This is a genomic window from Mycobacterium sp. (assembly GCF_035506235.1).
Taxonomy (GTDB): Bacteria; Actinomycetota; Actinomycetes; order Mycobacteriales; family Mycobacteriaceae; genus Mycobacterium.
The window spans coordinates 1-56667 of the sequence record NZ_DATJPU010000108.1 but is presented as its reverse complement, the minus strand read 5'-3'; the positions used below and the strand labels follow the sequence as shown (position 1 = coordinate 56667).

The following is a 56667-nucleotide window of genomic DNA, read 5'->3' as shown; positions in this document are numbered from 1 at the left end:
GCCGAAGTGGCCGGCACGGCCCGCCTGCACGCCCGACAACGCGTCTTCGAAGACGGCCGCGGCGTCGGGGCCGACGCCGAGGGCCTCGGCCCCGCGCAGGTAGGAGTCGGGGGCCGGCTTGCCGGGGATGTGCTCCTCGCGCAGCGTGACGCCGTCCACCCGCTTCTGAACGAAGCGGTCGAGGCCGGTGATCTCGAGGACGTCGCGGGTGTTGGCACTCGAGGAGACCACGGCGATCCCGAGGCCCGCGGCCGAGACCGCCTCCAGGTAGCGGCGCGACCCGTCGAAAACCTCGACGCCGTCGTCGTGCAGCACCTTCTGGAACATCTCGTTCTTGCGGTTGCCCAGGCCGTATATCGTCTCGGCGTCGCCGGGGTCGTCCGGGTTGCCGTCGGGCAGCTCGATTCCCCGGCTGTTCAGAAACGACCGGACCCCGTCCTCGCGCTTCTTGCCGTCGACGTATTTGCGGTAGTCGTCGGCGGGGTCGAAGGGGACGAACTTCTCTCCGGTTCGCTTGGCCCGTTCGGACAGGTAGGCGTCGAACGTGGCCTTCCAGGCCTTGGTGTGAACGCTCGCGGTATCGGTGAGCACGCCGTCGAGGTCGAACAGACAGGCACGCACCTTCTCTGGCAGACCCAGCGCTGTGTTCACCAGGGACCTCACTCTCTCGGCTAGCGGGCGATACTTGGTGCGATACCCACTCCACCATGCCGAGATGCGTGCCGCCAGCGTCACTCGTCCAGCAGGCCGCGCTCGATGAGGTCTAGCACTCGGTCCCGCGAGAATCTGATGGCGGCGGGGCTCGCGGGGAGCGGTCCATCGAGTAGCAGGCCCGCCAGACCGTGCACGGCGGACCACGCCGCAACCTCGGCTCCCGGCCTGCGGCGAGCGTCCAGTAAGCCGGCGGCCTGGGCTTCGTCGAGTACCTGACCGAGGACCCCGAAGGGGTCGGCGGTGGTGTCGGTTGGCTCGGGGGACGTCGCGGGATGCGAGGTGAACGCGGTGCGAAACAGCCCCGGCTCCGACATCGCGAAATCGATGTAGGCGGTGCCGACGGCGCGCAGTCTCTTGCGAGGGTCGTTGGTGCGATTGACGCGTCGGCGCATCTGCGTGGCGAGCTCGTTGCGCGCAAAGCGCGACACCTCGGCCAACAGCGCCTCGCGATCGGCGAAGTGGCGGTAGGCGGCCGAATGCGACACTCCCGCGGCTCTGGCCGCCTCGCGCAGGATCACCCGATCGGGTCCGCCCTCGCGGGCCAGCGCGATGCTCGCCTCGATCAGCGCCGACTGCAACGCGCCGTGATGGTAGCGCTTTTCGCCGGTGGGGCCGGCGCCGACGGAACCCATGCCACCACGATCTCACATGGCCCGAAATGTTGACAACGGTCACATCCCGGTCGCATACTGGCCAATGTAACCACTGGTCACATCGGAAGGAACTCCAATGACAAACGCACGTGTGCTGGTCACCGGGGCCACGGGAAAAATCGGCGGCGCGGTGGCGACCCAATTGCTGGAAAGGGGCGTGGCCACCAGGGCATTGGTGCATCGCGATGACGGGCGCAGTGCCCGGCTGCGCGCCTTGGGCGCCGAAATCGTCGTGGCGGATATGCTTGACATTCAACAGGTTCGGGCCGCGGTCGACGGCGTGAATCGGTTGTTCTTCAACCCCCCGTACCATCCCCACGCCCTCGACAGTGCCGTCACCTTCGCCGTGGCCGCACGCAGCGCGGGCGTCGAGGCGGTGGTCGCGCTGGGCCAGTGGCTTGCCAGCCCCGAGCATCCGTCTCTGATGACGCGCCAGCAATGGTTGTCCGACAAGCTGTTTCAGCTGCTGCCGGACACCGCCCACGTCGCGGTCGATCCCGGCTTCTTCGCGGACAACTATTTCCAGGTGCTGCCGGTTGCCGCCCAACTCGGGGTGTTGCCGATGCCGAATACCGGAGCACGACGCAACGCGCCCCCGTCCAACGAAGACATCGCCCGGGTCGCGGTTGGCGCATTGCTCGACCCGCATCGCCACGACGGTCGGGCCTATCGCCCGACGGGGCCAAAGCTGTTGTCCGGCAAAGACATCGCCGACGCGCTAGGTGAGGCGCTGGGCCGGCGGGTCCACCTTATGGAAATTCCCCCTTGGATGTTCCTGCGGGCTGTGCGGTTGAACTCCAAGCGGCTCGGCGTAGACATGTTCTTCGAGTCCGGTTTGCGCCATTACCTGCCCGAGACCGGCCTGGGCACCTGGGAGGTGGGCGGCCCGACCACCGATGTGCGTGACGTCGCGGGGGTCGAGCCGGAAGACTTTCTCACCATCGCCCGCCGCTACGTTAACGCGGCGGACACCCGGCGCACCGCGGGCAGGATGCTGCGCGAGGTCGGGAATCTCGTGCTGACCGGGCTGGTGCCGACGCCCCGGCTCGATCGCTTCGACCGTCGCCAGCAGCATCCCCGACCCGCCCGGCCGCGGTATTCGGGCGAGTCGGCCGTCTGGCTCGGCGAGCACAGCCCGTCAGTTGACGCGGCCAACTGCCGGTTCGGCTCGGGCGAGCTGGCGGTGGATGTCCAGCAGGTGGTGCCGCACGTCGTGCAGCGTGTTGACGGCCACCCAGCGGAGCGTCCGTTCGCAGCGCTGCGGCCAGTTGTAGACGATGCGGAGCTCCCAGTCGCGGGTATCGAGTCGGCGTAGGGCGTTCGCCAGCAGCCGCCCGGCGACCGTCACCTCCTCGGCGACCTCGGTCGGGTCGCTCTCGGCGTACCCCTCATGGGCGACGCGTTCGTCGCGGCCCATCGGCACGGCGGCGGGTACGTCGACGCGACGAGCCAGCAGCACCCGCTCGCGCTGGGTGATCAGGACGTCGCGGACGTGGCAGGCGTACTCCAGCGGGGACCACAACTCCGGCGCGGTCCGCCGCGCCAGGGTATGTGGCTCGGTGGTGACAAGCAGCCGGGCCAATTCGGCGACGCCGAGCAGGATGTCGTCGCCGGCCCGTGTTGCGGCGGTCAGGTCGTAGGCGTATCCGCACTCCTCGCACCGGTCCACGGTGCACAGCTTATGGAGGCCGCGCGCGCCGGACGATGCGGATCGTCTCCGTGGCTAGACCTGTTGTTCTTCGGTTGGGGTTGCGGGATCTGCGCACTGAAGTCGGGGGCCGGGCTGTCCGGCTTGGCCTGATGACGGACGCGCCCGGGTGTGGATTGGGCGGCCGATTTTTGTCGTACCCGGCTGCGATGATGGGGTTATGTCTTCGACCGCATCTGCTGGCGCTGTGGTGGTGAGCCCGAAAGAGCGGCTGGGGGTGTTGTTTGAGGAGTTGGCGGAGTTGGCCGGGCAGCGCAACGCCATTGATGGGCGCCTCGTGGACATCGTGGCCGAGATCGAGCGCGACGAGCTGTGCGGGATGACGGGTGCACGCTCGGTGGCGGCGTTGGTGGCCTGGAAGCTGGGGGCGTCCTCGGCCAACGCCCACACGATTGCCACCGTGGCGCGCCGGCGGGCGGAGTTCCCGCGCTGCGCGGCGGGCCTGCGGGAGGGTCGGCTGTCGCTGGATCAGGTCGGTGTCATCGCCGCGCGCGCCGGGGAGGGCTCCGATGAGCACTACGCCCAGCTGGCGCAGGTCGCCACGGTCAACCAGCTGCGCACCGCGGTCAAGCTCGAACCCCGACCCGATCCCGAACCGCGACCCCAATCCGAGCCTTCGCTCACCAAGACCACCAACGAGCAGGGCAGCTGCTACCGGATCACACTCGATCACCTGGGTGCGGCGAAGTTCGACGCCGCCTTGGCGTCTCATCGGGAGGCGCTGATCACCGAATGGAAACACGACCACAGCGAGGGCGGTGCGGATCAGCGGCCCCCGCTGCCGGGCACCCTGGAGGCGTTTTGGCGCCTGGTCGAGACCGGCTGGGACACCGAGGCCACCCGGCGCCCCCATGGCCAGCACACCACCGTGGTGGTCCACCTCGACGTCGAGCGGCGCGCCGCCGCGCTGCACCGGGGTCCGCTGCTGTCCGAGGCCGAACGCCAATACCTGAGCTGTGATGCCACCTGCGAAGTCTGGTTCGAACGCGCCGGACAGCTCATCGGCGCCGGGCGCACAACCCGCGGAATCAACCGGCGGCTGCGCCGCGCCCTTGAGCACCGCCAGCCCAGCTGCGCAGTCCCTGGCTGCGGGGCCACCCGCGGCCTGCACGCCCACCACATCTGGCACTGGGAAGACGGCGGTGCCACCGAATTGGCCAACCTGGTCCTGGTCTGCCCCTATCACCACCGGGCACACCACCGCGGCCTGATCACCATCACCGGAACCGCGACCGCTCTGACCGTCACCGACAGCGCCGGGCGAGTCCTCAGCCCAGCATCGCTGGCGCGTCCACCCACCCAACCCTCACCCGCGGTGCCGCCCTGCCCCGGACCCACCGGCGAACGCGCCGACTGGTGGTGGTACGAACCCTTCCAACCCCAACCACCACCACCCACCACCAACTAGGCTGACTAGTGTTGGGACATAAAGCATTTTGTGTGCGCAACCCGCTGATTTGAGCCAGGTTGGGCTGCACCGCCGCAGCTTATGGACGCCGCGCGTGCCGGATGATGCGGACCATCTCCGCGGGTCGCTCGAGGGCCGAGAAGTGGCCCGCGCGGGGCGACGTGCTGGCCTGCACACCGAGTAGGCGGGCGACCTGGTCCCGATCCGCCGGGCGCGACCAATCGTGCTCGCTGTAGACCAGCGTGACCGGCGTATTCACCTGCGCGTAGCGGCCTTTCGCGTCGATGAGACCGGGCAGGCTGCGCATGATGGCCCGATTCACCCTCGGGTAACCGGGACGGCGGCCGCTTCGCCGCAGCTCGGTGAGGAAGTTCTTCGGCAACGCGCCGTGGTCGGCGAAGCCGCCGGCCAGCACACCCCGAAGGATCGCGCGATTCTCGAGTCGGGCGAAGACCGGCCCCGAACCGGGCAGGCGCACGCTGGTTCCGATCAGGCGGGCGAACCAGTTGCCGCGTTCCAGGCCGCCCGGGTAGTCGTAGGGGTTGATGGCGATCACGTCGCTCACCCGGTCCTTCAGCTGGATCGAGGCCAGCAGCGCCAGCGCGGCGCCCATCGATTCGCCCGCCAACGTGACGTCACGCAGGTCCAGTGCCTTGATGAATTCGATGACGGCGCCGCGTAATTCGGGCTCTCCGTATCGCGCCCGGGCACGACATCCGACCAGCCCATGCCGGGCAGGTCCAGGGCGTACACCGTGAAGTCGTCCCAGACCGCGGGAACCACCCGTTGGAAGTAGTCCAGCTGCGTGCGGACGGTGTGGAGCAGCACCAGCGGCGGGCCGGTTCCCACCGTGAAGTAGCGCAACCGGGAGCTCTCAGACCGCCGGAGGAACTTGACCTCGCCGCGGCCGCCGCTCCAGGTCAGCGTGTAGCGCTGGTCCGGAATCTCGTTGAGCTGCATGGTATTCATGCCTCGCCGATCGCCTGGATGGCGCGGACGCGTCCGTCGGTCAGGGCGTGGGTGAGGTTTTCGGCCTTGCGCGCAAAGTCGGTGACGAAGGCGTGCAGGCCCAGCGGGTTGGCGGGCTGGGCCAGCAGGGCCTGCATGAGCGCGGCCGCCTGCTCGGTGAGGTCGTTCCACGCCACGACGGTGAACCCGGCGGACTCGACGACGGATCGCAGCTCCCCGGGTGTGACCAGGTGGCTGCGCGCGGGGTGGTCGGCCCAGGGCAGGGGATAGCTGAGTTCGCCCTCGCCGACCGTGATGTCCCACAGGGCAAGCCGCCCGCCATGCTCCAGCACCCGCCGCGCTTCGGAGTACAGGCGCGCCTTGTCCGCCACGTTCATCTGGACGTGCTGGCTGATTGCGACGTCGAAACTGTCGTCGGCAAAGGGGAGTTCGGTGACGTCCGCCCGGCGAACCGAAATTCGCCCCTCGAGCCCGACGAGCCGGTTGAGCCAGCGGTTCGTTTCGCAGTATTCGTCGGTGAGGTCCACGGCGGTGACCCGGCAGCCGTAACGGTCGGCGACGTAGCGGGCGGTGCCGCCGACCCCGCTGCCCGCGTCGAGCACCTCGCTCTCACCGGTGATCTGCGCCAGGTCGACCAGCTGCGCTGTCGCGATGCGGCCCATCGTGTGGAAGTCCTCGAGCAGGCCCAGGTCGGCGGGCGTGAGGCCGTCGAGATCCTTCCCGGCGGAGCGCAGCGCCCGCTCGATGTTGTTGCGCGACAGCCCCGTCGAGTACTGGTCGGAGATTGTGTCGTTCATCGCCGCACCTCGGCCCACGCGGTGATGATCGACGGCATCGCGATGAGGGCGTCGGCCGCCAGCGCCTCTTCGCGGAAGCGCGGCACGAAGGTGTCGATGTCGGCGAGGTCGTCGATGGCGAAGCCGTGCTGTTCCGCGATGGGGGATACCAGTCGCCAGACTTCGGCGGCGTAGGCCAGGATGTCCGTGTCGGCGGCCGTGCCGATCGGCGTGCCAAGGGTCAGCCGGGGTGCGCCCAGGCCGGCGTCGGCGAAGACCGTGTGCAGCGTGGTGCCGAACCGCGGGCTCAGCCCCATGGCCTCGAAGGCGCGCACGATCCCGTCGGTCACCTGCCGGAACAGCGGAAGGTCCGGGGTGCTGCGCGTCGCGGCGATGTCGTTCTCGGAGAACGCGATCACGCCGCCGGGCCGCACGAACGAGCTGAGCCGGCGCAGCGTGGCGGCGGGATCGGGCAGGTGCATCAGGATCAACCGCCCGACCACCGCGTCCACCGGTTCGTCCAGGGTGATCGCGTCGATGGCGGCTTGCGTGAAGTGCACCGTGGACAGACCTCGTTCGGCCGCGCGGGCGCGGGCCAGCTCGACCATCTCGGGCGCGGCGTCCACACCCAGAACGCTGCCCGCCGGGCCGACGAGCCGGGCGGCGACGAACGACACGTCGCCGGGGCCGCAGCCGATGTCGAGCACCCGCATGCCCGGCCCCAGCCCGGCGAGCCGCAGCGCGTGCTCGGTGTAGCCGTCGTACAGCCGCCCCTGCAGGAGCAGCCGTTGCACCTCCACGTCGGCGTGCCCGAGGACATAGGTGCTGTCGGATGTACTCACTATTTCCGTGCCTTTCTGTGCGGGGTCTAGGCGTTGGCCAGCTCGGGGGACGGCGCCACCTGCCGCCCGCGGGCCGGCAGGAGCCAGGCGACGACGATCGCGGCGCCCAACGCGATGCCCGCGCAGACCAGCGAGCTCACCTGCAGGCCGTCGAGGAAGGCGCGGTCAACGACGGCGCGGACGTGGCCGGCCTGCGGGGCGGGCAGGCGTCCGATCACGGTGTGCGCCGCGGCCATCGAGTGCCGCATGGCTTCGGCGGGCAGCCCGGTCAACGCATTCGCGCCGAGATGTCCCGAGTACACCGAGGCGAAGATGCTGCCCGCGATGGCAACGCCGAGGGTGCCGCCGAGTTCACGCGTCGTGTCGTTGACGGCCGAGCCGACCCCGGCCTTATCAGCGGGCAGCGATCCCATGATCGCCTCGGTGGCCGGCGAAAAGGTCAGGCCGAGGCCGCCGCCGAGCAGCAGCATCTGGACCGCGATCTGGTCGTAGGGCGTGGCGGCGTCGGCCGTGGACGCCCAGGCCAGGCCGCCGGCGAACACCGCCAGGCCGGCGGCGACGACGGCGGTGGTGCCGACGCGTTCCACCAGCCGGGGCCCGAGGATGCTGGCCAGCGCGATCGAGCCGGCGACCGGCAGCAACCGCACGCCGGCCTGAAATGCCGTGTAGTCCTTGATGAATTGGAAGTACTGGGTGATGACGAAGATGAAGCCGAACAGCGTCAGGAAACCGGCGGTCACCGCCAGGCTGCCGCCGGAGAACCGGCGGTTGAGGAACACCGAGACGTCCAGCATCGGGTGGGTGCTGCGCCGCTCCCACGCCGCGAACCCGGCGAGAACGATTGCCGCGACGGCGAATCCGGCCGCCGTCCGGCCGTTGGTCCATCCCCAGGTGGGCGCCTCGATGACCGTGTAGACCAGCGTCGTGATTCCGGCGGCGGACAGGATCAGTCCCGGGACGTCGACGCGCGGCGCCGCCGGGTCGCGCGAGGTCGGAACGAACAGGATGCCGCCGACGATGGCCAGTGCCGCGATGGGAATGTTAACCATGAAGATGGAGCCCCACCAGAAGTGCTCCAGCAGCCAGCCGCCGCTGATCGGTCCCACGGCCACCCCGACGCCCACCATCGCCGCCCACAGCCCGATCGCCTTGGCGCGCGCCACGGGGTCGGTGAAGACGTTGGTGATCAGGCCCAGCGTGGTCGGGAAGATGACCGCCGCGCCCACGCCCATGGCGGCGCGGGCCGCGATCAGCGCGTCGGCCGAACCGGCCTGTGCCGCAACGCCGGAAGTGAGGGCGAACAGGGCCAGGCCGAGGCTCAGCGCGCCGCGCCGGCCATAGCGGTCCGACAGGCTGCCGGCCGACAGCAGCAGGCCCGACATGACCAGGGTGTAGGCGTCGACGATCCATTGCAGCTGGGCGGTGTCGGCGCCGAGTTCGCGCGACAGGGTGGGCAGCCCGACGTTGACGATGGTGGCGTCGACGCTGATGACGAAGACGCTGAGGCAGATGACGCCGAGCGCGGCGATCGGGCGGTTCCGGAAGATCGGGTCGATGCGCATGGACGAGACGCTAAAGCCAATAGACAAATAAATCAAGTAACAAGTTGAAAAAGATGTCCATCGCAGTTAGATTGGCCTGGTGGCTTCCCGCAGGAACTACAACCAGAACTGCCCGATCGCGCGCGGTCTCGACGTCCTCGGCGAGCGGTGGACGTTGCTGATCCTGCGCGAACTCGTCGGCGGACCCCGCCGCTACGGCGACCTGCGCGACGAACTGCCCGGCATCGCAACCAATCTGCTCGCCGAGCGGCTCAAGGAACTGCAGGATGCCGGACTCGTCGACCGCGCCGACCTGCCGGCCCCGATCGGGCGAACGGTCTACACGCTCAGCGACCTCGGCTGGCAGCGGGTGTTGCCGATTCTGCAGAGCATCGCATGGTTCGGCCTGGACCGGCTCGACCCGATCGACGACGGTGGCCCGGCCACGCCGCTGAACGGGTTCCTGGCCGGCCTGCTGCTGGGCTTCAACTCGCGTCAGGCGGCCGGTCTCGAGGCGAAGTGCCGCATCGAGATCGACGGCCGCCGTTTCGAATTCGCCGTGACGGCTGGTCGCCTCGCCGGGGGCCGCGGCGACCCCGCGGTGACCATCACCGCCAGCGCCGCCGACCTGGTCACCGCGCGCCTCGGGTCAAGCGACGCCAAGCGCAAGGCGGCGCTGCGGCGCGTCACCTTCGACGGTGACCGGGAGACCGTCGAGGCGGTGCGTCGGGCGTTTTCGCTGTAGTGCCTCACGCCTGCAGCGCGTTGATCCACTTTTCGAGGCGGCGGGCTTGGTGGGCCATGACTTCGGGCCGCGCGAGGGCGTTGGTGAGGACCGCGCTGCCCTCGTAAGCGATGACGAGTTCGAGCGCCAGGTCGCGGGCGTCGCGGCGGCCCATGGCGTGGAATTGCTGCTCGGTCCAGTCCAGCAGGGCTTGCATGATTGGCGCGGTCAGCTCCGGCGATTGGCCCGGCTGGTTCGCGAGCTCGGTGCAAAGGGTGCCCAACGGACAGCCGTGGTCGGCGATGGTGTCGCGCGACTCCGCCAGCATCCCGACGAGCGCCTTGAGCCGGGCCTTGGGGCTACCGTGTCGGCGCTGCAGGGCCGCGGTCGCGGAGCGGATTTCCTCGGTGCGCGCCTCGACAACGGCGGCCACGATGTCGTCCTTGGTCTTGAAGTAGTAGTACATGTTACCCAGCGGCACCTCGGCGGCCTCCGCGATGTGCGCGAGTGTGGTGCCCGCGATGCCCTGGCGGTAGAACAGGTCGCACGCGGCGGCGATCAGCCGCTCCCGCTTGCCGGGGGGCTTCGGCGGGGCGGCTTCGTCGGTGTCGATTGAGTCAGCCATATCACTCACGGACTATAGACGGCACGCGTCCATGCTCAGGTGCCACAGGTAGTCCCGGTTCTCCCGCGTGTTGTGGGCCGTCTTGACCTTCTTCGGCCTGGCGTTGGCGAAGTACTGCCCGGACACCTGTGCCGCATCCGGTGAGTCGGCGAGGAACACCGACGTGGCGGCGCCTTTGTCGGGAGAGCGCGAAAAGGGCAGCGCCGCATAGGAGACCGCGCGGAAGACCCCTTGCGCTCCCCGCATCATCGGCGTTCTGACGATCCCGGGATGCACGGCGTTCGCGGTGACGAGTGTCGGTGCCAGCCGCTGCGCGAGCTCGATGGTGAACAGCAGCACGCAAAGCTTGGACGCGGCGTATGCGCCAATGGTCGAGAAGCGGCGCTCGCTTTGCAGGTTGTCCGGGTCGAACTTGCCGGCGCGGTAGACGCTCGAGCTCAGGTTGATGACCCTGCCCTGCGGGCTGTTTTCCAGTGCGCCGCGCAGCAATTGGGTGAGGTGGAACTGCGCGAGGTAGTTGACCTGAAACGTCGTCTCGTAGCCGTCCTCGGTCAGGACGCGTTGCGGCATGATGACCCCGGCGTTGTTGATCAGGACGTCCAGCCGCGGGTAGCGCGCCAGGAACGTCTCGCCCAGCCGGTGCAGCTGCGCGAGCGACCGGAGGTCTGCGGTGAGGTGGTCGACATCGCGGTTGCCGGTGGACGCGACGATTTCGGATGCGACGGTCGCCGCCTTGGCCCCGTTGCGCGCGGCCAGCACGACGGTGTGGCCCTTGCGGGCCAGGGCGGTCGCGGTGACCTTGCCGATGCCGTCGGTGGCCCCGGTGATGAGGCAGATCGGTTTGTCCATCGGCTACGGGGCGGTCGTCTTGACGCGGGTGGGCCGCGCCAACATGCGCGACATCATCGAGCGGGTGACTGCCGCCGGCACGAGCGCGGCGGTCACCCGGTTGACTCGGCCCGGTACGCAGCGGGCCCTATTGCGCTGCAGCGCGCGCAGCGCCTCGCGGGCGCAAACGTCCGGTGCCATGGGCGGTATCGGCATTTTGTCGGGGTCCAGGCCCAGTTCGGCGATTGCCGGCGTGCGGGTGGGCCCGGGGTACAGCACCGTGACGTGCACCCCATGCTGGGCCAGCTCGCCGTGCAGGCCGACGCCGAGGCTGGCCACGTAGGCCTTGGTCGCCGCGGTGTGCGCCAGGTACGGCACACCATGTATCGCCCCCAAGGCGGAGACCAGCACGATGCCACCGCGGCCGCGCCGCGCCAGCCGTTCGCCGAAATGATGGGTGAGGCCCAGATGTGCGGCGGTGTTGAGCCGCAGGATCGCCCGCTGCGCCTGGAGATCGGAATCCAGGAAGGGGCCGGGGAGGCCCGCGCCGGCGTTGGACACCAGCAGCCCGACGTCGATGTCGTTGGTGGCCTCCGCGATTGGGGTCAGCATGCCCGGGTCGGACAGGTCGACACCGACGGCGCGATAGTCGACGCCGTAGCCCCGGGCCAGCGCCGCGCCCAGTTCCTGCAGCGCGGCCAGTCGCCGCGCGACCAGCACCACCTTGATGCCCGCATCGGCGAGCTGGTGAGCGAATTCGCGGCCGATCCCAGACGACGCACCGGTCACGACCGCCCAGGGACCGAATTGATGTGCATTGATACCCATGGTGTTTGGACCCTTTCGCCGGCCGCTTCGCGGGATCGAAACTCGTAAGTAAGTTAGTTGAACAACTTACATCCGACATCAGGACATCGGCAAGTCCCATGGCGAAACTCGTCTACAAGCAACAAAACAGAAGGCGGTGCGTGATTGCGCTGCATCCGCGGTAGCGTTACGGTATTGGTCAGCTGACTTACTAATCCCGATCTCGAACCGAGGGCGAGGATGACTTTCGTCAAACGCGCGTGGATTCCGCTGGTCGTCGTGGTCCTGGTCGCTATCGCGGGTTTCGCCGTCTACCGACTGCACGGGGTCTTCGCTGCTCGGGGTGCCGCGTCGGCCGTCGGCCCCCGCGCAGATGACATCAAGCCCTTCAATCCCAAGCGCGTGACCATGGAGGTCTTCGGGCCGGCGGGAAGCGTGGCCGACATCAACTATCTCGACGTCGACGCCGCACCCCAGCGCGCCGACGACATGCGGCTGCCGTGGACGTACAGCGTGGCCACGACGGCCCCGGCGGTCAGCGTCAACGTCGTCGCGCAGGGCGACGGCGCGATCATCGGCTGCCGAATCACCGTGAACGGCGATATCAGGGCCCAACGAACCGTGGCGGGCATTCACCCGCAAACCTTCTGCCTGGTGAAGTCCGCGTGATCGCCCGAACGGTTCGCCGGCTTTCGGTGCCCATCCTGCTTTTCTGGCTGGGGCTGGCCGCGGTCACCAACATCGTTGTACCGCAACTGGAAGCGGTCGGAGAGGCGCACGCGGTGTCGATGAACCCCGAGGATGCGCCGGCGGTACAGGCCATGAAGCGCGTCGGCCAGGTGTTCAGAGAATTCGACTCCGACAGCGCGGTGATGGTCGTCCTCGAAGGCCAGACGCCGCTGGGCGATGCGGCGCAACGGTTTTACGGCGACCTGATCCGCAAGCTCGCGCAGGACCACAAGCACGTCGAGCACATCCAGGACTTCTGGGGCGATCCGCTCACCGCGGCCGGCTCGCAGAGCGCCGACGGCAAGGCCGCCTACGTTCAGGTTTTTCTCGCCGGCCGCCAAGGCGAGACGCTGGCCAACGAGTCCGTCGACGCCGTGCGGCGCATCGTGTCAAACGTGCAGGCGCCCAACGGCATCAGGGCCTATGTCGCCGGCCCCGCGGCCGTGACCACCGATGAGCTCGAATTCGGCAACAAGAGCGCCCGCAAGGTGATGGGCGTGACCGTCGGGGTCATCGTGCTCATGCTGCTGATCGTGTACCGCTCGTTGGTCACCGTGCTGCTGACGCTGCTGATGGTCTTCATCGAATTGCCCGCCGTGCAAGGGGTGATCGCGTTCCTCGGAAGCCACGGAATCCTCGGGCTCTCGACATTTGCGGTGCAAATCCTTCCGATCCTCGCCATCGCCGCGGGCACCGATTACGCGATCTTCGTCGTGGGCCGATATCAGGAGGCCCGTCAGGCCGGCGAGGAACGGGAAGCCGCCTACTACACCATGTTTCGCGGCAGCGCCCACGTGGTCCTGGGCTCGGGCCTCACCATCGCCGGCGCGATGTTTTGCCTCAGCTTCACCAGGCTGCCGTATTTCCAAACCCTGGGCGCTCCGTGCGCGATCGGGATGTTCACGATGGTGGCCGGCGCGCTCACGTTGGGTCCGGCCTGCGCCCATGAACCCCCGCCGCACCAAAAGCCAGACGCTGTCCGAGTCGATTCGCATCGCCGCGCCGCCCGACCGGGTGTGGGACCTGATCACCACCGTCGCCGGCATTGCGGAGTGGTACGACACCTGGGACGCGGTCGAACATGCCGCCGGCGATCAACGACTCCAGGTGGGCACGTCGTTTCGGCTGATCCGGCACCGCGGCGGCCGCGACGACACCGCACTGTGCCGCGTGACCTCGCTGCAACCGCGCCGGCGATTGTGCTGGGTGCAGTCCGCCCGGCAGCTGCCCACCATGTCGGTCGAGTTCCGGCTGGTCCCGGAGACCGACGGGGCCGCCGGCACGTGGGTGAACCACACCAGGAGCTGGCTAGGACCTGATGATCGCTGAGTTCGTGGTCACCACGACACCGGAAGTTCGACGAGCCCGCCGGCGAGTACGTCGCTACGGGTGGGCAGTGTTGCCGGGTCGACCGTCAGATGCATGGACGGGAATCGTGGAATGAGTTGACCGAAAACTGCTTTCAGCTCGATACGCGCCAAAGGGGCGCCGATGCAATAGCGTGCGCCGTGGCCGAATGTGAGGTGCCCGGCATCCTTTCGGGCGATGTCAACACGCTCCGGGTCGGTGAATGTCGAGGGGTCGTGGTTGGCGGATCCGATGTCCAGCAGTACGAGGTCTCCGGCGTGGATGGCGACACCGTCGATGTCGAAGTCCGTGCGCGCGTAGCGAGGAATGCCACCCACCCCGGCGCCGGTTGCCGCCGCCCGCAGCAGCTCCTCGACGGCGGTGGGGATCAATGCGGGATTATCAACAAGCGCCTGCCACTGATCGCGATTCGTCAGCAACAGCGTTGCCCCGAGCCCGATCTGGACCACCGTGGTCTCGTGTCCGGCGAACAGCAAGAACATCGACATCGTGGCGGCCTCCTCGTCGGAGACGCCATCAGCCGCACGCAGCCGCGACATCACATCGTCGCCGGGGCAGGTGCGCTTGCGCTCGACCAGCGCGCGGCCGTAATCGAACAGCTCCGCCAGCCCCCGCTCGGAGCGGGCGTGATCGCGCACATTGCCGGCGTCCTCCGCCCACGCGCGGAACTGCTCACGGTCGGAATAAGGCACTCCGAGCAGCTCGCAGATCACCAGGATGGGCAGCGGCAGTGCCAACCGCGCGTGCAGATCGGCGGGGGGACCCTGCTCCGCTAGTTCGCCCAGTAGCCCGGTCGTGAGTGCCTCCACCCTCGGTACCAGCGACCGCAAATGCTTGGGCGAGAAATGGGGTTGCAGCAGGGTCCGCATCCGAGCGTGGTCGGCCGCCTCGGTGTCGAAGTCCCCGAGAGGACCACCGAATAACGCCGATTCCCCAGTGCGCGCGGCGGTTTCGGGTTCACGATGGGAACGGCCGAGGCGATCGTCGTCGAGCAGCCGTCGCACGTGTGCGTACTCGGTGACCAGCCAGGCCTCGTCACCTACCGGTGTGCGCACCCGGCGAACCGGAAGTTGGGTGGATGTCATTGCACCCCTCAAGTAGAGGCAATCTTGTATAAGAACAATTAAACAAGACTACTTGTACACTCAGCTCTAGACAAGAGGAGGTCCCGATGACGGCAGTCCGGCCCGAGTCGACTCGGCGGATGCCCCGCGCCCAACGGCGCGAACACATCCTCGAGGCCGCCACTCGCGCGTTCGCCCGGGGCGGCTTTGCGAACACGGGGCTCGATGCGATCGCCGCGGAAGCCGGTGTGACCCAGGTGATCCTGTACCGCCACTTCGCGTCGAAGGCCGACCTCTACCGGGAAGTCCTCGAGAGTGCCAACAACCGCCTCCGCGAAGCCACCGGGACAGGCGACTTCGACGACGCCACCATTCCCGCTCTCATACGCGCGGCCGCCGCCGATCCGGACGCCTTCCGGTTGCTGTTCCGATACGCCGCCCGCGAGCCCGAGTTTCGCGACATGGCCGACAGTCCCTTTGAGGGTTCAACCGAGATCACCCGCCGCCACCTTGCCGGCATCGCCAACGACCGATGGCGGGGCTGGGCGGCGCGACTACTGCCCAGCATGACGATCGACGCCGTTATCGCCTGGCTCGACGCCGGCCAGCCCGATCCCGACGAAGCCGCCATCCGAATCCGCCGCGTCGTCGACGCGGTGATCCAGTCCGCGTCCGCACGGTGAGGCCGGTCGCCGGCCGCCACTAGACTCAATGGCCGTGGCCGAACCTGCTGACCCCGTTGTGGCAACGCGTCCCGTGCTGGTCGTCGACTTCGGCGCGCAGTACGCGCAGCTGATCGCCCGGCGGGTCCGCGAGGCGCGGGTCTTTTCCGAGGTCATCCCGCACACCGCCACGGTCGAGGAGATCAAGGCCCGCAACCCGGTGGCGGTCGTGCTCTCCGGCGGACCGGCCAGCGTCTACACCGAGGGCGCCCCGCAACTCGATCCGGCGCTGTTCGACCTCGGTGTGCCGGTGTTCGGCATCTGCTACGGGTTTCAGGCCATGGCGCAGGCCCTGGGCGGCACGGTCGCCCACACCGGCACCAGTGAGTACGGCCGCACGGAGCTGAAAGTGCTTGGCGGCGAACTGCATTCGGGCCTTCCCGACGTCCAGCCGGTCTGGATGAGCCACGGCGACGCCGTCACCGCGGCGCCCGGGGGATTCGACGTGGTCGCCAGCAGCGCGGGCGCGGCGGTGGCCGCCTTCGAGAACCGGGGGCGGCGCCTTGCCGGGGTGCAGTACCACCCCGAGGTGATGCACACCCCGTACGGACAGCAGGTGCTCAGCCGGTTCCTGCACGACTTCGCCGGGCTCGGCGCGGAGTGGACGGCCGCCAACATCGCCGACGCGCTCGTCGAGCAGGTGCGTGCCCAGATCGGCGACGGCCACGCGATCTGCGGGCTGTCCGGCGGGGTGGATTCGGCGGTGGCCGCGGCGCTGGTGCAGCGCGCCATCGGCGAGAGGCTGACGTGTGTCTTCGTCGACCATGGGTTGTTGCGCGCCGGCGAGCGCGATCAGGTGCAGCGCGACTTCGTGGCCGCCACGGGCGCCAACCTGGTCACCGTCGACGCCGCCGAGACCTTCCTGCAGGCACTGTCGGGGGTGACCAACCCCGAGGGCAAGCGCAAGATCATCGGGCGGCAGTTCATCCGGGCGTTCGAGGGCGCGGTGCGGGACATCGTGGGCGACACCGATTCTCAGGTCGAGTTCCTGGTGCAGGGCACGCTGTACCCGGACGTGGTGGAGTCCGGCGGGGGAAGCGGCACCGCGAACATCAAGAGCCACCACAACGTCGGCGGCCTGCCCGGCGACCTGAAGTTCAAGCTTGTCGAGCCGCTGCGGCTCCTGTTCAAGGACGAGGTGCGCGCGGTCGGGCGGGAGTTGGGCCTGCCGGAGGAAATCGTCGGGCGCCAGCCGTTTCCGGGGCCGGGGCTGGGGATCCGGATCGTCGGCGAGGTCACCGCGCAGCGGCTGGACACGTTGCGGCGCGCCGACACGATCGCGCGCGAGGAGCTCACCGCCGCGGGCCTGGACAACCAGATCTGGCAGTGCCCGGTGGTGCTGCTGGCCGACGTCCGCTCGGTCGGCGTGCAGGGCGACAACCGCACCTACGGGCACCCGATCGTGCTGCGCCCGGTGTCCAGCGAGGACGCCATGACCGCCGACTGGACCCGGGTGCCCTACGAGGTGCTGGAGCGCATCTCGACCCGGATCACCAACGAGGTGCCCGAGGTCAACCGCGTGGTGCTGGACATCACCAGCAAGCCGCCGGGCACCATCGAGTGGGAGTAGCTTCGTAGGACTGCCGCGAGAGTGCAACTGCCGACGCCCCTTCTCGTCGGGAAACGTGTTGCCAGTTGCACTTTCGCGATACGTTACGTTACTCGACGAATTCGCGCCTGCCGTAGGCGATCGTGGCCGCATCCCACTTCCCGCCGGCCCCGGTGACGAGTCTGCGGGCGAGGTCGAGATCGCCGTCTCCGGCGACCAGGATCAAGGTGTGGCCGGTCGTGGTAACGGATCCACCCCGGGGGTCGACCCGGTCACCGCCGCGCCGCTCAGGGCGATCGTCACGGCGGCCTGCGTCTCGAACAGGGGATCGGTGTCGGTGGCGAACAACTCCGCCGGCTGGCAGGGCACGGCCTGGGCCGGCGCCGGAAAAGTGGTGCAAAAAAGCACCATCAGCCACACCAGCACCGACCGTATAAAGCAGCCTCTCACGTTTCTTGACCGTTGTCGGAGGGCGGGTGTTTACTCCAGCTGTATCGAACATACTTTCGAAAAAAGGGTTGGTAGGAGGCTCGTCATGACCACGGCTTTCGCCTCCGATCACCGCGCTGAGCAGCTGGAATCGCTGCGCCGGCGGATGGCTCAGATCTCCGGGAAGATCTCCGGTCAGGCCGTCGCCCCCGCCGTCGGCCTGCTGCCGGATTCGGAAGCCGGGCTGGCGCTCCCGAGGTGGCTCGCGGAGTCGCTGCCGGTGCCGTTGCCGCGGGGAACGGTGGCGGTGCTGTCGGGGGCCCGGTCGCTGCTGTTGGGCGTGGTGGCCGCGGTGACGGCGGCCGGTGGCAACGTCGCCGTCGTCGGCCAGCCGGACATCGGGCTGCTGGCCGCCGTGGAGATGGGGGCGGACCTGAGCCGGCTCGCGGTGATACCGGACCCCGGAACCGATCCGGTCGAGGTGGCCGCGGTGCTCGTCGACGGCATGGACCTGGTGGTGCTCGGGCTGGGCGGGCGTCAGGTGCCGCACACCCGGGCGCGGGCGGTGGTGGCGCGGGCCCGCAACAAGGGGTGCACCCTGCTGGTCACCGACGGCGACTGGCAGGGGGCGCCGACGCGGTTGGAGGCGCGGGTCTGCGGTTACGAGCTCACGGCGGGCACGGGGTTCGGCCGCATCGGTGGGGTGCGGCTGCGGGTCAGCGGGGTGTGCGCCGGCAGGCGGGTGATCGGCCGGTCGCGAGCCGGGTGAATTCGGGTGGCTTCCTCACGCGCGCTGGCGATCTGGTGCATGGACTGGCCCGCGGTCGCGGCCGCGGCGGCGGCGGGCCTGCCCGCGACGGCCCCGATCGCGATCACGTTGGCCAATCGGGTGATCGCCTGCTCGTCGGCCGCCCGCGCGGTGGGAGTGCGGCGCGGGCTGCGACGACGGGAGGCGGCGGCACGGTGCCCGCAACTGCACGTCGCGACCGCCGACACCGACCGCGATGCCCGCTTCTTCGAAGGGGTGATCGCCGCGGTGGACGATCTGGTGCCCCGCGCCGAGGTGCTGCGGCCCGGTCTCCTGGTGCTGCCGGTGCGCGGGGCGGCCCGCTATTTCGGGTCCGAGGAGCAGGCCGCCGAGCGGCTGATCGACGCGGTGGCCGCCGCGGGCGCCGAGTCTCAGGTCGGGGTCGCCGACCAGTTGTCCACCGCGGTCTTCGCCGCGCGCGCGGGCCGGATCGTCCAGCCGGGGGGCGACGCGAGGTTCCTGTCGGCGCTGTCGATCCGGCAGCTGGCCACCGAGCCGAGCCTGTCCGGTCCGGGGCGAGAGGAGCTGACGGATCTGTTGTGGCGGATGGGGATTCGCACCATCGGGCAGTTCGCCGCGCTGTCGCGCACCGACGTGGCCTCCAGGTTCGGCGCCGACGGGGTGGCCGCGCACCGGTTCGCCCGCGGCGAACCCGAGCGGGCGCCGTCCGGGCGCGAGCCGCCGCCGGAACTCGAGGCAGTGCTGGACTGCGACCCACCGATCGACCGGGTCGATGCCGCGGCCTTCGCCGGGCGCTCGCTGGCCGGCACGCTGCACCAGGCGCTGATGGCCGCGGGGGTGGGCTGCACCCGGCTGGCCATTCACGCCGTGACCGCCAATGGCGAGGAGTTGACCCGGGTGTGGCGGTGCGCCGAGCCGTTGACCGAGGACGCCACCGCCGACCGGGTGCGCTGGCAACTCGACGGGTGGCTGAGCAATCGGACTCGCGACGCCCGTCCCACGGCCGCGGTGACCCTGTTGCGGCTGCAGGCGGTGGAGGTGGTGTCGGCCGAGGCGCTGCAGTTGCCGCTATGGGGCGGCTTGGGCGAGGAGGACCGGCTGCGGGCCCGCAGGGCGCTGGTGCGGGTCCAGGGCCTGCTCGGCCCGGAGGCGGTGCGGGTGCCGGTGCTGTCCGGCGGTCGCGGGCCAGCCGAACGCATCACGCTGATCCCGCTGGGCGACGAGCCGGTGCCGCGGGCCGACCCGGGCCTGCCGTGGCCCGGGCAACTGCCGGAGCCGTCGCCGGCCGTGCTGCTCGACGATCCGGTGGATCTGCTTGACGCCCAGGGGGATTCGATACGGGTGACCGGCCGGGGGATGTTCTCGGCCGACCCCGCCCGGCTGACCGTGCGCGGCCGGGACGAGCCGCTGTGCTGGTGGGCTGGGCCCTGGCCGGTCGACGAGCGGTGGTGGGACGACCGCCCGGAGGCCGGTCAAGGGGGGAGTCGCACCGCCCGCGCCCAGGTCTTGCTGGAGGACGAGCGGGCGTTTCTGCTGTGCTACCGCCAGCGGCGCTGGTACCTCGAGGGAAGCTACGAGTGACGCGCTTATCCGATGGGCCGCAACGCGTCCGGCGTCAGGTCCTTGAGCGAGGGGTACCCGTCGACGGCCATGATCAGATCCGCCTCGGCCAGCAGCGAGCGCAGCACGTGCACGATGCCCTCGACACCGCCGAGCGCCAGCCCGTAGGCGTAGGGCCGGCCGATGCCCACCGCCGTCGCGCCCATCGCCAGGGCCTTGATGACGTCGGCGCCGCTGCGGACCCCCGAGTCGAACAGCACCGGCATCCCGTCGGCGGCCTCGAGCACACCGGGCAGGCAATCCAGACAGGGCAGGCCGCCGTTGGCTTGCCGACCGCCGTGGTTGGAACAGTAAATGCCATCCACGCCAATGTCTTTGGCGCGGCGCACGTCGTCGGGGTGGCAGATGCCCTTCACCATCAGCGGCAGGCTGGTCTCCGCCCGCAGCCACTCCAGGTCGCTCCACCGGAACGGGCCCCCGAAGATCGGCAACGTGCGCACCGCCGCCTCGGTGGCGTCCTCGCCCGGTTGCAGGCCGGCGCGAAAGACCGGATCGCTGGTGTAGTTCGCCAGGCATCCGCTGGGCACCTGCGGATAGTTCCCGGCGCTCAGGTCGCGCGGGCGCCAGCCGGTGACCCAGGTGTCGAGGGTGACCGCGATGGCCTTGAAACCGCAGGCCTCGGCGCGGTGCACCAGGCTGGCGGCCATCTCGCGGTCCGGCGGCGTGTACAGCTGGAAGAAGCCGGGGGTGTCGCCGAGCTCCGGGGCGAGGTCTTCCATCGGGTCGGACGTGAGCGTGCCCACGAAGAACGGCACGCCCGTGCGGGCGGACGCCCGTGCCGCGGCCAGGTCGCCATGGCCGTCCTGGGCGCACACGCCGATGACGCCGATGGGCGCCATGAAGATCGGGGAGGGCAGCGTCATCCCGAACAGCTCGACGGACATGTCGCGCTGCTCTGGGGCGATCCCCATGCGGGGGAACAGGCCCCAGCGCTTGAAGGCGTCGCAGTTGGCCCGCTGGGTGTGCTCGTCGCCGGCGCCACCGGCGACGTAGCCCAACACCTTCGGCGGCATCGCCGCGGCCGCCTTGGCCTCCAACTCGGAGAACCTGATGGGGTAGGGCGGCTGCCGGCCGGCCTGCCCCTGGTCGTACAGCTCGGTCTGATAGTCGGCGAAAGGCATGGCTCGCGCATACCCGGCGATCGGTCCGCCAAACGGACGCTAGCCGAGCCCGCGCGCGAACGGCCCGACCCGCTCGATGAACCGGTCGAAGAACGCCGCGGGGTCCACATCAACGCCGATCAGGGCGTTGGCTTTTCGGCCGCCCGACCAATCGGCGGCCGTCACACCCCGGGTCGGGGTGTTCGCCAGCTCGATGTCCACCGTCGCCGCCCGGGTCGTGATCAGCCGCGGGTCGAGCGCCGCCGCGGCGGCCAACGGGTCGTGCATGAACGCGACGTAGCCGTGCCCGCGGTCCTCGTGGGACTCGAAGTAGAACCGCATCGCGTCCTCGATCACGCCTATCAACGGCGACGGGCCCGCGTCAGCGGCGAGCCGGGCCAGAATGTCCGGTGTCATCGCCACGCGCCGGGTGAGGTCCAGCCCGCAGACGATCGGAAGTTGTTGCTGCCCGGCCCATCCGGCGAAGACCTCGCCGGCCGCCTCCGGATCCACCCGGATGTTCCATTCGGCCATCGGGTCGGCTTCAATGCTCGTGCCGCCGAAAACGCCGCCCATGATCACCAGCCGTCGCAGCATCCTCGGCAGCGCGGGTTCGGCGCGCAACGCCAGCGCCAGGTTGGTCAGCGGGCCGGTGACCAGGCCGATCAGCTCGCCGGGATGGGCATGCGCCGCGGCCACCCACGCCGCGGTGGCGTCGTGGACGGTGAGCCCGCGGTCGGTGCTGGGCAGTTCGGCATAGCCTAACCCCTTGGGGCCGTGGAATTTCGAGCGATGGGGCCACCGCCCGCACAGTGGCTCGTCGGCGCCCTTGGACACGGGAATGGCTGGAGCGCAGCACAATTCGAGCAAACCCAGATTGTTCGCGCAGACTTGGCCCACGTGAATATTTCCGCCGGTCGAGGCGATGCCGACCACCTCGGCGTCGGCGCTGGCCAGCAGGTAGATCAACGCCATCGCGTCGTCGATGCCGGTGTCGACATCGACGAAAACGGCGTTCACCGCGGCAACAATACCGGGTGGTTCTACGGCCAGGCCGAGGCGAAGGTGATCACCAAGACGTCGCGCTGCGCCGGGCCGGAGCCGTCGATCGGACGGATCGGCGAGACGCCGTGCAGGGTGCGACGGTCGTCGCCCAGCATCAGCGTCCCCGGCTCGGCCAGCGTCGTCGCCAGCAACTGCCAGCCATCCAGGTCGCACACCGTGCTCTCGCCGCCGATGGCGTTGCGCCGCCCGACCAGCAGCGACGTGACCAGGGTGACGCCGTCGCGGTGCATGCCCTCGGGTGTCGGATCACCGTTCTGGTCCGCGCAGCATAGGACGCGGAACGGATGCACCTTGACGTTCCAGTCGGCGACGTCGTCGAGGGCCGCGGCCACCCGGGCCAGCAGCTTGATCACCTTGTGTAGCAAGGGATCCGCGGCGAACGCGTCGGTCAGCGGCTCGAAGTCGCGGTCCCTGCCGACGTAGAAGGGGTTGGAGTCCTCCGGCTGCACGAACGCGAGCCTGGGCATCCGACGCAGCACCCCGTCGCGAAACGAGTACTGGCCGTAACGGCGCAGCCGCCGCACCCCCAGCTCGGCCGCGTAGGGGTCAGGCGCCAGCTGCCGCCAATGCCGGGCAAACCGGGTCCATACTTCGCGGCCCACCTCCAGGCTCCGCGTCACGTCGAGCGAGGGCAGCACGGCGACGCCCGTCGCGGCGACCCGCCGGGCCGCGGCGGCCACCGGATCGGCGTCCGTCCACTTTTCGCAAAGGACCATCGCGCCGGGATACCGCAATTCGGTGTCGCTAAACGCGGATCACCAATGCACTCCGGGCACCAGTCGCACCAGCCGCTTGACCGGGCGCGGTGTCCGTATGCCGCCCGTGACCGCGCGGGCGGGCCGCCTCGGCTTGCGCGGCGCCGGGGTGGCCGGGGCCGGTTCTGTGGGCACGCCGCGCGCCGCGGCGGAATCGGGATAGCCGAGATAGAGCTGATGCAGGATGCGCCGCGACGTCCGCGGCGCGAAGTAGTTGCCGATCTCGGCCAGCGTGCCCAGCGGGGTGTCGATGCGCGCCGGCTTCTCGACGAGGCCGCGCACCACCATCGCCGCCGCGCGCTCGGGGCTGATCGCGGGCACCGGGTTGAGCCGGTGCGACGGCGCGATCATGGGCGTACGGACCAGCGGCATGTGGATGTTGGTGAACGTGATGTGGTCCGACAGCGTCTCCGAGCCGACCACGTCGGCGAACGCGTCGAGCGCCGCCTTGGTCGGGAGATAGGAGCTGTATTTGGGGTTGCGGGCCTGCACGCCGGCGCTGGAGACGTTGACCACGTGACCGAACCGGCGCTCGCGCCAGTGCGGCAACAGCGCCAGCACCATGCGCACCGCGCCGAAGTAGTTGACCGCCATCACCCGTTCGTAGTCGTGCAGGCGGTCGGTCGAGTTGACCACCGAGCGGCGGATCGACCGGCCGGCGTTGTTCACCAAATAGTCGACGTGGTCGAAGCGCCCCAGGATGTCCTTGACGGTGTGCTCCACCGACGTGGAGTCGGTGACGTCGCAGGTGAACGCGTACGCCTGCCCGCCGCCCGCGCGGATCTCGGCGACCAGCGCATCCAGCGCGTCGGCGTTTCGGGCCAGCGCGAACACCGTTGCGCCCCTTTCGGCGACGGCGATCGCCGACGCCCGCCCGATCCCGCTGGACGCGCCGGTGATGATGACGTGCCGGCCCCGCAGCGGCGCCTTGGGGTCGTCGCGCCGCGCGCGATCGGGGTCGAGGTGCTCGGCCCAGTACCGCCACAGCTCCGGTGCGTAGCTCGCGAAGTCGGGGACTTCGATACCGCTGCCCTGCAACGCCTTTCGGGTCTCGTCGCTGACGAACTGCGGCGCCAGGTCGACGACGTCGAAAATCTCGGCGGGGATCCCCAGCTGGGTGGCCGCCATGTTGCGCAGCACCCTGGCGCGCCCACGCACCCTGAGCACCGGCGCGGCCACCGAGCGGGGCAGCGACCCGCGCAGCGGCGGCAGCCCGGCTGCCTTGGCCACGCCGCGGTAGATGCCGCGCAACCCGATGGGTTTGGGTGACGTGAGGTGGAAGGTTCGCCCGTCATAACCCTCGGCGTGCATGAGCGCGACCAGCGCGTCGACGACGTAGTCGACCGGGACGATGTTGGTGCGGCCGGTGTCGGGCAGCAGCATCGGCGTCAGCGACGGCAGGACCGCCAGCTTGGCGAGCACGCCGAAGAAGTAGTACGGCCCGTCGACCTTGTCCATCTCGCCGGTGACCGAGTCGCCCACCACGACGGCGGGGCGGTAGACGCGGTAGCGCGGCCCGGACGTCGACCGTACCAACGACTCCGCCTCGAACTTCGTCCGGTGGTAGGCGGTCGGCAGCTGCTGCCCGACGTCGAAGTCGTCCTCGGTGTACTCACCGGGAAAGTCGCCCGCAACGGCGATCGACGACACGTGGTGCAGCGTCGCGTCCAGCCGCCGCGCCAGCTCGATGACCGCCTGGGTGCCCTTGACGTTCGTGGCGCGTTGCTCGGTCTCGCCCGCGGTGATGTCGTAGATCGCCGCGCAGTGCACGACGTGGTCGACCCGACCCAGCTCGGCCAGGGTCTCGTCGGTCAGGCCCAGCTCGGGCAGCTCGCCGACCAGCGGCGCCGCCCGCTCACCCCACTCGGCCGCGAGGCGTTCGAAGCGTCCCAGCGATCCGCGGCGCACCAACACCCACACCCGCGCGTCCGGCCGGGTTTCCAGAATTCGGGACACGACGCGGCGACCGATAAACCCGGTACCGCCGGTAACGACATACCGCATGCGCACATGGTAGCGGTCAGCCGCTGAAGTCGCGGATGCCGTCCCAATCCTGCAGCGTCCAGCCCGTCATCGGGTTGCCCGAGATCACCACGCGGCCGGTATTCGGCAGCGGATGGGTGATCCGGAGGCTGTCCTTGGCGTTCTTCACGTTCATCAGCGTCCAGTACTCGATGGAGTACAGGTGTGCGAACACCACCGGGTTGTTGTGCCCGCTGTCGTAGACCTTCTGGACGGCCGCGGTGAAGCGGTCGTTGAACTCTTTGCCGGTGATCGACCCGGGGATGCTGTTTTGCACGTCGCCGTTGAGCCAGTCCGCCGGCGCCAGCAGGTACGTCGAGGGATCCATCGAGACCGGTTTGCCCTCGAACCAGCCGGCGTCGATCTCCTGGACGCCCGGCAGCACCTGCACTTGCTCGTGCAGTTCGGCGGCCAACGGCTCGGCGGTCTGCTGGGCGCGCGCCATCGTGGAGGCGTAGACGGCGTCGTACTTGTTGTGGGCGAGCTGGTGCGCGACCTGTTCGGCCTCCGCCTTGCCGTCGGGGCTGAGGCCCGGGCCGGGGATCGAGGTGTCGAGGACCCCGCTGGCGTTGGCCTCCGACTGCGCGTGCCGGATGAACGTCAGGGTGATGCTGCGCGGCTGCGGCGAGCCGCCGCAGGCGCCGACGATGACCGCCGCGGCGAGCACGGCCAGACCCTTTGAGATCACGCTCCCCTTGCGCATGTCGATAGCCTGCCCTGCCGAGGGTGCCGGGGGGAAGGGTTTGCGATGGTTAGGTGGCGAAAAGGCGCGATTCCACAGTCGAGAGGAGACCCGCATGGCCATTGATCCGAGTGCCGTCGGCGCGGTGAGCGAACCGATGCTGTTCGAATGGACCGACCGCGACACGATGCTGTACGCCCTCGGCGTCGGATGCGGTACCGACGACCTGTCGTTCACGACCGAGAACAGCCACGACATCACCCAACAGGTACTGCCCACCTACGCGGTGATCTGCTCCCCGGCGTTCGCCGCGGCCGGCAAGATCGGAACGTTCAACCACGCCATGCTCTTGCACGGATCGCAAGGTGTCCGGTTGCATGCGCCGCTGCCGGCCGCCGGCAAGCTGTCGGTGGTCTCCGAGGTAGCCGACATCCAGGACAAGGGCGAGGGCAAGAACGCGGTGGTGATGCTGCGCGGTCGCGGCACCGACCCGGACTCGGGGACGCTGATCGCCGAAACGTCGACCACCTTCGTCGTCCGGGGCGCGGGCGGGTTTGGTGGAGCGCCGGGACAGCGGCCGGTCGCGCCGGAGATCCCGGACCGGGAGCCGGACGCCCGGATTCCGCTGCCCACCCGCGAGGATCAGGCGCTGATCTATCGGCTGTCCGGCGACCGCAACCCGCTGCACAGCGATCCCTGGTTCGCCCGCGAGCTCGCCGGGTTCCCCAAGCCGATCCTGCACGGGCTGTGCAGCTACGGGTTCGCGGGGCGCGCGCTGGTCGCCGAGCTGGGTAAGGGCGTGGCCGCCAATGTCACCTCGATCGACGCGCGGTTCAGCTCGCCCGTGTTCCCCGGCGAGACACTGACCACCTTGATCTGGCGGACGGAGACCGGGAAGGCGGTTTTCCGGACAGAGGCGTCCGGGCCCGACGGTGCCGACGCGCGCGTGGTGCTGGACGACGGCGCGGCCGAGTACGCGGAGGGGTAGCTGCCAGGTGCCGTCGGCGCCTTTGGTGCCGGCGGTTAATCCGCGCGGGAGTCGCTGAGCCGCCGCGCCAGCCGGTCGGTGAACTCGGCGGCCTGCGCGGGATTGTCCAGCGCGAACCGCGCGGCGGTGGCGCGGTCACCGTCTTCGTTGTGCCGCACCAGGATCGGCACGCCGTCGGCACTGATCGCGTCGAACGCGTCCTCGTCGGTGATGTCGTCTCCGAGATAGATCGGCACCAAGGGGCCGGAGTCGGCCTCGCTCAGGTGCTCGAGCACCCACCGCAGGGTCTTTCCCTTGTCCCAGTCCATGTCCGGTCGCAGCTCGATGACCTCGCGGCCGGTGGTCACCCGAAGACCGTCGCGCCGGCCCGCCGCGCGGACCGCCGCGGCCACCTCGCCGACGCGGTCCCGGGCGACGTTGCGATAGTGCACGGCGACACCAAAACGCTTGTGTTCCACCACAATTCCCGGAATGGCGCCCAGTCGGTCGCGTAGCTCAGCCGCCGCCTGTTCGAGCACGGGGATGGCCGCCGCCGCGTCCGCGTTCTGGTGGTGCGTCCCGTCGGGCGCGGTCAGCTCGAAACCGTGGCTGCCGGCGTACCAGATGCCGGGCACGCCGAGACGCTTCGTCACGTCGGCGAGGTCGCGGCCGGACAGCACCGCCACCGGACATTGCGCGGCCAGCCTCTGCAGCGCCTCGACCGCCCCGTCAACGGGCCGGGCGGCGTCCGGATCGTCGACGATGTCCGACAGGGTGCCGTCGAAGTCGTAGAACACGGCCGGCCGGTGGTCGGCCAGGGCGCCCAGAGCTTCGCGCGCGTCGGGCAGCTGGGACATCCGCCGGTCGCCGGTGCGCACCATGATCTCATCCGGGTCGGCGACCACCGCATCGGCGCCGGAATCGCGGAGCGCGTCCGCGGCGCCGGTGCGGTCGACGCCGATGATCAACGCGAAGCCGTCGTCGCGCGCGGCCTGACTGCGCGCCGGGTCGTCGGTCACCACGGCGCATCGGCCCGGGCGCACCGAGAGCTCGCCGGCCGCTCGGCCCAGCTCGCTGTCCGACGCGAAGACGCCGGTGCCGACGCCGGCGTCGCGCAGTTGCCGGACCAGCGCCGGCGAGGAGCCCAGCGCCGCGTCGAACAGCACCGCGTCATGCCGGCGCGGGTCGATGATGACCGACTCCGAATTGCGCACGCCCAACCTTCTCACGGTGCCGGGCGGCACCGGGCCCGGGTCAGTGACGGGCCGGTGCCGAGGGATGCGCTCGTTGCGCCTGGCTCGGGTGCCTCCGGACGGTGCGCCTCCGCCGGTGGTCCTTGCCGAACAGCAGCACGGAATCCTGGCTGAGCGCCACCATCCGCGCCATGCCCAGTTCGATGCCGGCGACCAGCTGCTTGACGTCGGCCGCGGCGTCGTATTCGGCGGTGATGCCGAACACCACGTCGTCGCGGTAGCTGAGCACCGCGACCCCCGTGCTCAGCCGCACGGCGGTCGGGGGGATCGGCAGCAGGCGCTCGATCGTCTGGCCCATCAGCCGCAACCGGTGGCGAGGCCCGGGCGTGTGGGTGCCCAGCGTCACGATGCCGGCGTGCGGCAGCCGGGCCAGCAGCTGTAATACGTTGCCGCGCAGTGTCGCCGGCAGGCAGCTGAGCGCCGACTCGACGACGCCGGGTTGGCGCCGGCCCGCTTGCTGGACCTTCTGGGCCTTCCAGCGGTTGTGCACCGTGCGCAACTGTTGGACCGGATCCTCGTGCTCGACGGGCAGATACGGCAGCATGGCCGAACGGACCGCCTGCCCAAACAGTGGCACCAGGGTGCGCAACGAGTCCGCGCGCGGCTCCTCGCCGCGCCGCAGCAAAACCCCCCGGAAGCCCTCGGTGATGGCCGCCAGCGCAACGTCGTTGACGGTCACACCGAATTTGCGGCACACCCTGTCCACGTCGGCGGCGGGGACGCGCAGGGTTACGTAGCGCCGCATGACCGAATCGACCGTAAGCCGCTCCGCGGGCCACATCGCCCCGGCGACGGTCCCGGCCAATGCGACGGCCCGGCCCAGGGCGTCGACCCAGCCGCGCCGTGACTCCGGCGAAACATGTTCGGCACCAACGCCTTTAGTGAAGGCATCGTCGTTGGCGTCGTCGCAGAGCCTGGCCAGTAGGTGGGCGGCCGAGTTGCCGGCGGCGACGTCGTGGTGGGTCTTCATCAGGATCGCCCACCGGTTCCCCTTCAGGCCCTCGATGACCCAGCACTCCCACGGCGGACGGTTCAAGTCCAGGGGACGCTCCAGGGCCAAGGCGATGGCCTGGGACAGCTGGGTGTCGTCGCCGGGGCGCGGAATCGCCACCCGGCGCACATGACGGGCGACGTCGAGTTCCCGATAGTCGATCCACTCGAGGTTCTGCGCCCGCAGCAACTGCGTGCACCGCGGTATCGACCGAAACCGTTCTGCCAGAAGGTCTTTCAGCAGCTCGAAGCCGGGGACCGGGCCGTCGACGATGGCGACCGCGCCGATCGCCAGGCTCGCGTGCTGTTCGGGGTCCTGGGCCTTGAGGTAAGCCGTGTCCAGTTTCTTCGCTTGCGCCATGCCCAGTCCCCACCGTCGTTCTTTGCCCTGGTACCAGTATCTATGCGGCGCCTGCGGGGCGGTAGGCCAGGAGCGTTAAGAATATGTTTAGACCCGTTTAACAGGACACGCTCATATTCGAACATGTATTCGACTAGACTCGAGGGGGTGGGCTGGTTCAACGGGCCGCCGAGCTGGGCGGAGATGGAGCGGGTGCTCGACGGCAAGCCGCGCCATGCCGGCGCGCCTGCGCAGCCCCCCGAGGACGCCCCTTTGTCGCGCAAGCGCGGGACGTACCGGCCGCCCGACGACACCCGGCCGGTTCGCTCGTCTCTTGCGTATGCCGAGTTACACGCGCATTCGGCGTTCAGTTTCCTCGACGGGGCCAGCACCCCGGAGGAGCTGGTCGAAGAGGCTGCCCGGCTGGGCCTGCGCGCCCTGGCGCTCACCGACCACGACGGCCTGTACGGGGCGGTGCGGTTCGCCGAGGCGGCCGCCGAACTCGACCTGAGCACCGTGTTCGGCGCCGAGCTGTCGCTGGGACCGGGCGCCCGCACCGAGGCGCCGGATCCGCCCGGCCCGCACCTGCTGGTGCTGGCCCGCGGCCCGGAGGGCTACCGGCGGCTGTCGCGGCAACTGGCCGCGGCGCACCTGGCCGGCGGGGAGAAGGGCAAGCCGCGCTACGACGTCGACGCGCTGACCGAGGCCGCCGACGGGCACTGGCACATCCTGACCGGTTGTCGCAAAGGCCACGTGCGCCAGGCGCTTTCCGACGGCGGCCCGGACGCGGCGGAGCGGGCGCTGGCCGGCCTGGTGGACCGGTTCGGGGCTCGCCGGGTCAGCGTCGAGCTGACCCATCACGGTCACCCGCTCGACGACGAACGCAACGCCGCGCTGGCCGCGCTGGCGCCGCGCTTCGGCGTCGGGGTCGTCGCCACCACCGGGGCGCATTTCGCCCACCCGGCGCGCGGCCGGCTGGCCATGGCAATGGGCGCGATCCGGGCCCGGCAGTCCCTGGACTCCGCCGCCGGGTGGCTGGCCCCGCTGGGCGGCTCGCACCTGCGGTCCGGCGAGGAGATGGCCCGGCTGTTCGGCCGGCGGCCCGACGCGGTGACGGCCGCCGCCGAACTCGGCGAGCAGTGCGCGTTCGGGCTGGCGCTGATCGCCCCCCGGCTGCCGCCGTTCGACGTGCCCGACGGGCACACCGAGGACAGCTGGCTGCGGCAGTTGACGATGGCCGGCGCGCGCGACCGCTACGGGCCGGCCGATGCCGCGCCGCGCGCGTACGCCCAGATCGAGCACGAACTGAAAGTCATTGCGCACCTGAGCTTTCCGGGCTACTTCCTGGTGGTGCACGACATCGCCCGGTTCTGCCGGGAGAACAACGTCCTGTGTCAGGGCAGGGGATCGGCGGCCAATTCCGCGGTCTGTTACGCCCTGGGCGTCACCGCCGTCGACCCGGTGGCCAACGAGCTGCTCTTCGAGCGCTTCCTGTCGCCGGCCCGCGACGGGCCCCCCGACATCGACATGGACATCGAGTCCGACCAGCGCGAGAAGGTCATCCAGTACGTCTACGACAAGTACGGCCGCGACTACGCCGCCCAGGTCGCCAACGTCATCACCTACCGGGGAAAGATCGCGGTGCGCGACATGGCCCGCGCCCTGGGCTTCTCGCAGGGTCAGCAGGACGCGTGGAGCAAGCAGATCAGCACCTGGAACGGGGTGGCGGATTCGCCCGACGCAGAAGGCATTCCGGAGCAGGTGATCGACCTGGCGAACCAGATCCGGAATCTGCCGCGGCACATGGGCATTCATTCCGGCGGCATGGTGATCTGCGACCGCCCGATCGCCGACGTGTGCCCGGTGGAGTGGGCGCGCATGGAGAACCGCAGCGTCCTGCAATGGGACAAGGACGACTGCGCGGCAATCGGTTTGGTGAAGTTCGACCTGCTGGGGCTGGGCATGCTCTCGGCGCTGCACTACGCCATCGACCTGGTGGCCGAGCACAAGGGCATCGAGGTTGACCTGGCCCGCCTCGACCTCTCCGAGCCGGCGGTGTACGAGATGCTGTCCCGCGCCGACTCCGTCGGCGTGTTTCAGGTGGAGTCGCGGGCGCAGATGGCCACGTTGCCCAGGCTCAAGCCGCGGATCTTCTACGACCTGGTGGTGGAGGTCGCGCTGATCCGGCCCGGCCCCATCCAGGGCGGGTCGGTGCACCCCTACATCCGGCGGCGCAACGGCATCGACCCGGTCGTCTACGACCACCCCTCGATGGAACCGGCGCTGCGAAAGACGCTGGGGGTGCCGCTTTTTCAAGAACAATTGATGCAGCTCGCGGTCGACTGCGCCGGATTCTCCGCCGCCGAGGCCGACCAGCTGCGGCGCGCTATGGGCTCCAAGCGTTCGACCGAACGCATGCGGCGGCTGCGCGGCCGGTTCTACGACGGCATGCGCGCGCTGCACGGCGCCACCGACGAGGTGATCGACCGAACCTACGAAAAGCTGGAAGCCTTCGCCAATTTCGGCTTCCCCGAAAGCCACGCGCTGTCCTTCGCGTCGCTGGTGTTTTACTCGTCGTGGTTCAAGCTGCACCACCCGGCGGCGTTCTGCGCCGCGCTGCTGCGCGCGCAGCCGATGGGCTTCTATTCGCCGCAGTCGCTGGTGGCCGACGCGCGACGGCACGGCGTGACGGTGCACGGCCCGGACGTCAACGCCAGCCTGGCCCACGCCACGCTCGAGAACGGCGGAACCGAGGTCCGGCTCGGTCTGGGGGCCGTCCGCCACATCGGCGACGACCTCGCCGAGCGGCTGGTGCAGGAGCGAAAGGCCCACGGCCCGTTCGTTTCCCTGCTGGACCTGACGACCCGGCTGCAGCTGTCCGTGCCGCAGACCGAGGCGCTGGCCACGGCCGGGGCGCTGGGCTGCTTCGGCATGTCCCGGCGCGAGGGGCTGTGGGCGGCCGGGGCGGCCGCCACCCAGCGCCCGGACCGGTTGCCCGGCGTAGGGTCGTCGTCGCACGTCCCGGCGCTGCCCGGAATGAGCGAGCTGGAGCTGGCCGCCGCCGACGTGTGGGCCACCGGCATCTCCCCGGACAGTTATCCGACGCAGTTCCTGCGGGAAAACCTGGACGCGATGGGCGTGGTGCCCGCCGACAAGCTGCTGGACGTGCCCGACGGCGACCGCGTGCTGATCGCCGGCGCAGTGACCCACCGGCAGCGGCCCGGGACGGCCCAGGGGGTGACGTTCCTCAACCTCGAGGACGAGACCGGGATGGTCAACGTGCTCTGCACGCCCGGGGTGTGGGCGCGGCACCGCAAGCTGGCCAACACCGCACCGGCGCTGCTGGTGCGCGGTCAGGTGCAAAACGCCAGCGGCGCCGTCACCGTCGTCGCCGAGCGGCTGGGCCGCATCACCCTGGCCGTCGGCTCGAGGTCCCGCGACTTCCGCTGACGCGCCGAACGTGAACGCAGCGCGAATTTTTCGCCGGATCTTCGCAATGGGTTCACGCTCGGCGCGCCCGATCGCTAGGCGGGCGTGGTCCAGACTTTGGTCGGGGTGATCGCCAACCGGGTGCTGAAGGCGTCCATTGAGATCCCCTCGGCCGCCTCCAGCTCCTTCGCGAGCTCGCCGTACTTCGCCCAGTAGGGTTGGTCATCCGCGCAATTCACCCCGGTTGCGTCGACCGCCGCGGTCCCACCGACGACGATGATGCCGCCGCCGTTACCGTCCGAATCCAGGTTCAGGCTCACCTGCGGGTGTGCCTTGATGTGGGCGACCTTGGCGGCCTGCGGCATGGAGTACACCGTCAGCCTCGCCCCGTCGAAGTAGAACCAGACCAGCCGGGGAACCGGTTGTCCCGATTTGGCGACGGTAGTCAGCCACCCGAAGTTGTCCGACGTGAGCCGGCTGGAAACCTCTTGCGTCAGTTCGACTGTCATGCAGCCAACGGTAGTCTCCACACATGACCCTCAACCTGTCCGTCGACGAAGTACTGACCACCACCCGATCGGTCCGCAAGCGCCTCGACTTCGACAGGCCGGTGGGCCGCGAGGTGCTTATGGAATGCCTCGACCTGGCGCTGCAGGCGCCGACCGGCTCCAACTCGCAGGGCTGGCAGTGGGTGTTCGTCGAGGACGCCGACAAGAAGAAGGCGATCGGCGAGATCTACCTGGCCAACGCCCGGGGCTACCTCAGCGCGCCCGGGGCCGAATACGCCGAGGGGGACGCCCGCGGCGAGCGGATGGGCAAGGTCCGGGACTCCGCGACGTACCTCGCCGAGCACATGCACGAGGCGCCGGTGCTGATGATCCCGTGCATCGAGGGCCGCGAGGACAAGACGCCGCTGGGCGGCGTGTCGTTCTGGGCGTCGCTGTTCCCGGCGGTCTGGAGCTTCTGCCTGGCCCTGCGCTCGCGGGGCCTGGGCTCCTGCTGGACGACGCTGCACCTGCTGCGCGACGGCGAAAAGCAGGCGGCCGACGTGCTCGGCATCCCCTACGACCGGTACAGCCAGGGCGGGCTGTTCCCGATCGCCTACACCAAGGGCACCGACTTCCGGCCGGCCAAGCGGCTGCCCGCCGAGCAACTGACGCACTGGAACAGTTGGTAAGTCACGTCGTCAGCGGCCACACCTCGACGACACCGTGTGCGACCGCACAAGGGGTTTGGCTGACGCGCTCGATCGCCGCGTCGAGGTCGGCGGCCTCCAGCACGGCGAACCCGGCGATCGGCAACGCCGAGTGCCGGTAGGGTCCGTGCTCGATCCGCACCCCGGCGCCGTCCGGATTGCGCACCGCGACGGGATCTCCGGCGATTCCGATGAGCGCCCCGGCCGCGCGCAATTCGTCGTCGCGCCCGTGCGCGGCCCTCTTGCATTCGTCGCTCACGCGGTCGTAGCCGGCCGCGTCCCCGTAGCCGATCGTGATGAAGGTAGCCATATCAATGCTGACTCGCGCGGGGCCCGGGAGTCATCGCCCTCAGACCGCGCCGGGGTAGCCGTGCTGGCGCCAGGCCTCGTAGACGGCTATCGCGGCCGCGTTGGACAGGTTCAGCGATCGGCGGCCCGCCAGCATCGGGATGCGCACCTGCCGGGTGATGTGCGGGTCGGCCAGGGTCGCCGCGTCCAGCCCGTCGGGTTCGGGCCCGAACATCAACACGTCGCCGGCCCGGTAGTCGACGTCGGCGAACGACGTGCTCGCGTGCGCGGTGAAGGCGACCACCCGCGCCGGCGCCAGCGCATCCCAGGCGGCCCGCAGCGACGCGTGCACGGTGACCGACGCGAGGTCGTGATAGTCCAGTCCGGCCCGCCGCAGTTTGGGTTCGGACAGATCGAAGCCCAGCGGCTCGACCAGATGCAGTTCGGCGCCGGTGGCGGCCGCCGTCCGGATGGCGTTGCCGGTGTTGGGCGCGATGCGCGGAGTGTGGAACAGCAGCCGGAACATCAGCCGATCATGACAAAGCCAATTTGTTTGCCAGACTTGCGTCCCGGCGCACCGGCGCACCTTGGAGGGCTCTGCGTACTCAGTAGGAATTGTGGAGACCTCGGCCGCGGGCTGTCATACTCGTCGGATTGCCAGGCGTTTATCGCTGGCGCCGGCTGCGTGGGGTAGGCGGAATTAAGCAGGAAGTCTCATGAGTCTCTCGTTTCACCGAGCGCTGACAATCAGCGCAGCGGCCGGCCGCGCGGCCGCAAGCACGTGACCATGTTCGCCCGCCCGGCCCACGCGGCCGAGGCGGCCACACCAGGATTCGACGAAGCCCCCGCCGCCGGCGCGTCGCCGGCCAAACGCCCGCCGACCTGGTCGCTGAGCAACTGGCCCGTGCGCTACAAGGTCCTGGCAATCGTGCTGGTACCGCTCGTTTTGGCGACCGCTTTCGGTGGGTTGCGCATCAAGGACGCGATGGCCAGCGCCGACGGCCTCAAGCTGGCCGCGGCGCGCGCCGACGTGCTGCCGGCCATCACCAAATACATGTCGGCCTTGGACGTCGCGCTGCTGGCCGACTCCACCGGACGCGACGTCGACGGCGCCAAGAAAAACTACGAGGCGCGCAAGCACGAGCTGCAGCAGCGGCTGGCGGACACCGACGTCACCCCAGACGTCCGCTCCGGGGTGAGCACCCTGCTGAATGGCGGTCAGGGGCTGCTGGACAAGGTGGCCGACAACAGCATCGGTTTGCGGGACCGGGTGACCACCTACGCCCCGATCCTGTTGACCGCCGAGGACGTCGTCAACGCGTCGGTGCGCGTCGGCGACGAGCGGATCCGCGCCGAGGCGCAGGGCCTGAGCCGGGCCGTCGGCGCCCGCGGGCAGATGACGATGCAGGAGATTCTGGTGACCCGCGGGTCCGACCTGCCCGAGCCGCAGCTGCGGACCTCGATGATCACCCTGGCCGGCACCGAACCGTCGACGCTGTTCGGGATGAGCGAGGTGCTGGGTGCCGGGTCGCCGGAAGCCAAGACGCTGCAGCAGCAAATGGTGACCCGGATGGCGATCATGTCCGATCCGGCCAGCGCGCTCGTCGACAACCCCGAACTGCTGCGCTCGATCCAGACCACCGACGGGATCGCCGAACAGGTCGTCACCGACGCCACCGCGTCCGTGACCAAGTCGGTGCAGGCCGAGGCCACCGATCGCCGCAATTCCGCGATCCGCGACACCGTGCTGGTGCTGGCCGCCATCGCGATCGCGCTTCTGGTGGTGTTGCTGGTGGCGCGCGCGCTGGTGCGGCCGCTGCGCGTGCTGCGCGACGGCGCGCTCAAGGTCGCCCACCAAGACCTCGAGGACGAGGTGGCCCGGGTCAGGGCGGGCGGCGCCGAACCCATCCCGCAGCCGCTGCCGGTCTACACCACCGAGGAGATCGGCCAGGTCGCCCACGCGGTCGACGAACTGCACACGCAGGCCCTGCTGCTGGCCGGCGACGAGGCGCGGCTGCGATTGCTGGTCAACGACATGTTCGAGACCATGTCGCGGCGCAACCGTTCGCTGGTCGACCAGCAGCTGACGCTGATCGACCGGCTGGAGCGCAACGAGGAGGACCCCGAACGCCTGGACAGCCTGTTCCGGCTGGACCACCTGGCGGCGCGGCTGCGCCGCAACAGCGCCAACCTGCTGGTGCTGGCGGGCGCGCAGCTCGCGCGCGACCAGCGTGAGCCGGTGCCGCTGTCGACGGTGATCAACGCGGCGGTGTCCGAGGTCGAGGACTATCGGCGGGTCGAGCTCACCGACCTGCCCGACTGCCTGCTGATCGGCGCGGCGGCGGGCGCCGCCATCCACCTGTTCGCCGAGCTGATCGACAACGCGCTGCGCTACTCGCCGCCGACGACAACCGTCCGGGTCTCGGCCGCGGCCGGCGGCAATGGGCTCAGCGGCGGCGTCATGCTGCGGATCTCCGACTCCGGGCTGGGCATGAACGACGCCGACCGGCGCATGGCCAACATGCGGCTGCAGGCCGGCGGCGACGCGACCCCCGACCCCGCTCCCGAGAACGCCCGGCACATGGGCCTTTTCGTGGTGGGCCGGATCGCCGCCCGGCACGGCATCCGGGTGGGGCTGCGTGGCCCGGCGGCCAACGAGGCGGGCACCGGCACGACCGCCGAGATCTACCTGCCGCCGACGCTGCTCGAAGGGTCGGCCCGGGCGGTCGAGCCGCGCGGACGGGCCGGGGCGGTGGCATCGCCGAGCACCAAACTCGCCAACGCCATCGCGACGCCGGACCCGGCCGGGCAGCAGCCGGCGAACCAGAACGGCGCCGAGGCGCCGGGACCCTCGGTCACCTTGCTGCCGCACCGCAACCCGGGATCCAGTGGCATCACCCACGTTCCCGAGGTGCCCGGGGTTCCCGCCCCGCCCACCGAGAAGCTGCCCCGCCGACACAGGCGCGAGCTCGCCACTCCCTGGTGGGAGGCCGGGCAACAGGCCAAGCCGGCGTCGGAGCCCCCGAAACGGCCGCCGGCCAAACCGGCGGCGGTGTCGGACACGTCGGCGTTCTTCGCCGCGCGGTCCCGCAGCGCGCCGGAAGCCCCCGCCAAGCCCGCGGCCGCATCGCTCCCGACCATTCCGGAAGCCCCGAAGGCCGCGAAGGCTCCCGAGGCCCCGGCCGACGACGACGTCATCTACCGTCGGATGCTGTCGGAGATGCTGGGCGACCCGCACGACCTGGTCGACAGCCCCGACCTGGATTGGCAGTCGGTGTGGGACCGCGGCTGGTCGCTGGCCGCCGCGGCCGAGGACAAGCCCGTCGAGTCGCAGACCGAGCACGGGCTGCCGGTCCGCACACCGGGCGCCCGGCTGGTGCCCGGCACGGCCGGCGGGACGGGCGGCACCGACGAAGACCAGCCGGATGAGGGCCGGGAATCCCTCGTCGGATCCGGCGGCGTGGCCGGTCGGCGGGAGCCGCAGCACGCGGCCGCGGCGCGGGACCCCGAGGCGGTGCGGGCCTCGTTCAGCAGCCATTTCGGTGGCGTGCGCACGGGACGGTCGCACGCCCGCGACACGAGCGAAGGATCGGATCAGGAATGACGTCTGCCGGCAACTCGCTGGACTGGCTGGTGACGAAGTTCGCGCGCGAGGTTCCCGGGGTGGCGCACGCGTTGCTGGTGTCTGTCGACGGGTTGCCCGTCGCCGCCAGCGAGCATCTCCCACGCGAACGGGCCGACCAGTTGGCGGCGGTCGCCTCGGGGCTGGCCAGCCTCGCGACCGGCGCCGCGCAGCTCTTCGAGGGCGGTCAGGTGCTGCAGTCGGTGGTCGAGATGGCCAACGGCTACCTGTTGCTGATGCGGGTCGGCGACGGCTCGCACCTGGCCACGCTGGCCCTGACGTCCTGCGACATCGGCCAGATCGGCTACGAGATGGCGATCCTCGTCGAACGGGTGGGCGGCGTGGTCCAGTCCAGCCGCCGGTCCGAGCAGTACTCGTGAGCCTGTGAGCCGCGATGGACAGACGCGAGCCCTGGTCAGCCCCACGTGAGGCGAACCTGGTCCGTCCGTACACGCTGACGTCGGGCCGGACCGACACCGAAATCGACCTCCCGCTGGAAGCGCCGATACAGACGTTGCAGGCCGGCCTGGCCCACCGGTGGCCACCCGACGACGCGAGAGGCAAGATCATCCAACTGTGCGTGCAGAGCCCGTCGGTCGCGGAAATCTCGGCCCGGCTGGATTTACCGATCGGTGTCGCGCGCGTCCTGGTCGGCGATCTGGTGCTGTCCGGCTACCTTCGGGTGCACAGGACGCTGTCCGAGCGTTCCACCCGCGACGAGCGGCACGAACTCATAGGAAGGACGCTGCGTGGTCTTAAAGCACTCTGACCCCCACCCCGGGGGAGCCCACGCTTCGACGAAGATCGTCGTCGCGGGCGGGTTCGGTGTCGGCAAGACCACGTTCGTCGGGGCAGTCTCGGAAATCATGCCGCTGCGCACCGAGGCGATGCTGACCGACGCCTCGACCGGCGTCGACATGCTGGAAGCCACCCCGGACAAAAAGACCACCACCGTCGCGATGGACTTCGGCCGCATCACCCTGGACGAGGAGCTGGTGCTCTACCTGTTCGGCACCCCGGGCCAGCGCCGGTTCTGGTTCATGTGGGACGACCTGGTGCGCGGCGCGATCGGCGCGATCGTCCTGGTCGACTGCCGGCGCCTGCAGGACAGCTTCGCCGCGGTCGACTTCTTCGAGCACCGCAACCTGCCGTTCCTGATCGCGGTCAACGAGTTCGACGGCGCGCCGCGTTATCCCGTCGAGGCGGTGCGCGAGGCGCTGACCCTGCCCCGGCACATCCCGGTGATCACGGTCGACGCCCGGGATCGCCGGTCGGCGACCGACGCGCTCATCGCCGTCAGCGAATACGCCCTGGAAACCCTCGCCGCGAGCTGATCCGCTCTTGGCGCACTGGGTCGACCGCGAATTCACCGGCCGGGACTTTCGCGATGACGACCTCAGCCGGTTGCGCACCGAGCGGGTAGTGTTCAGCGACTGCGACTTCAGCGGTGTCAACCTGGCCGAGTCACACCACCGCGGGTCGGCGTTTCGCAACTGCACCTTCGAGCGGACCCTGCTGTGGCACTGGGGGCACCTCCCGCTTGCGGGGGACACGTTTGCGCAGTGCAGCATGCTGGGCTCGGTCTTCGTGCAGTGCCGGATGCGACCGGTGACGTTCGACGAGGTGGATTTCACGCTCGCGGTGCTCGGCGGCAACGACCTGCGCGGCCTCGACCTGGGTGGGTGCCGGCTGCGGGAGGCCGGCCTGGTGGAGGCCGACCTGCGCAAGGCCGTGCTGCGCGGCGCCGACCTGTCCGGCGCGCGGACGACGGGCACCCGGATGGACGACGCCGACCTGCGCGGCGCCACCGTGGACCCGTCGGTATGGCGCACCGCGACGCTGGCGGGCGCGCGCGTCGACGTCGGCCAGGCGATGGCGTTCGCGCTGGCGCACGGGCTGCGTTTCGACGCGGAGGATTAGCGCTTGAGCCGGATGCGCCAGCGCACGACGGCGGCGTAGATCACCGACAGCGCGGCGAGCATTCCCATGTCGAGCAGCCACGCGCCGGGCGTGTGCGCCCAGTGGCTGTCCTGCTGCACCAGCGAACCGGGTACCAGCAGCCGCACGTCGACCGTGGACGCCGACGCCGCGTAGCCCCAGCGGGAGGGCACCAGCCAGGACAGCTGGTCGAGGAAGATCCGGCCGGTCACCGGGACCATGCCGCCAGCGAGCACCAGCTGCAGCATGAGCGACACCACCAGCAGCGGCATGATCTGCTCGCTGGAGCGCGCCAGCGACGACAGCACCAACCCCAGGACCGCGGAGGCCACGCACATCGCGGCGATGGTCACGAACAGCTCGAAGCTGGCCGCGAATTCGGAGGAGCCGAGCAGGACCGCCGGCTGGGTGGGCGCGCCCTTGCCGACCAGGACGATGGCCGTCGCGATGGCGGCCTGGACGATCGCGAACACGCAGAACACCGTGAGCTTGGCGCCGAGGTAGGCGCCCGTCGACAGGCCCACCGCCTGTTCGCGCCGGAAGATGGCGCGCTCGCCGATCAGGTCGCGGATCGTCAGGGCGGTGCCCATGAACACGGCGGCCACGGACATCAGCGTCAGGATCTGGGCGGATTCGTCGGGCGTTCCGCTGGTCGGTTGGGCGATGCCGAACCCGGTGTCGCCCGGAACGGTCAGCGACAGCGCGCCGAGGACGAAGGGCAACAGCGCCAGGAACACAAAGTAGGCGCGGTCGGACACGACCAACCGGACCTGGCGCCGGGCGATGGTGGAGAACTGGTGGCGCACGCTGGTGTGCGCCGGGGCGCCGAGGTCGGCCGGCGCCGACTGCAGCGGCGGAGGGGGCTTGTTCTGGGCCAGGAAACGGCGGTTGGCCTCGTCGGGGTCGGCGCCCACCTTGGCGAAGATCTGGGCCCAGTTGGTGGTTCCCATGGCGTCGCCGATCTTGGCCGGCGGGCCCAGGTAGGCGGTCTTGCCGCCCGGCGCCATCAGCAGCACCTGGTCGCAGACGTCGAGGTAGGTCAGCGAGTGGGTGACCACCAGCACCACGCGGCCGGCGTCGGCGAGCTGACGCAGCATCGTCATCACCTGCAGATCCAGCGCCGGGTCCAGGCCCGAGGTCGGCTCGTCGAGGATCAGCAGCGACGGCCCGGTGAGCAGCTCGAGCGCGACCGAGGCGCGTTTGCGCTGGCCGCCGGAGAGCTTGTCCACGCGGGTGTCGGCGTGCCTGGTCAGCCCCAACTCGTCGAGCACCTGGGCCACGACCTGTTGGCGGTCGGCCTTGCTGGTGTCGGGGGGCAGCCGCAACTCGGCGGCGTAGCCGAGGGCCTGGTTGACGGTCAGCTGGCGGTGCACGACATCGTCCTGGGGGACCATCCCGATCCTGGTGCGCAGCGACCCGTACTCGGTGTGGATGTCGTGGCCCTCGAAGCTGACCGAGCCGATGGTCGGGGTGGCGTATCCGGCGATGAGCCGCGACAGCGTGGTCTTGCCGGCGCCGGACCCGCCGATGATCGCGGTCAGGGTGCCGGGCCGGGCGGTCAGCGACACCCGTTCCAGCAGGTTCTTTTCGCCGACGCTGAAGCTGACCTCGCGCACCTCCAGGCCGCCGGTCCGCGCCGCCACCTCCTGGCGGCGGACCAGCATGCCGCCGGTGAAGACCAGGTCGACGTTGCCGATCGTGACCACGTCGCCCTCGGCGAGCACCGCGGACCCCACCCTGATCCCGTTGACGAAGGTGCCGTTGATGCTCTGGGCGTCGCGGATCTCGGCGCCGACCGGAGTCGCGGTCAGGAACGCGTGGTGCCGCGACGCGAGCACGTCGTGGACGACGATGTCGTTGTCGAGCGAGCGCCCGATCCACGCCGTGCCGGTGACCGGGGCCTCGAGGTCCCCCGAGCCCAGGGCCTTGACCTTGGTGGTCGGGAACTCGGCGATCTCGCCGCTGACCCCGATCTGGGTGGGCGGGTTCTCATCCTGGGTGGCCGCGGCCGGCGGGACGATCGGAATGGCGGTGGTGCGCGGCGTTTCATCACGCGGGCGTGGGCCCGGCGGGGGCTGGGCGGGTGGCCGCGGTGGACCGGGCCGCGGTCGCTGGGCCGGGGGCGGCGGTGGGCGCATCGGCAGCGGGCCGCTGGGTGCGACGATCGTCGGGATCGTCTCCGTCGGCGGCAGCAACCCCACGGTGCCCTGGTGCTGCCCGACGTGGAACGTGATCAGTGGCCCGTCGGGCTTGCCGATGTTGACGCTCTGGCCGTCCTGGATGTCGACCATCGGCACCCGCCGGCCGTTGAGGAAGACGCCGTTCAGGGAATGGTTGTCGACGGCGACCCACCGGTCGTTGTCGAAGCGCAGCAGCAGGTGCGCGCGGGCGATGAGTGGGTGCGCGACGCGCAGGTCGGCGCGCACGTCGCTGCCGACGACCACGTCGCGACCTGGCGCGAAGTTACCTTCCGAGCGGTGAGATCGCACCGTCAGCACTGGCTGCACGGGCTGATTCATCAGCGCTTCGATCGTTTCCTCGACAGGCGATTGGCACGGGCCGGGCCCCAGTGCCGCTTGAGGCGGATCTTCCACCACACGATGGCGCTGTAGGCCACGCACAAGGCCAGGAGCATCCCGATGTCGAACAGCCAGGCGCTCGCCTTGTGGTCGAAGTGCTGGTCCTTCGGGTCGGTCGGGCCGACTACCAGGCGGTGGGTGTCGATCGTCGACGCCGCCGAGGCGTAGCCCCACCGGGCGGGCGTGAGCCAGGACAGCTGGTCGAGGACGGGCCGGTTGGTCACCCAGATCAACCCGCCGCAGAACACCAGCTGCGACATGATGGCGACCACGAGGAACGGCATGATCTGGTCCTGGGAGCGCGCGATCGCCGACAGGGCCATTCCGAGTAGCGCCGAGGCCACGCAGGTCAATGCGACGTCGAAGAACAGTTCGAAGCTGACATTGCCCAGGACCACGGCCTTGGAGATGGGCTGGCCCCAGCCGATCACCGAGATCAGGGTCGCGATGCCCGCCTGCATGACCGCGAACGCGCTGAAAACCGCGATCTTGGCGGCGAGGTACGCCGCGGTCGACAGGCCGACGGCCTGCTCACGCTTGAAGATCGGCCGCTCGCCCACGAGGTCGCGGATCGTCAGCGCGGTGCCCATGAACACGGCGCCGACGGTGAGCATGACGAGAATCTGGTCGGCCTGGTTGGGCGAGTTGCTCGTCGGGTCGCCGATGCCGTACCCGGTCTTGCCGCGCACGGTCAGGGTCAGGACGCCGATGAGGAACGGCAGCAGCGCCAGGAACACCGTGTAGCCCCGGTCGGAGATGACCAGCCGCACCTGGCGGCGCGCGACCGTGGATAACTGGCGCAGCACGGCGGTGTGCACCGGTTCGCCCAGGTCGGCCGGGCTGGACTCGGACAGGGCGGGCATCTCGGGCTGCCGGTTCTCGGCCAGGAAGCGGCGGTTGGCCTCGTCGGGGTCGGCGCCCACCTTGGCGAAGATGTCGGCCCAGTTGGTGGTGCCCATGGCCGCACCGATCTGGCTGGGCGGCCCCAGAAACGCGGTCTTGCCGCCCGGCGCCACCAGCAACAGCTGATCGCAGACGTCCAGGTAGGCCACCGAGTGGGTGACCACCAGCACGACGCGGCCGGCGTCTGCGAGTTGGCGCAGCATCATCATCACCTGGCGGTCCAGCGCCGGGTCCAGGCCGGTGGTCGGCTCGTCGAGGATCAGCAGCGACGGCCCGGTGAGCAGCTCGAGCGCGACCGAGGCGCGCTTGCGCTGGCCGCCGGAGAGCTTGTCGACGCGGGTGTCGGCGTGCTTGGTCAGCTCCAGTTCCTCGAGGACCTGGGCGACGACCTGTTCGCGGTCGGCCTTGCTGGTGTCCGGGGGCAGCCGCAGCTCGGCGGCGTAGCCGAGGGCCTGGCTGACGGTCAGCTGGCGGTGCACGACGTCGTCCTGCGGAACCATCCCGATCCGGCTGCGCATGGACGCGTATTCGGCGTGGATGTTGTGGCCCTCGAACGTCACCGAGCCGGAGGTGGGGCTGGTGTACCCCGCGATCAGCCGCGACAGCGTGGTCTTCCCGGCGCCCGACCCGCCGATGATGGCGGTCAGCGTCCCGGGTCGGGCGGTCAGCGAGATGTGGTCGAGCAGTTGCTTGCCGTGGTCGACCTCGAAGCAGACGGCGTTGACCTCCAGGCCGCCGGTGCGCGTCGCGGCCTCGGTGCGACGGACCAGGGTGTCGCGGGTGAAAACCAGGTCGACGTTGCCGATCGTGACCACGTCGCCCTCGGTGAGCACCGCCGAGCCGACCCGGACGCCGTTGACGAAGGTGCCGTTGACGCTGTGCGCGTCGCGGATCTCGGTGCCCAGCGGGGTCTGGGTCAGAAACGCGTGATGGCGCGACGCCAGGACGTCCTGGATGACGATGTCGTTGTCGGTGGCGCGGCCGATCGTGACCGCGCCGGATGGCATCTGCATCGCCCCCGACCGGCCCGGCAACAGCGCCTGGAACATCTTCGTCGCCAGGTTGGCCACCTCCGGCGGCTTGGCGAGGCTCGGCGACATCTCGGTGTGCGGCGTCGCCGGGGGCGACCCCACGGCGGACATCTGCGGGTGCGGCTGGAAATTGGGCGGCGGCGGCGCGCTGGTCGGATAGGCGGGTGGCCGGCCCCCGCCGCTGACCGGGTACACCGGTTGCCCCGGCGGCGGGGGTGGGGCCGGATGCGGCCTGCGCGTCGCGTGATGGGCCCAGCTCGGGCCCCGAGCAGGGGGGCCGGGCGGGGCGGCGACGGGGGGACCCGGGTGACCCGACGGCTGCGAGGCCGGCCAGGCTGTTCCCGCGTGTGCGGCCACGGGGATGCCCATGGATTCGGTGCGGGGCGGGCGCCCGGCCATACCCTGGTGGCGACCCACTTCGAAGGTCAGCTGCGGCCCGTCAGGATTCCCGATGTTGATGCTCTGGCCGTCGTGGATGTCCACCACCGGCACCCGGCGGCCATTGACGAACGTGCCGTTGAGGGAGCCGTTGTCGATTGCCAGCCACCGCCCCTGGTCGAAGCGCAGCAACAAATGGGCGCGCGAGATCAGCGGGTGCGTGATGCGCATGTCGGCCCGCAGATCGCGTCCGACCACCACGTCGTGTCCAGCCGCGAACGTGCGCTCCGACCCGTCATGGCGAACGGTCAGCGCTGGCAGGGCTGGTGCACTCATCGCCACAACTGTAGCGGGTGCACCTGTTGTCACCCTGTGTGCTGATTGACCGCGTCGGGGGCGCCGGTGACCACGCAGCGGGTGCGGGTGTAGATCGTCGGCATGCAGCGATTGCAGTGCGTGCACGCCGAATGCACGCGGTGCGCGGCGCCGTCGGCGGCGATCCGATTGATCAGGTCCGGCTCGGCCAGCAACGCGCGGGCCATCGCCACGAACTCGAATCCCTCCGCCATCGCCAGGTCCATCGTCTCCCGGTTCGTGATCCCGCCGAGCAGGATCAGCGGCATCGTCAGCTCGGCGCGGAACAGTTTGGCGTCGCGCAGCAGATAAGCCTCGCGATAGGGGTATTCGCGCAGGAACTTCTTGCCCGTCATGCGCATGCCCCAGCTCAGCGGCGGCTTGAACGCGCCGGCGAACTCCTTGAGCGGCGCGTCGCCGCGGAACAGGTACATCGGGTTGACCAGCGAGCTGCCCGCGGTGAGCTCGATCGCGTCCAGCCCGCCGTCGTCCTGCAGCCACTTGGCGGTGGTCAGCGATTCTTCGGTGCTGATGCCGCCGCGCACACCGTCGGCCATGTTGAGCTTGGCGGTGACCGCGATCGGCGTGCCCTCTTTCTCCACCGCGCGCCGCACGGCCCTCACGATGCCGCGGGCGACCTTGGCCCGGTTCTCCAGCGAGCCGCCGAACTCGTCGTCGCGGCGGTTGATCAGCGGAGACAGGAAAGCGCTCGCCAGATAGTTGTGGCCCAAGTGGATTTCGACGGCATCGAAGCCGGCTTCGATGGCGAGCCGGGCCGCGTTGGCGTGCCCCTCGATGACGTCGTCGATGTCGTCGCGGGTGGCCTTTTTGGCGAAGCGCATCCCGATCGGGTTGAAGAACCGCACCGGCGCCAGGGCGGTTGCCCTGTTGGACTTGGCGTTGGCGACCGGACCGGCGTGCCCGATCTGCGCGCTCACCGCCGCGCCCTCGGCGTGGATCGCGTCGGCGAGCCGGCGAAACCCGGGCACCGCCTCGGGGCGCATCCAGATCCCGTTGCCCTCGGTGCGCCCGCCGGGGGAGACGGCGCAATAGGCGACGGTCGTCATGCCGACCCCGCCGGCTGCCGGCAGCCGGTGGTACTCGATCAGGTCATCGGTCACCAGCGCGTCGGGTGTGCGCGCCTCGAAAGTGGCGGACTTGATGATGCGGTTGCGCAGCGTGATGGGGCCCAACTTGGCCGGCGACAACACGTCTGGAGGGGTGGACATGCGAGGAGCTTAATGGCGATCGCGACCGCGGCGTAATGGCGATCGCGAGCGCGGCGTAGCCGGGCGAAGCGGTTCGCCATCATCGGGCACAGCGTGTCGCGTGCCAGACTGTCAGGCGTGGGCGCGATCACGCTGGACGGCAAGGCCACCCGGGACGAGATCTTCGTCGACCTCAAGCAACGGGTGGCCGCACTGACGGCGGCGGGGCGCACACCCGGGCTGGGCACCATCCTGGTCGGCGACGACCCCGGATCGCAGGCCTACGTCCGCGGCAAGCACGCGGACTGCGCCAAGGTCGGCATCACGTCGATCCGCCGTGACCTGCCGGCCGACATCAGCGCCGCCCGGCTCGACGAGACCATCGACGAACTCAACGCCAACCCGGAGTGCACCGGCTACATCGTGCAGTTGCCGCTCCCCAAGCACCTGGATGAGAACGCGGCACTCGAGCGCGTCGACCCCGCCAAGGACGCCGACGGGTTGCACCCGACCAACCTGGGCCGCCTGGTGCTGTCCACCCCCGCGCCGCTGCCCTGCACCGCACGCGGCATCGTGCACCTGCTGCGGCGCTACGACGTGGAGATCGCAGGGGCGCACGCGGTCATCATCGGCCGCGGCGTGACGGTCGGCCGCCCGCTGGGGCTGCTGCTGACCCGCCGCTCGGAGAACGCCACGGTGACGTTGTGCCACACCGGAACTCGCGACCTGCCGACGTTGACCAGGCAGGCGGACATCATCGTGGCCGCCGTCGGGGTGCCGCACCTGCTGACCGCCGAGATGGTGCGTCCGGGCGCCGCGGTCGTCGACGTGGGCGTCAGCCGCACCGACAACGGCCTCGTCGGCGATGTGCATCCGGACGTGTGGGAGGTGGCCGGCCACGTGTCACCGAATCCCGGTGGCGTGGGCCCGCTCACCCGCGCGTTCCTGCTGACCAACGTCGTCGAATTGGCCGAGGGACGGCAATAAGACGTGCGCGCGACCTTGCGGGCCCAGTGGCCCATCCTGTTGGTCGGACTGATCTTCGCCGCGGCATTTGTGCTGGCGGGGGCCAACTTCTGGCGTCGCGGTGCCCTGCTGATCGGCATCGGGGTGGGCGTGGCGGCGATACTGCGGTTGGTGTTGTCCGACGACCGGGCCGGCCTGCTGGTCGTCCGCAGCAAGGGCACCGACTTCCTCACCACCGCGACGGTCGCGGCGGCGATGGTCTACATCGCGTCGACCATCGACCCGCTGGGGACGCGCTAGTCCGGCTAAGCCCCCGGCAGGCCCGGGATTTGACGGAGCCCGCCGGGAATGCCACCTGGCAGCCCGCCGGGAATGCCACCTGGCAGCCCGCCGGGCAGTCCGCCGGGAATGCCCGGCAGGCCGGCGGTCGGGTTGCCGCTGGCGATGTTGGCCATTTCCTCCGGGCAATACATCTGAATCGCGATGGTGGTGAACATCTTGGCCATCTGCGGCGACAGGCCGCGGTGGGTGACGCTCGCCGCGGCGGCGGCGAAGTTGCCGCCCGGCTGGGCCAGCATCGGGCAGATGGACTCGCCCACCTTCATCGCGTTGCCCGGCTCGCCGAAGTCGATGCCGGCGTGGTTGAGCGCGTCGATGAAGGCGTCGTCGGTCGCCGGGTCGGCCCCGGCCGGCGCCGCGAACGCCGCGGCCACCGTGAGGAGGCCGGCGGCACCGGCCAGAAGGCGAATGGTCAGCGGCTGGTGACGAAACAGCCAGATCCACCGCTGAGTTCCCGATAGTGCCTTCATGCCGGCCTCCCACTTGTCTCGGGAATGCTCTGATTGCACTCCAGTCACGCTAGGAACTCTGATCTATGACTGTCACGTTTACAACACAGTGCGATAAAGCTTTGCACAATAAGCGTTTCGTAAGGTCGCCTCGCGCGTGACGTCGCTTATTGGGGGCGAGGCACACCCGCGGCGGCGCCGGCCGATCGAGGCCACACTGTGACCTGACACTCGCGCGGGGGCCGGATTTTCGGGTGGCGATTGGACCAGAATCCGGCTCATGACGACGAATCGCGGCCGTCCACTGGACCATGAGATCTCGCGCCAGACCTTTTTGCGCGGCGCCGTCGGGATGCTGGCGACCGGAGCCGTGTTCGGCGCCGCGCGCGCGGCCGCCGACCCCGCTGGCGGCTGGGGCGGCCTGGCCTCCTCCATCGGCGGCAGCGTCGCCCTGCCCGGTAACGGCGCTCAATTCTCCACGGGCAAGCAGGTTTTCAATTCTTTCTACAACAACTCCAATCCCGCGGCGGTGGTCACGGTGTCGTCGCAGTCGGATGTGCAGAAGGCGGTCTCGTTCGCGACGGCGAACGGGCTCAAGATCGCCCCCCGCGGGGGTGGGCATTCGTACATCGGAGCGTCGAGCGCCAACGGCACGATGGTGATCGACCTGCGCAAGCTTCCCGGCGGGGTCAATGTCGACGGCGGCGGCAACGCCACGGTCACTCCGGCGACCACCGTGTACGCGGTGCATCAGGCGTTGGCCGGCGCCGGGCGCGCGATTCCCACCGCCACCTACCCGAGCATCGGGATCGCGGGACTGGCCCTCGGCGGCGGGGTGGGGGCCGATTGCCGCCACGCCGGCCTGGCTTGTGATGCGCTGCAGTCGGCCACCGTGGTGTTGCCGAGCGGCGACGTGGTCACGGCGTCGGCCAACGACCACCCGGATCTGTACTGGGCATTGCGCGGTGGCGGCGGTGGCAATTTCGGGGTGACGACCTCGATGACCTTCGCGACATTCCCGACCGGTGACAACGACGTCGTCCGGCTTGACTTCCCGCCGTCGTCGGCGGTGCAGGTGCTCGTCGGCTGGCAGTCCTGGCTTAGCGCGGCGGACCGAAACACCTGGGGCATAGTCGATCTCTCGGTCGGCAGCCAGCCGAACTGCCATGTGCTGGCGACCTGCCCCGCCGGGGCGGGCTCGGGCGTCGTCGACGCCATCAAATCCGCGGTGGGGGTGGCGCCCACCGCGGTTGTGAACAAAACGCTCAGCCACATGGACCTGGTGACGTACCTGGCCGGCGGCAGCTCGACGGGTTCGCCCGTCGGATTCGTCGCGGGCTCCGACGTGCTGTCGACGCTGAATTCCGCTGCGGCCAAGGCCATTGCGACGGCGATCGGGCAGTGGCCCGCCTCGGGCGGCAAAGCGTCGGTGCTCGTCGACCCGCTGGACGGCGCAGTCGGCGACGTGGCGCCGGGGGACACCGCCTTTCCCTGGCGCAAGCAATCCGCGCTGTTGCAGTGGTACGTCGAGCCCGCCGGCAACCAGGTGTCCGCCGCCACGCAGTGGCTGAACTCGGCACACCAAGCGGTGCAACAGTTTTCGGTCGGCGGCTACGTCAACTACCTGGAGGCCAACAGCTCGGCGTCGCGCTACTTCGGCTCGAACCTGTCGCAGCTGACGACCGTGCGGCAGAAGTACGATCCGAACCTGGTGATGTACTCGGGACTGAGCTTCTAGGACTGGCGGAATGGCGAACGAGCCGGCCGAATAGCGCCCGCGTTTGCCGCGGAGTGCGCGGCCCGCTGCAGCTGCCGGCCGGGTCCGAGAGCTCCGCGGCGCGACCGACGCGTCGATGACATCGTCGCCGAAGCCGAGTGGGTCCAAGCGGCAGGCGTCCGCTTCCGCGACGACATCATCGGCGGCCAAGGCGACCTTGGTTGCCCAGGGTTAGCCCGCGCCGCCGGGCCCGGTTGTCGCAGATGGCGACACCGTAAGAGAAGTGATAAGCGAAGGGCAGGCACGGCGGCCGGAGCTGCCCACTGATCCGTTTCGGCGAAACGCAGTACTTCACGACGACGTAAGACTTGCCTAGAATCCTTACTGTTCTGACGGCTGGAGGACCGCCGGGCTAGTGACAACCAGGGGCTGGCTAGAAGGTGGACCGACATGTCGTGTGTGATGGCAGCGCCGGAGATGATGACCTCCTGCGCGCAACGCCGCCACCCGACGGTCACGCTCACCAGGCTCTTGGGCCAGGGCGGCATGAACACCGCGATGACAAATGAATCGCGCAACATGGGATTTTGGCCACTGGCGATGCCACGGGGCGCCGCGATTGGCTTCCCGGCCAGGAAGCAATTGGCCCCCGAGCCCGTGGGTCCTACTCTGATGTACACGTCCTGGCGGCGATGGTGGAGATACGGACAGGAAGCGGCGCTGAGCCGGTGGGATATGTGATCACCGAATTCCTCCATCCGGACCCGGTTCCCCGATGCTGGCGCAATTCGCTTTCCTGCGGCACGGGCGGACACACTTCTACCCTCGGAGGCGGTGATGAGGTGATCTTCAGCGATCTGTCTGCCCAGAAGGCCACCAATGCGGCGCTGGCCAACCACGTCAGCGACGCGATCATCACCACCTCCACCGGCCCTGTCGCCTATTGGAACCCGGCCGCTGAAGCCATCTACCGCCGACCCACCGCACGGGCACTGGCACTCCCCGCCGGCGAGGCGGTCAACGGCTATGTCCTAGTCCGCACCGACCAGACCGCCCTGCGCCATACCGAACAATACTTCCAAACTGTGGTGGCCACGCTCGACTATGGAGTCGCGGTCATCGGCAGCGACGGCCGTGTCGAATCTTCCAACCCGGCGGCAAACCGAATATTTGGCACTGCGCCCGAGGTTCTCAAAAACCGGCCGGCTAACAGAGCCCTCGACTTCGCGATCTACGACACCAACGGCCACCTCATCAATGCAGACCGGCATCCGCTCACTCAGATCCGGCGGACCGGAGCCCCAATCAGTGATTACATCTTCGGCGTCGATCGGGTCGACGGAAAACGAGTATGGGTGTCCGCAAGTTATCGCCTGCTCGACCCAGATGTTCCCCAGCAGTCAGCGGTGCTCATCTCACTCACCGACATCACCGCGCAACGCACAGCCAGCCAACGGCTCGCCTACGAGGCCACCCATGACTCGCTGACCGGGCTGCCCAACCGCGCCCACGTTGTCACCCGAGTTACCGAAGCGCTCGAATCGGGCGGCCACGACGCATTGGCGGCGGTCCTGTTCATCGATCTGGACAATCTCAAGACCATCAACGATTTGCTCGGCCACGACGCGGGCGACGACGTACTAAGGAGCGCGGCGCAACGTCTCTGCCGCGCCCTCCGATCCGACGACGTGGTCGCCCGGCTCGGTGGCGATGAATTCGTCGCCCTGCTGATCAGCGAGATCGCCCGCCCCGACCTCGACGCACTCGCCGAGAGAATTCACGCGAGCCTGTCGGAACCGATCGTCATCGACGGCATCACACTCCGCATCGGAGCCAGCAGCGGAATCGTTGTGATCGAAAACAACGACTCGCGCAGCGCCGCGCAGATCCTCCGCGACGCCGACACCGCCATGTACGCGGCCAAGACCACAGGCCGGGGCAAAAGCCACTACTTCACCGAACAGCTGCGAGACCGAAAGCGACGATGCCCCACCAAGCTGACCGGGTAGGCGGTCGGCGCCCGCGGTGGCGCCGAGTGGGCTATGACCCACTCCGCCAGGGTATTACGCTCACGCAGTAGTGCGACAAGTTTTCCACGAAAACCGTTGGTATTTCAGCGGACTGGCATATCACCTGGCTTAATCCGACCAACAGGTGCTGAGCACTGTGCCAAACGGAGGCGGCTCTGTTGTGCCTTCTCGAAGTCATTCGGCGAGCAGCCCCGGATCTTGGCGGGCCGCCCTCGAAAGCCAACCGCAGCGTCCGGGCTGCGAGTAGTCTCACTGCCACAAATTGCGGCGAGACAACACGGCGCCGACGGCTGCGCTTGTTGGATCCGCAAGGAGGCCACCGTGTCGTACGTCCTGGCAACGCCCGAATCGTTGGCGACTGCCGCGAAGGATTTGGCTGGGATCGGGTCCGCGGTAAACGCGGCGAACGCGGCAGCCGCCGGCTCCACCACATCGTTGCTGGCCGCGGGCGCCGACGAGGTCTCGGCACGCATCGCGGCGTTCTTCGGTGCGTACGGCCTGCAGTACCGGGCGCTCACCGCTCAATCTGCGCAGTGGCATGAGCGGTTCGTGCTCGCCTTGGCGGCGAACGCGAACGAGTATCTGACCACCGAGATCGCCAATGCCGAAATCAATGTGCTGGACGCGGTCGACGCACCGGCCCAGATGCCGATGGGAAGCCAGCCGATTCCGGGCGCGGCGGCGGGCACCAGGATCACGGTTCCCGGCGCAGGACCGCTTTACTACCCGACATTCATCACTCAGCTGCCTGATCTGGGGCAGTACTATCTTCAGGGCGGCCTTCCGGGACCGAGCTCCATATCGATCCTGCAGGGTTACGACCTACTGAACCAATCCATCGGGCAGAACTGGTTCCCCGGCACCACTGCTCAGGTCGATAACTACCCGGCCAGCATTGGCATCATCAGCGGTAGCCTGGCTGCTCCCCGCGTGAACGCCGCCGTCGCCATGGGACAGCAAACGCTCAATAACCAGATCATGAATGCGTGGGCCAACGGTAACGGTTCACCGGTGCACATCGCCGCACTGTCGGAGGGAACGCTCGTCGTCGACCGCGAATTGGCTTACCTGGCAACCGATCCGACGGCTCCGCCGGCTGGCTCCCTGCAGTTCGCCATTTTCTCCAGCCCCGAGCTGGGCCTGGCGCACATCTACCTACCGAACGGGATGACCGTGCCTGTGATCGACTACACGGCGCACGGCCTGCCAGACACCCAGTACGACGTCAGCGTGGTGTTCGGCCAGTACGACTTCTTCGGGAATCCGCCCGACCGGCCCTGGGATCTCCCAGCATGGGTGAACTCGCTGTTCGGGGCGGCGTACTACCACGACCCGGCATCGCTGGCCTCGCAGTCGGACGCGGTGCAGGTGTCCAGTGCGACCACTTCCCTGGGCGGCACGGTCACCACGTACATGATTGCATCGCCCACTCTTCCGATGTTGTTGCCGCTCGAGCACACCGGTGTCCCGCAACCAATCGTCAACAACCTCAACTCGTTGCTGCAGCCGATCGTCAACTACGGCTATTCGTCCCTGACACCCGGTGCCGGGCCGTACTTCTCACAGGGATCACTGGTCGGCCTGCCACTTTTCGGCTCCGACCTTTTCGGGTGACGCCGCGAACTACCCGGCCAGCGCGGCGCGGATGCACACGGTGACATACGGCAGTGCCAGGCCGGCCGAATTCGCCAGTGCCGGATGGGTTGCGAGCAACTCGCGCACCTCGTCGAGCGTTCGGCTGCGGACCTCGGTCGGCGACGTAATGCAGTAGCTGCGCGAGGCCACCAGGTCGATCAGGGCTTGCGCCGTAAGGTAATTCGTCCACTCGACCTGATGGCGCTCCGGCTCGGTGAAAGACTCGGACAGCGTCACGTCGAAGCTTCCCCGGTCGCCGTCGGAGCCGATGATCTCGCCCAGCTCGCGCACCCAGCCCAGCCGTTCGTCGCGGGTGTTCCACACCAGGCCGAGCCGTCCGCCCGGCCGCAGCACGCGGGCCACCTCGGGAATCGCCCGCTCGGGGTCCACCCAGTGCCACGCCTGGGCGACCAGCACGGCGTCAACGCTGTTGTCCTCCAACGGAATCTCTTCCGCGGTCCCCAGCAGGGCACGGGTCTCCGGCAGCGAGCTGCGCAGCACTTCGAGCATGTCGGGAATCGGGTCGACGGCCACCACGTCCAGGCCGCGTTCCACCAGCCGGGTGGTCAGCTTGCCGGTGCCCGCGCCGAGGTCGAGCACGTGGCGCGCGCCGCGCGGCAACAGCCAGTCGATCGCCTCCGGCGGATAGGAGGGGCGGCCACGCTCGTAGGCAGCAGCCGCCGAACCGAACGAGAGGGAACGGTCGTGCCTGGAGCGGGTCACCGGGGACACCTAAGGCACGTGCCTTCCCCATCGGCCAAATCGAGGGTCTTGCGGATCAAGTCGCCGACGGCCTCGGATTCCACCAGGAAGCCGTCGTGCCCGCAGAGGGAGTCGACGACGTGGAGCTCGGTGCAGCCGGGCAGCAGCTCGGCCAGCTCCTCCTGCAGGCGCAGCGGGTAGAGCCGGTCGGAGGTGATGCCGCCGACCACCACGGGTACCCGGCAGCCGCTCAGGGCCTTCCGCACCCCGCCGCGCCCGCGGCCGACGTCGTGGCTGCTCAGCGCCTCGGTCAGGACGACGTAGCTCCCGGCGTCGAAGCGGGACAACAGCTTGTCGCCCTGGTGCTCGAGGTAGCTCTGCACCGCATAGCGGCCGCCGGTCGCCGGGTCCTCGTCGCCCTGGGGGTCGTTGGCGAACCGGGTGTCGAGCTCGACCTCGCCGCGGTAGGTCAAGTGCGCGAAGCGGCGGGCGATCGTCAGCCCTGCGTCGGGTCTTCGCCCGGTGTCGTGGTAGTCGCCGCCCTGCCAGTTCGGGTCGGCCTTGATCGCCGCGACCTGCGTGGCCTGGGTGCCGATCTGGTCGGCGGTGGCGCGGGCGCCGACGGCGAGCAGCAGGCCGGCCCGCGCCCGGTCGGGGTGCCCGACGATCCACTCCAAAGCCCTTGCGCCGCCCATGGATCCGCCGACCACCGCGGCCACCCGGTCGATACCCAGGGCGGCCAGCGCGGCGACGTCGGCCTGCACCTGGTCGCGCACCGAGATCAACGGAAACCTTGAGCCCCAGGGCTTTCCATCGCGGGCGAGCGAGCTCGGGCCGGTGGAGCCACGGCAGCCCCCGAGCACGTTGGTGGCCACCGCGCACCAGCGGTCGGTGTCGATCGGCGCACCCGGCCCGGCCACGCCGTCCCACCAGCCGGGGGTGGGATGCCCGGCGCCGGCGGGGCCGGTGATGTGCGAGTCGCCGGTCAGCGCGTGCAGCACCACGACCACGTTGTCACGCGTGGGGGACAGCTCGCCCCAGCGCTGGATGGCGATGCAGACATCGTCGATCACCGCACCGCTTTCGGTGGTCAGCGCGCCGATGTGGACAAACCCGACTTCACCCTCGGCGGGCAGCGTCTGGGTTCCGACGTCGAAGATCGTCATGTCAGGCTCCCTCAGAACGCCGCCACGGCCTGCGGGTCGCCGCTGGAATGACCCGCGCCGGCCGCTTCGGCCCCGAACCTGCGGGCCGCGGCGAAGCCGAGCTCCAGGTCGGCCAGAATGTCGTCGATGCCTTCGATGCCGACGGCCAGCCGCACCAGGCCGGGGCTGACACCGGTGGTCAGCTGCTCCTCGGCCGTGAGCTGGGCGTGGGTGGTCGACGCCGGGTGTATCACCAGCGAACGGACGTCCCCGATGTTGGCGACGTGACTGTGCAGCTTCAGCGCGTTCACGAACGCCTTCCCGGCCTCGACCCCGCCGGCCAGCTCGAACGCGAGCACCGCTCCGGTTCCCTTGGGCGCCAGCTTCTTTGCCCGCTCGTGCCACGGGGAGCTGGGCAGGCCCGCGTAGTTCACGGACAGCACGCCGTCGTGGCCGGCCAAGAACTCGGCGACCCGTTGGGCGTTGGCGACGTGACGTTCCATCCGCAGGCTCAGCGTTTCGATGCCCTGGGCCACCAGGAACGCGTTGAACGGCGAGGCGGCCGACCCGAGGTCGCGCAGCAGTTGCACGCGCGCCTTGAGCGCGTACGCCGGCGGCCCGAGCTCGGCGTACACCACGCCGTGGTAGCTGGGGTCGGGCGTGGTGAATCCGGGGAACCGGCCCTGCGTCCAGTCGAAGGTGCCGCCGTCGACGATGACGCCGGCGATCGCCGAGCCGTGCCCGCCCAGGTACTTGGTGGCCGAGTGCACCACGATGTCGGCGCCGTGGGAGAACGGCTGGATCAGGTAGGGCGTGGCGATGGTGTTGTCGACGATCAGCGGCACGCCGTTGGCGTGGGCGACCCCGGCGACCCCCGGGATGTCCAGCAGATCGATCTGCGGGTTGGAGATGGTCTCGCCGAAGAACGCCTTGGTGTTCGGCCGGACGGCGGCCTGCCACGAATCCAGGTCGTCGGGATCCTCGACGAAGCTGACGTCGATGCCGAGCTTGGCCAGCGAATAGTGGAACAGGTTGTAAGTGCCGCCGTACAGCCGCGGGCTGGAGACGATGTGATCCCCCGCACATGCAAGGTTCAATATGGCGAATGTCTCAGCCGCCTGCCCGGAGGACAGGAACAGCGCGGCCACGCCGCCCTCCAGCGCCGCGATGCGCTGCTCGACGACGTCGGTGGTCGGGTTGCCGATCCGGGTGTAGATGTTGCCCGGAACCTCGAGGCCGAACAGCGCCGCGGCGTGCGAGGTGTCGTCGAAGGTGTAGGACGTGGTCTGGTAGATCGGCAGGGCGCGGGCGTGGGTGGTCTGGTCCGGGTGCTGTCCGGCGTGCACCTGCTTCGTTTCGAAGGACCAATGCGCCGTCGGGTCGGCTTCGGCGCTGGTCGGGCTGTTATCAGAGCTCACTTGACTTAAGTGCTTTCTCTCGAGAAGGACAGGATTTTGGTATCGAGTGCTCGCGGCGTTCCGTGACGTCATCGACGATGACGTCACGCGGAGGCGATGGGTTTAACGCCGACACACAACGAGGCGCGAATGAGCTTGATGAATGCGCATCACGTTTCCCCTCTAGTCAGGGGTCCGGTATGGCGGACCCGCGCTTGCCGCGCAGCCTGTGGCTACTAGACCTGGTCTTTCACCCGGGGCACCCCACCGCGGTTGGAGGGTTGCCGGCCAGCAAGCCGGGGCTTAGCGCTGGCGCTCATGACCGATGTGAAGCCTATCTCAT

General features: G+C 69.5%; 51 protein-coding genes, 2 pseudogenes and 1 riboswitch (1 of these 54 only partly in view). Of the genes and pseudogenes, 23 read left to right on the top strand and 30 right to left on the bottom strand.

Annotation, left to right across the window (positions count from 1 at the left end):
- Window positions 1–663: the 5' portion of a beta-phosphoglucomutase family hydrolase gene (locus tag VMD50_RS10140; protein ID WP_325427361.1), read on the bottom strand. 93 nt of this gene lie to the left of the window's left edge; 663 of the gene's 756 nt are visible here — the first part of the coding sequence; it begins with the start codon at window positions 661–663; the stop codon falls past the left edge of the window.
- Between the two features lie 68 nt (window positions 664–731).
- Window positions 732–1346: a TetR/AcrR family transcriptional regulator gene (locus VMD50_RS10135; RefSeq protein ID WP_325427359.1), complete on the bottom strand. Its 615-nt coding sequence runs from the start codon at window positions 1344–1346 to the stop codon at window positions 732–734.
- A 97-nt stretch (window positions 1347–1443) separates the two neighbouring features.
- Between VMD50_RS10135 and VMD50_RS10130 the strand changes: the two are divergent.
- A pseudogene (locus VMD50_RS10130) lies at window positions 1444–1815 on the top strand (NmrA family NAD(P)-binding protein); the annotation flags it as partial.
- Window positions 1816–2505: 690 nt separating this feature from the next.
- Here the strand turns inward: VMD50_RS10130 and VMD50_RS10125 are convergent.
- Entirely contained in the window at window positions 2506–3036 is a 531-nt protein-coding gene (locus tag VMD50_RS10125) for a DinB family protein (RefSeq protein WP_325427357.1), read from the bottom strand.
- A gap of 199 nt (window positions 3037–3235) precedes the next feature.
- On the opposite strand from VMD50_RS10125, the gene VMD50_RS10120 reads away from it, so the two are divergent.
- A complete protein-coding gene (locus tag VMD50_RS10120; RefSeq protein WP_325427356.1) occupies window positions 3236–4483 on the top strand; it encodes an HNH endonuclease signature motif containing protein in 1248 nt (415 codons plus the stop codon).
- A 79-nt stretch (window positions 4484–4562) separates the two neighbouring features.
- On the opposite strand, the gene VMD50_RS10115 is transcribed toward VMD50_RS10120, so the two are convergent.
- Genes VMD50_RS10115 through VMD50_RS10095 form a run of 5 tightly spaced genes read right to left on the bottom strand, consistent with a single transcriptional unit; the run spans window position 4563 to window position 8632 of the window.
- Window positions 4563–5150, bottom strand: a complete 588-nt coding sequence (locus tag VMD50_RS10115) for an alpha/beta hydrolase (RefSeq protein WP_325427379.1) — start codon at window positions 5148–5150, stop codon at window positions 4563–4565.
- Window positions 5057–5452 (bottom strand): hypothetical protein, encoded by a 396-nt coding sequence (locus VMD50_RS30000; protein ID WP_325427354.1) that lies wholly within the window; start codon window positions 5450–5452, stop codon window positions 5057–5059. The genes VMD50_RS10115 and VMD50_RS30000 overlap by 94 nt, the downstream gene beginning before the upstream one ends.
- Complete coding sequence (locus VMD50_RS10105) at window positions 5449–6249, bottom strand: class I SAM-dependent methyltransferase (RefSeq protein ID WP_325427352.1); 801 nt, start codon at window positions 6247–6249, stop codon at window positions 5449–5451. Before VMD50_RS10105 ends, VMD50_RS30000 begins: the two co-directional genes overlap by 4 nt.
- The gene (locus tag VMD50_RS10100; RefSeq protein ID WP_325427350.1) at window positions 6246–7070 is read right to left on the bottom strand and encodes a class I SAM-dependent methyltransferase; all 825 of its coding nucleotides are present in this window, start codon (window positions 7068–7070) and stop codon (window positions 6246–6248) included. Before VMD50_RS10100 ends, VMD50_RS10105 begins: the two co-directional genes overlap by 4 nt.
- A gap of 26 nt (window positions 7071–7096) precedes the next feature.
- Entirely contained in the window at window positions 7097–8632 is a 1536-nt protein-coding gene (locus VMD50_RS10095; RefSeq protein ID WP_325427348.1) for an MFS transporter, read from the bottom strand.
- A 79-nt stretch (window positions 8633–8711) separates the two neighbouring features.
- Here VMD50_RS10095 and VMD50_RS10090 point away from each other — a divergent pair, with 79 nt between their 5' ends.
- A complete protein-coding gene (locus tag VMD50_RS10090) occupies window positions 8712–9356 on the top strand; it encodes a winged helix-turn-helix transcriptional regulator (RefSeq protein WP_325427346.1) in 645 nt (214 codons plus the stop codon).
- A gap of 4 nt (window positions 9357–9360) precedes the next feature.
- Here VMD50_RS10090 and VMD50_RS10085 read toward each other — a convergent pair whose 3' ends face one another.
- From VMD50_RS10085 to VMD50_RS10075, 3 genes are read right to left on the bottom strand one after another with little or no spacing between them, the layout of a single operon-like run.
- Window positions 9361–9960, bottom strand: a complete 600-nt coding sequence (locus VMD50_RS10085) for a TetR/AcrR family transcriptional regulator (protein WP_325427344.1) — start codon at window positions 9958–9960, stop codon at window positions 9361–9363.
- 12 nt (window positions 9961–9972) lie between these two features.
- On the bottom strand, window positions 9973–10809 hold the full coding sequence (locus VMD50_RS10080; protein ID WP_325427342.1) for an SDR family oxidoreductase: 837 nt from the start codon (window positions 10807–10809) through the stop codon (window positions 9973–9975).
- 3 nt (window positions 10810–10812) lie between these two features.
- Window positions 10813–11616, bottom strand: a complete 804-nt coding sequence (locus VMD50_RS10075; protein ID WP_325427340.1) for an SDR family NAD(P)-dependent oxidoreductase — start codon at window positions 11614–11616, stop codon at window positions 10813–10815.
- Between the two features lie 219 nt (window positions 11617–11835).
- On the opposite strand from VMD50_RS10075, the gene VMD50_RS10070 reads away from it, so the two are divergent.
- From VMD50_RS10070 to VMD50_RS29835, 3 genes and pseudogenes are all read left to right on the top strand, one after another.
- Window positions 11836–12264, top strand: coding sequence for an MmpS family transport accessory protein (locus tag VMD50_RS10070; RefSeq protein ID WP_325427338.1), 429 nt, complete (start codon window positions 11836–11838; stop codon window positions 12262–12264).
- Window positions 12243–13262 (top strand): annotated as a pseudogene (locus VMD50_RS10065) (MMPL family transporter); the annotation flags it as partial. The gene VMD50_RS10070 and the pseudogene VMD50_RS10065, both read left to right, overlap by 22 nt.
- Window positions 13263–13269: 7 nt before the next feature.
- Window positions 13270–13653, top strand: coding sequence for an SRPBCC family protein (locus tag VMD50_RS29835; protein WP_414686037.1), 384 nt, complete (start codon window positions 13270–13272; stop codon window positions 13651–13653).
- An 8-nt stretch (window positions 13654–13661) separates the two neighbouring features.
- Here the strand turns inward: VMD50_RS29835 and VMD50_RS10060 are convergent, their stop codons facing one another.
- Window positions 13662–14777 carry a cytochrome P450 gene (locus VMD50_RS10060; protein WP_325427336.1) on the bottom strand — a complete coding sequence of 372 codons (1116 nt, stop codon included), beginning with the start codon at window positions 14775–14777 and terminating at the stop codon, window positions 13662–13664.
- Between the two features lie 86 nt (window positions 14778–14863).
- Here VMD50_RS10060 and VMD50_RS10055 point away from each other — a divergent pair, with 86 nt between their 5' ends.
- On the top strand, window positions 14864–15439 hold the full coding sequence (locus tag VMD50_RS10055; RefSeq protein ID WP_325427334.1) for a TetR/AcrR family transcriptional regulator: 576 nt from the start codon (window positions 14864–14866) through the stop codon (window positions 15437–15439).
- Window positions 15440–15467: 28 nt separating this feature from the next.
- A complete protein-coding gene (gene guaA / locus VMD50_RS10050; protein ID WP_414686036.1) occupies window positions 15468–17048 on the top strand; it encodes a glutamine-hydrolyzing GMP synthase in 1581 nt (526 codons plus the stop codon).
- 201 nt (window positions 17049–17249) lie between these two features.
- Here the strand turns inward: guaA and VMD50_RS10045 are convergent, their stop codons facing one another.
- The gene (locus VMD50_RS10045) at window positions 17250–17477 is read right to left on the bottom strand and encodes a hypothetical protein (protein ID WP_325427331.1); all 228 of its coding nucleotides are present in this window, start codon (window positions 17475–17477) and stop codon (window positions 17250–17252) included.
- Between the two features lie 85 nt (window positions 17478–17562).
- Between VMD50_RS10045 and VMD50_RS10040 the strand changes: the two genes are divergently transcribed.
- A complete protein-coding gene (locus tag VMD50_RS10040) occupies window positions 17563–18225 on the top strand; it encodes a hypothetical protein (RefSeq protein WP_325427329.1) in 663 nt (220 codons plus the stop codon).
- A 39-nt stretch (window positions 18226–18264) separates the two neighbouring features.
- Window positions 18265–19806 carry a DNA polymerase Y family protein gene (locus tag VMD50_RS10035; protein WP_325427377.1) on the top strand — a complete coding sequence of 514 codons (1542 nt, stop codon included), beginning with the start codon at window positions 18265–18267 and terminating at the stop codon, window positions 19804–19806.
- 5 nt (window positions 19807–19811) lie between these two features.
- Here VMD50_RS10035 and VMD50_RS10030 read toward each other — a convergent pair whose 3' ends face one another.
- Genes VMD50_RS10030 through VMD50_RS10010 form a run of 5 tightly spaced genes read right to left on the bottom strand, consistent with a single transcriptional unit; the run spans window position 19812 to window position 25490 of the window.
- Complete coding sequence (locus VMD50_RS10030; protein WP_325427327.1) at window positions 19812–20966, bottom strand: alpha-hydroxy-acid oxidizing protein; 1155 nt, start codon at window positions 20964–20966, stop codon at window positions 19812–19814.
- 39 nt (window positions 20967–21005) lie between these two features.
- Window positions 21006–21965 (bottom strand): nucleoside hydrolase, encoded by a 960-nt coding sequence (locus VMD50_RS10025; RefSeq protein ID WP_325427325.1) that lies wholly within the window; start codon window positions 21963–21965, stop codon window positions 21006–21008.
- A gap of 23 nt (window positions 21966–21988) precedes the next feature.
- Window positions 21989–22726, bottom strand: a complete 738-nt coding sequence (locus VMD50_RS10020; RefSeq protein ID WP_325427323.1) for a 2OG-Fe dioxygenase family protein — start codon at window positions 22724–22726, stop codon at window positions 21989–21991.
- Window positions 22727–22765: 39 nt separating this feature from the next.
- Entirely contained in the window at window positions 22766–24769 is a 2004-nt protein-coding gene (locus VMD50_RS10015) for an SDR family oxidoreductase (protein WP_325427321.1), read from the bottom strand.
- A 16-nt stretch (window positions 24770–24785) separates the two neighbouring features.
- Window positions 24786–25490 carry a histidine phosphatase family protein gene (locus tag VMD50_RS10010; RefSeq protein WP_325427319.1) on the bottom strand — a complete coding sequence of 235 codons (705 nt, stop codon included), beginning with the start codon at window positions 25488–25490 and terminating at the stop codon, window positions 24786–24788.
- 94 nt (window positions 25491–25584) lie between these two features.
- Here VMD50_RS10010 and VMD50_RS10005 point away from each other — a divergent pair, with 94 nt between their 5' ends.
- Entirely contained in the window at window positions 25585–26457 is an 873-nt protein-coding gene (locus tag VMD50_RS10005; RefSeq protein WP_325427317.1) for a MaoC family dehydratase, read from the top strand.
- Between the two features lie 35 nt (window positions 26458–26492).
- Here the strand turns inward: VMD50_RS10005 and otsB are convergent, their stop codons facing one another.
- Window positions 26493–27650 carry a trehalose-phosphatase gene (gene otsB, locus VMD50_RS10000; protein WP_325427315.1) on the bottom strand — a complete coding sequence of 386 codons (1158 nt, stop codon included), beginning with the start codon at window positions 27648–27650 and terminating at the stop codon, window positions 26493–26495.
- A gap of 40 nt (window positions 27651–27690) precedes the next feature.
- Window positions 27691–29040, bottom strand: coding sequence for a wax ester/triacylglycerol synthase domain-containing protein (locus VMD50_RS09995; protein WP_325427313.1), 1350 nt, complete (start codon window positions 29038–29040; stop codon window positions 27691–27693).
- Between the two features lie 147 nt (window positions 29041–29187).
- Between VMD50_RS09995 and VMD50_RS09990 the strand changes: the two genes are divergently transcribed.
- The gene (locus VMD50_RS09990) at window positions 29188–32469 is read left to right on the top strand and encodes an error-prone DNA polymerase (protein ID WP_325427375.1); all 3282 of its coding nucleotides are present in this window, start codon (window positions 29188–29190) and stop codon (window positions 32467–32469) included.
- Between the two features lie 74 nt (window positions 32470–32543).
- Here VMD50_RS09990 and VMD50_RS09985 read toward each other — a convergent pair whose 3' ends face one another.
- Window positions 32544–32957, bottom strand: coding sequence for a TIGR03667 family PPOX class F420-dependent oxidoreductase (locus VMD50_RS09985; RefSeq protein ID WP_325427311.1), 414 nt, complete (start codon window positions 32955–32957; stop codon window positions 32544–32546).
- A gap of 23 nt (window positions 32958–32980) precedes the next feature.
- Between VMD50_RS09985 and VMD50_RS09980 the strand changes: the two genes are divergently transcribed.
- A complete protein-coding gene (locus tag VMD50_RS09980) occupies window positions 32981–33625 on the top strand; it encodes a nitroreductase family protein (protein WP_325427309.1) in 645 nt (214 codons plus the stop codon).
- A gap of 1 nt (window position 33626) precedes the next feature.
- Here the strand turns inward: VMD50_RS09980 and VMD50_RS09975 are convergent, their stop codons facing one another.
- Together VMD50_RS09975 and VMD50_RS09970 are read right to left on the bottom strand one after the other, a co-directional pair.
- Window positions 33627–33953: a YciI family protein gene (locus tag VMD50_RS09975; RefSeq protein WP_325427307.1), complete on the bottom strand. Its 327-nt coding sequence runs from the start codon at window positions 33951–33953 to the stop codon at window positions 33627–33629.
- Window positions 33954–33992: 39 nt separating this feature from the next.
- Window positions 33993–34457: a tRNA (cytidine(34)-2'-O)-methyltransferase gene (locus VMD50_RS09970; RefSeq protein ID WP_325427305.1), complete on the bottom strand. Its 465-nt coding sequence runs from the start codon at window positions 34455–34457 to the stop codon at window positions 33993–33995.
- Window positions 34458–34712: 255 nt separating this feature from the next.
- Here VMD50_RS09970 and VMD50_RS09965 point away from each other — a divergent pair, with 255 nt between their 5' ends.
- From VMD50_RS09965 to VMD50_RS09945, 5 genes are read left to right on the top strand one after another with little or no spacing between them, the layout of a single operon-like run.
- Window positions 34713–37535 carry a sensor histidine kinase gene (locus VMD50_RS09965; RefSeq protein ID WP_414686035.1) on the top strand — a complete coding sequence of 941 codons (2823 nt, stop codon included), beginning with the start codon at window positions 34713–34715 and terminating at the stop codon, window positions 37533–37535.
- Complete coding sequence (locus VMD50_RS09960; protein WP_325427300.1) at window positions 37532–37933, top strand: serine protease inhibitor; 402 nt, start codon at window positions 37532–37534, stop codon at window positions 37931–37933. Before VMD50_RS09965 ends, VMD50_RS09960 begins: the two co-directional genes overlap by 4 nt.
- A 14-nt stretch (window positions 37934–37947) precedes the next feature.
- Entirely contained in the window at window positions 37948–38322 is a 375-nt protein-coding gene (locus tag VMD50_RS09955; RefSeq protein ID WP_325427298.1) for a DUF742 domain-containing protein, read from the top strand.
- The gene (locus VMD50_RS09950) at window positions 38303–38887 is read left to right on the top strand and encodes a GTP-binding protein (protein WP_325427296.1); all 585 of its coding nucleotides are present in this window, start codon (window positions 38303–38305) and stop codon (window positions 38885–38887) included. The genes VMD50_RS09955 and VMD50_RS09950 overlap by 20 nt, the downstream gene beginning before the upstream one ends.
- A gap of 7 nt (window positions 38888–38894) precedes the next feature.
- On the top strand, window positions 38895–39473 hold the full coding sequence (locus tag VMD50_RS09945) for a pentapeptide repeat-containing protein (RefSeq protein ID WP_325427294.1): 579 nt from the start codon (window positions 38895–38897) through the stop codon (window positions 39471–39473).
- Here VMD50_RS09945 and VMD50_RS09940 read toward each other — a convergent pair.
- Genes VMD50_RS09940 through VMD50_RS09930 form a run of 3 tightly spaced genes read right to left on the bottom strand, consistent with a single transcriptional unit; the run spans window position 39470 to window position 45965 of the window.
- Entirely contained in the window at window positions 39470–42010 is a 2541-nt protein-coding gene (locus VMD50_RS09940; protein WP_325427292.1) for an ATP-binding cassette domain-containing protein, read from the bottom strand. The genes VMD50_RS09945 and VMD50_RS09940 overlap by 4 nt on opposite strands.
- On the bottom strand, window positions 42010–44718 hold the full coding sequence (locus VMD50_RS09935; protein WP_325427290.1) for an FHA domain-containing protein: 2709 nt from the start codon (window positions 44716–44718) through the stop codon (window positions 42010–42012). The genes VMD50_RS09940 and VMD50_RS09935 overlap by 1 nt, the downstream gene beginning before the upstream one ends.
- Before the next feature lie 29 nt (window positions 44719–44747).
- Window positions 44748–45965: an NADH:flavin oxidoreductase gene (locus tag VMD50_RS09930; protein WP_325427288.1), complete on the bottom strand. Its 1218-nt coding sequence runs from the start codon at window positions 45963–45965 to the stop codon at window positions 44748–44750.
- A gap of 117 nt (window positions 45966–46082) precedes the next feature.
- On the opposite strand from VMD50_RS09930, the gene VMD50_RS09925 reads away from it, so the two are divergent.
- The gene (locus tag VMD50_RS09925) at window positions 46083–46931 is read left to right on the top strand and encodes a bifunctional methylenetetrahydrofolate dehydrogenase/methenyltetrahydrofolate cyclohydrolase (RefSeq protein ID WP_325427286.1); all 849 of its coding nucleotides are present in this window, start codon (window positions 46083–46085) and stop codon (window positions 46929–46931) included.
- A 3-nt stretch (window positions 46932–46934) separates the two neighbouring features.
- Window positions 46935–47210: a DUF3017 domain-containing protein gene (locus VMD50_RS09920; protein WP_325427284.1), complete on the top strand. Its 276-nt coding sequence runs from the start codon at window positions 46935–46937 to the stop codon at window positions 47208–47210.
- A gap of 5 nt (window positions 47211–47215) precedes the next feature.
- Here the strand turns inward: VMD50_RS09920 and VMD50_RS09915 are convergent, their stop codons facing one another.
- Window positions 47216–47719, bottom strand: a complete 504-nt coding sequence (locus VMD50_RS09915) for a DUF732 domain-containing protein (RefSeq protein ID WP_325427282.1) — start codon at window positions 47717–47719, stop codon at window positions 47216–47218.
- Between the two features lie 283 nt (window positions 47720–48002).
- Between VMD50_RS09915 and VMD50_RS09910 the strand changes: the two genes are divergently transcribed.
- From VMD50_RS09910 to VMD50_RS09900, 3 genes are all read left to right on the top strand, one after another.
- Window positions 48003–49436, top strand: coding sequence for an FAD-dependent oxidoreductase (locus VMD50_RS09910; RefSeq protein ID WP_325427373.1), 1434 nt, complete (start codon window positions 48003–48005; stop codon window positions 49434–49436).
- Window positions 49437–50257: 821 nt separating this feature from the next.
- Window positions 50258–51424 carry a diguanylate cyclase domain-containing protein gene (locus tag VMD50_RS09905; protein WP_325427280.1) on the top strand — a complete coding sequence of 389 codons (1167 nt, stop codon included), beginning with the start codon at window positions 50258–50260 and terminating at the stop codon, window positions 51422–51424.
- Window positions 51425–51766: 342 nt separating this feature from the next.
- Window positions 51767–53059, top strand: a complete 1293-nt coding sequence (locus VMD50_RS09900; protein WP_325427278.1) for a PE-PPE domain-containing protein — start codon at window positions 51767–51769, stop codon at window positions 53057–53059.
- A gap of 9 nt (window positions 53060–53068) precedes the next feature.
- On the opposite strand, the gene VMD50_RS09895 is transcribed toward VMD50_RS09900, so the two are convergent.
- From VMD50_RS09895 to VMD50_RS09885, 3 genes are read right to left on the bottom strand one after another with little or no spacing between them, the layout of a single operon-like run.
- Window positions 53069–53803, bottom strand: a complete 735-nt coding sequence (locus tag VMD50_RS09895) for a class I SAM-dependent methyltransferase (protein ID WP_325427276.1) — start codon at window positions 53801–53803, stop codon at window positions 53069–53071.
- Complete coding sequence (gene metX, locus VMD50_RS09890) at window positions 53800–54948, bottom strand: homoserine O-acetyltransferase MetX (RefSeq protein ID WP_325427274.1); 1149 nt, start codon at window positions 54946–54948, stop codon at window positions 53800–53802. The genes VMD50_RS09895 and metX overlap by 4 nt, the downstream gene beginning before the upstream one ends.
- Before the next feature lie 11 nt (window positions 54949–54959).
- A complete protein-coding gene (locus VMD50_RS09885) occupies window positions 54960–56345 on the bottom strand; it encodes a bifunctional o-acetylhomoserine/o-acetylserine sulfhydrylase (protein WP_325427272.1) in 1386 nt (461 codons plus the stop codon).
- Window positions 56346–56530: 185 nt separating this feature from the next.
- Window positions 56531–56648, bottom strand: a riboswitch (SAM riboswitch).
- Between the last annotated feature and the right edge of the window lie 19 nt (window positions 56649–56667).

Excerpts from the sequence above, each read along its gene's own strand:
- VMD50_RS09940 (WP_325427292.1), bottom strand. The coding sequence starts at position 42,010 with ATGAATCAGCCCGTGCAGCCAGTGCTGACGGTGCGATCTCACCGCTCG.
- VMD50_RS09975 (WP_325427307.1), bottom strand. The coding sequence starts at position 33,953 with ATGGCTACCTTCATCACGATCGGCTACGGGGACGCGGCCGGCTACGAC.
- VMD50_RS10030 (WP_325427327.1), bottom strand. The coding sequence starts at position 20,966 with ATGCCTTTCGCCGACTATCAGACCGAGCTGTACGACCAGGGGCAGGCC.
- VMD50_RS29835 (WP_414686037.1), top strand. The coding sequence starts at position 13,270 with ATGAACCCCCGCCGCACCAAAAGCCAGACGCTGTCCGAGTCGATTCGC.
- VMD50_RS10135 (WP_325427359.1), bottom strand. The coding sequence starts at position 1,346 with ATGGGTTCCGTCGGCGCCGGCCCCACCGGCGAAAAGCGCTACCATCAC.
- VMD50_RS10095 (WP_325427348.1), bottom strand. The coding sequence starts at position 8,632 with ATGCGCATCGACCCGATCTTCCGGAACCGCCCGATCGCCGCGCTCGGC.
- VMD50_RS10010 (WP_325427319.1), bottom strand. The coding sequence starts at position 25,490 with ATGCGCAAGGGGAGCGTGATCTCAAAGGGTCTGGCCGTGCTCGCCGCG.
- VMD50_RS10060 (WP_325427336.1), bottom strand. The coding sequence starts at position 14,777 with ATGACATCCACCCAACTTCCGGTTCGCCGGGTGCGCACACCGGTAGGT.
- guaA (WP_414686036.1), top strand. The coding sequence starts at position 15,468 with ATGGCCGTGGCCGAACCTGCTGACCCCGTTGTGGCAACGCGTCCCGTG.
- VMD50_RS09985 (WP_325427311.1), bottom strand. The coding sequence starts at position 32,957 with ATGACAGTCGAACTGACGCAAGAGGTTTCCAGCCGGCTCACGTCGGAC.
- VMD50_RS10075 (WP_325427340.1), bottom strand. The coding sequence starts at position 11,616 with ATGGGTATCAATGCACATCAATTCGGTCCCTGGGCGGTCGTGACCGGT.
- VMD50_RS10055 (WP_325427334.1), top strand. The coding sequence starts at position 14,864 with ATGACGGCAGTCCGGCCCGAGTCGACTCGGCGGATGCCCCGCGCCCAA.
- VMD50_RS10020 (WP_325427323.1), bottom strand. The coding sequence starts at position 22,726 with ATGGTCCTTTGCGAAAAGTGGACGGACGCCGATCCGGTGGCCGCCGCG.
- VMD50_RS30000 (WP_325427354.1), bottom strand. The coding sequence starts at position 5,452 with ATGAATACCATGCAGCTCAACGAGATTCCGGACCAGCGCTACACGCTG.
- VMD50_RS09955 (WP_325427298.1), top strand. The coding sequence starts at position 37,948 with ATGGACAGACGCGAGCCCTGGTCAGCCCCACGTGAGGCGAACCTGGTC.
- VMD50_RS10080 (WP_325427342.1), bottom strand. The coding sequence starts at position 10,809 with ATGGACAAACCGATCTGCCTCATCACCGGGGCCACCGACGGCATCGGC.
- VMD50_RS10035 (WP_325427377.1), top strand. The coding sequence starts at position 18,265 with ATGGACTGGCCCGCGGTCGCGGCCGCGGCGGCGGCGGGCCTGCCCGCG.
- VMD50_RS09915 (WP_325427282.1), bottom strand. The coding sequence starts at position 47,719 with ATGAAGGCACTATCGGGAACTCAGCGGTGGATCTGGCTGTTTCGTCAC.
- VMD50_RS10120 (WP_325427356.1), top strand. The coding sequence starts at position 3,236 with ATGTCTTCGACCGCATCTGCTGGCGCTGTGGTGGTGAGCCCGAAAGAG.
- VMD50_RS10070 (WP_325427338.1), top strand. The coding sequence starts at position 11,836 with ATGACTTTCGTCAAACGCGCGTGGATTCCGCTGGTCGTCGTGGTCCTG.
- VMD50_RS10105 (WP_325427352.1), bottom strand. The coding sequence starts at position 6,249 with ATGAACGACACAATCTCCGACCAGTACTCGACGGGGCTGTCGCGCAAC.
- VMD50_RS09980 (WP_325427309.1), top strand. The coding sequence starts at position 32,981 with ATGACCCTCAACCTGTCCGTCGACGAAGTACTGACCACCACCCGATCG.
- VMD50_RS09930 (WP_325427288.1), bottom strand. The coding sequence starts at position 45,965 with ATGTCCACCCCTCCAGACGTGTTGTCGCCGGCCAAGTTGGGCCCCATC.
- VMD50_RS09995 (WP_325427313.1), bottom strand. The coding sequence starts at position 29,040 with ATGGCGCAAGCGAAGAAACTGGACACGGCTTACCTCAAGGCCCAGGAC.
- VMD50_RS09960 (WP_325427300.1), top strand. The coding sequence starts at position 37,532 with ATGACGTCTGCCGGCAACTCGCTGGACTGGCTGGTGACGAAGTTCGCG.
- metX (WP_325427274.1), bottom strand. The coding sequence starts at position 54,948 with ATGACGATCTTCGACGTCGGAACCCAGACGCTGCCCGCCGAGGGTGAA.
- VMD50_RS09970 (WP_325427305.1), bottom strand. The coding sequence starts at position 34,457 with ATGTTCCGGCTGCTGTTCCACACTCCGCGCATCGCGCCCAACACCGGC.
- VMD50_RS09935 (WP_325427290.1), bottom strand. The coding sequence starts at position 44,718 with ATGAGTGCACCAGCCCTGCCAGCGCTGACCGTTCGCCATGACGGGTCG.
- VMD50_RS10085 (WP_325427344.1), bottom strand. The coding sequence starts at position 9,960 with ATGGCTGACTCAATCGACACCGACGAAGCCGCCCCGCCGAAGCCCCCC.
- VMD50_RS10015 (WP_325427321.1), bottom strand. The coding sequence starts at position 24,769 with ATGCGGTATGTCGTTACCGGCGGTACCGGGTTTATCGGTCGCCGCGTC.
- VMD50_RS10040 (WP_325427329.1), top strand. The coding sequence starts at position 17,563 with ATGACCACGGCTTTCGCCTCCGATCACCGCGCTGAGCAGCTGGAATCG.
- VMD50_RS10005 (WP_325427317.1), top strand. The coding sequence starts at position 25,585 with ATGGCCATTGATCCGAGTGCCGTCGGCGCGGTGAGCGAACCGATGCTG.